37 protein-coding genes are annotated in these 41866 nt (G+C 58.0%); 13 read left to right on the plus strand and 24 right to left on the minus strand.

The window, feature by feature from the left end:
• From AC1DVF_RS24625 to tpx, 4 genes are all read right to left on the minus strand, one after another.
• A partial coding sequence (locus tag AC1DVF_RS24625) for an efflux RND transporter permease subunit (RefSeq protein ID WP_477783285.1) occupies positions 1 to 1358 on the minus strand: 1358 nt, incomplete at its 3' end.
• 142 nt (positions 1359 to 1500) lie between these two features.
• Positions 1501 to 4602 carry an MdtB/MuxB family multidrug efflux RND transporter permease subunit gene (locus AC1DVF_RS24630; RefSeq protein ID WP_093432982.1) on the minus strand — a complete coding sequence of 1034 codons (3102 nt, stop codon included), beginning with the start codon at positions 4600 to 4602 and terminating at the stop codon, positions 1501 to 1503.
• Positions 4599 to 5906: an MdtA/MuxA family multidrug efflux RND transporter periplasmic adaptor subunit gene (locus AC1DVF_RS24635; protein ID WP_477783286.1), complete on the minus strand. Its 1308-nt coding sequence runs from the start codon at positions 5904 to 5906 to the stop codon at positions 4599 to 4601. Before AC1DVF_RS24635 ends, AC1DVF_RS24630 begins: the two co-directional genes overlap by 4 nt.
• A 175-nt stretch (positions 5907 to 6081) precedes the next feature.
• Positions 6082 to 6582, minus strand: a complete 501-nt coding sequence (gene tpx, locus AC1DVF_RS24640; protein WP_320336862.1) for a thiol peroxidase — start codon at positions 6580 to 6582, stop codon at positions 6082 to 6084.
• A 337-nt stretch (positions 6583 to 6919) separates the two neighbouring features.
• Between tpx and AC1DVF_RS24645 the strand changes: the two genes are divergently transcribed.
• Complete coding sequence (locus AC1DVF_RS24645) at positions 6920 to 7345, plus strand: YciI family protein (protein WP_095126253.1); 426 nt, start codon at positions 6920 to 6922, stop codon at positions 7343 to 7345.
• A 108-nt stretch (positions 7346 to 7453) separates the two neighbouring features.
• Here the strand turns inward: AC1DVF_RS24645 and AC1DVF_RS24650 are convergent, their stop codons facing one another.
• From AC1DVF_RS24650 to AC1DVF_RS24660, 3 genes are all read right to left on the minus strand, one after another.
• Positions 7454 to 7813, minus strand: coding sequence for a hypothetical protein (locus AC1DVF_RS24650; protein ID WP_477783287.1), 360 nt, complete (start codon positions 7811 to 7813; stop codon positions 7454 to 7456).
• Positions 7814 to 7904: 91 nt separating this feature from the next.
• Entirely contained in the window at positions 7905 to 8603 is a 699-nt protein-coding gene (locus AC1DVF_RS24655) for a hypothetical protein (RefSeq protein ID WP_477783288.1), read from the minus strand.
• Positions 8603 to 9106 (minus strand): PAAR domain-containing protein, encoded by a 504-nt coding sequence (locus AC1DVF_RS24660; RefSeq protein ID WP_477783289.1) that lies wholly within the window; start codon positions 9104 to 9106, stop codon positions 8603 to 8605. Before AC1DVF_RS24660 ends, AC1DVF_RS24655 begins: the two co-directional genes overlap by 1 nt.
• A 229-nt stretch (positions 9107 to 9335) precedes the next feature.
• Here AC1DVF_RS24660 and AC1DVF_RS24665 point away from each other — a divergent pair, with 229 nt between their 5' ends.
• Positions 9336 to 9716: a YciI family protein gene (locus tag AC1DVF_RS24665; RefSeq protein WP_477783290.1), complete on the plus strand. Its 381-nt coding sequence runs from the start codon at positions 9336 to 9338 to the stop codon at positions 9714 to 9716.
• 451 nt (positions 9717 to 10167) lie between these two features.
• Here AC1DVF_RS24665 and AC1DVF_RS24670 read toward each other — a convergent pair whose 3' ends face one another.
• Positions 10168 to 10536, minus strand: a complete 369-nt coding sequence (locus tag AC1DVF_RS24670; RefSeq protein ID WP_460090782.1) for a DUF6124 family protein — start codon at positions 10534 to 10536, stop codon at positions 10168 to 10170.
• 642 nt (positions 10537 to 11178) lie between these two features.
• On the opposite strand from AC1DVF_RS24670, the gene AC1DVF_RS24675 reads away from it, so the two are divergent.
• Together AC1DVF_RS24675 and AC1DVF_RS24680 are read left to right on the plus strand one after the other, a co-directional pair.
• Positions 11179 to 12807 (plus strand): J domain-containing protein, encoded by a 1629-nt coding sequence (locus tag AC1DVF_RS24675; protein ID WP_477783291.1) that lies wholly within the window; start codon positions 11179 to 11181, stop codon positions 12805 to 12807.
• Complete coding sequence (locus tag AC1DVF_RS24680) at positions 12804 to 13799, plus strand: DUF3829 domain-containing protein (protein ID WP_477783292.1); 996 nt, start codon at positions 12804 to 12806, stop codon at positions 13797 to 13799. Before AC1DVF_RS24675 ends, AC1DVF_RS24680 begins: the two co-directional genes overlap by 4 nt.
• A 49-nt stretch (positions 13800 to 13848) precedes the next feature.
• Here AC1DVF_RS24680 and AC1DVF_RS24685 read toward each other — a convergent pair whose 3' ends face one another.
• The 4 genes from AC1DVF_RS24685 to AC1DVF_RS24700 form a co-directional block, all read right to left on the minus strand.
• Entirely contained in the window at positions 13849 to 14523 is a 675-nt protein-coding gene (locus tag AC1DVF_RS24685; RefSeq protein ID WP_093433003.1) for a DUF3313 domain-containing protein, read from the minus strand.
• 635 nt (positions 14524 to 15158) lie between these two features.
• Positions 15159 to 16133, minus strand: a complete 975-nt coding sequence (locus AC1DVF_RS24690; RefSeq protein WP_460090779.1) for a hypothetical protein — start codon at positions 16131 to 16133, stop codon at positions 15159 to 15161.
• Between the two features lie 220 nt (positions 16134 to 16353).
• The gene (locus AC1DVF_RS24695) at positions 16354 to 16833 is read right to left on the minus strand and encodes a DUF934 domain-containing protein (protein WP_099759031.1); all 480 of its coding nucleotides are present in this window, start codon (positions 16831 to 16833) and stop codon (positions 16354 to 16356) included.
• Positions 16830 to 18503: a nitrite/sulfite reductase gene (locus AC1DVF_RS24700; RefSeq protein WP_477783293.1), complete on the minus strand. Its 1674-nt coding sequence runs from the start codon at positions 18501 to 18503 to the stop codon at positions 16830 to 16832. The genes AC1DVF_RS24695 and AC1DVF_RS24700 overlap by 4 nt, the downstream gene beginning before the upstream one ends.
• A gap of 339 nt (positions 18504 to 18842) precedes the next feature.
• Here AC1DVF_RS24700 and ccoN point away from each other — a divergent pair, with 339 nt between their 5' ends.
• From ccoN to AC1DVF_RS24715, 3 genes are all read left to right on the plus strand, one after another.
• On the plus strand, positions 18843 to 20270 hold the full coding sequence (gene ccoN / locus AC1DVF_RS24705; protein ID WP_099759420.1) for a cytochrome-c oxidase, cbb3-type subunit I: 1428 nt from the start codon (positions 18843 to 18845) through the stop codon (positions 20268 to 20270).
• Positions 20271 to 20288: 18 nt separating this feature from the next.
• Positions 20289 to 20507, plus strand: coding sequence for a CcoQ/FixQ family Cbb3-type cytochrome c oxidase assembly chaperone (locus AC1DVF_RS24710; protein ID WP_093433014.1), 219 nt, complete (start codon positions 20289 to 20291; stop codon positions 20505 to 20507).
• 239 nt (positions 20508 to 20746) lie between these two features.
• The gene (locus AC1DVF_RS24715) at positions 20747 to 21682 is read left to right on the plus strand and encodes a halovibrin HvnC (RefSeq protein WP_257354898.1); all 936 of its coding nucleotides are present in this window, start codon (positions 20747 to 20749) and stop codon (positions 21680 to 21682) included.
• 108 nt (positions 21683 to 21790) lie between these two features.
• Here the strand turns inward: AC1DVF_RS24715 and AC1DVF_RS24720 are convergent, their stop codons facing one another.
• On the minus strand, positions 21791 to 22282 hold the full coding sequence (locus AC1DVF_RS24720; protein ID WP_116254703.1) for a hypothetical protein: 492 nt from the start codon (positions 22280 to 22282) through the stop codon (positions 21791 to 21793).
• 210 nt (positions 22283 to 22492) lie between these two features.
• On the opposite strand from AC1DVF_RS24720, the gene AC1DVF_RS24725 reads away from it, so the two are divergent.
• From AC1DVF_RS24725 to AC1DVF_RS24745, 5 genes are all read left to right on the plus strand, one after another.
• Entirely contained in the window at positions 22493 to 23884 is a 1392-nt protein-coding gene (locus AC1DVF_RS24725; RefSeq protein WP_477783294.1) for a hypothetical protein, read from the plus strand.
• Positions 23885 to 23957: 73 nt separating this feature from the next.
• Positions 23958 to 24905 carry a halovibrin HvnC gene (locus AC1DVF_RS24730; protein WP_460128556.1) on the plus strand — a complete coding sequence of 316 codons (948 nt, stop codon included), beginning with the start codon at positions 23958 to 23960 and terminating at the stop codon, positions 24903 to 24905.
• Between the two features lie 38 nt (positions 24906 to 24943).
• Positions 24944 to 25876, plus strand: a complete 933-nt coding sequence (locus AC1DVF_RS24735) for a halovibrin HvnC (protein WP_093433026.1) — start codon at positions 24944 to 24946, stop codon at positions 25874 to 25876.
• Positions 25876 to 26325, plus strand: coding sequence for a DUF2599 domain-containing protein (locus tag AC1DVF_RS24740; protein ID WP_093433029.1), 450 nt, complete (start codon positions 25876 to 25878; stop codon positions 26323 to 26325). Before AC1DVF_RS24735 ends, AC1DVF_RS24740 begins: the two co-directional genes overlap by 1 nt.
• Positions 26326 to 26443: 118 nt before the next feature.
• On the plus strand, positions 26444 to 27136 hold the full coding sequence (locus AC1DVF_RS24745) for an aspartate/glutamate racemase family protein (protein ID WP_460128554.1): 693 nt from the start codon (positions 26444 to 26446) through the stop codon (positions 27134 to 27136).
• Between the two features lies 1 nt (position 27137).
• On the opposite strand, the gene AC1DVF_RS24750 is transcribed toward AC1DVF_RS24745, so the two are convergent.
• Positions 27138 to 27656: a GNAT family N-acetyltransferase gene (locus AC1DVF_RS24750; RefSeq protein WP_477783295.1), complete on the minus strand. Its 519-nt coding sequence runs from the start codon at positions 27654 to 27656 to the stop codon at positions 27138 to 27140.
• 316 nt (positions 27657 to 27972) lie between these two features.
• Here AC1DVF_RS24750 and AC1DVF_RS24755 point away from each other — a divergent pair, with 316 nt between their 5' ends.
• Positions 27973 to 30876, plus strand: a complete 2904-nt coding sequence (locus tag AC1DVF_RS24755; RefSeq protein ID WP_477783296.1) for an Ig-like domain-containing protein — start codon at positions 27973 to 27975, stop codon at positions 30874 to 30876.
• Between the two features lie 356 nt (positions 30877 to 31232).
• On the opposite strand, the gene AC1DVF_RS24760 is transcribed toward AC1DVF_RS24755, so the two are convergent.
• The 10 genes from AC1DVF_RS24760 to AC1DVF_RS24805 form a co-directional block, all read right to left on the minus strand.
• On the minus strand, positions 31233 to 32213 hold the full coding sequence (locus tag AC1DVF_RS24760; protein ID WP_477783297.1) for a LysR family transcriptional regulator: 981 nt from the start codon (positions 32211 to 32213) through the stop codon (positions 31233 to 31235).
• Between the two features lie 131 nt (positions 32214 to 32344).
• The gene (locus AC1DVF_RS24765; RefSeq protein WP_257354887.1) at positions 32345 to 33292 is read right to left on the minus strand and encodes a peptidylprolyl isomerase; all 948 of its coding nucleotides are present in this window, start codon (positions 33290 to 33292) and stop codon (positions 32345 to 32347) included.
• Positions 33289 to 33759 (minus strand): YbjN domain-containing protein, encoded by a 471-nt coding sequence (locus tag AC1DVF_RS24770; protein WP_116254711.1) that lies wholly within the window; start codon positions 33757 to 33759, stop codon positions 33289 to 33291. Before AC1DVF_RS24770 ends, AC1DVF_RS24765 begins: the two co-directional genes overlap by 4 nt.
• Positions 33760 to 33776: 17 nt before the next feature.
• Positions 33777 to 34406, minus strand: a complete 630-nt coding sequence (locus AC1DVF_RS24775; protein ID WP_460090769.1) for a DNA repair protein — start codon at positions 34404 to 34406, stop codon at positions 33777 to 33779.
• A 17-nt stretch (positions 34407 to 34423) separates the two neighbouring features.
• Positions 34424 to 36121: a putative porin gene (locus tag AC1DVF_RS24780; protein ID WP_099759024.1), complete on the minus strand. Its 1698-nt coding sequence runs from the start codon at positions 36119 to 36121 to the stop codon at positions 34424 to 34426.
• Between the two features lie 39 nt (positions 36122 to 36160).
• The gene (locus AC1DVF_RS24785; protein ID WP_093433049.1) at positions 36161 to 36865 is read right to left on the minus strand and encodes an energy transducer TonB family protein; all 705 of its coding nucleotides are present in this window, start codon (positions 36863 to 36865) and stop codon (positions 36161 to 36163) included.
• Between the two features lie 3 nt (positions 36866 to 36868).
• A complete protein-coding gene (locus AC1DVF_RS24790; RefSeq protein WP_477783298.1) occupies positions 36869 to 37294 on the minus strand; it encodes an ExbD/TolR family protein in 426 nt (141 codons plus the stop codon).
• Positions 37295 to 37305: 11 nt separating this feature from the next.
• On the minus strand, positions 37306 to 39102 hold the full coding sequence (locus tag AC1DVF_RS24795; RefSeq protein ID WP_477783299.1) for a DUF2341 domain-containing protein: 1797 nt from the start codon (positions 39100 to 39102) through the stop codon (positions 37306 to 37308).
• A 14-nt stretch (positions 39103 to 39116) separates the two neighbouring features.
• Positions 39117 to 40715, minus strand: a complete 1599-nt coding sequence (locus tag AC1DVF_RS24800) for a ShlB/FhaC/HecB family hemolysin secretion/activation protein (RefSeq protein WP_477783300.1) — start codon at positions 40713 to 40715, stop codon at positions 39117 to 39119.
• Positions 40716 to 40771: 56 nt separating this feature from the next.
• Positions 40772 to 41383: a transposase gene (locus AC1DVF_RS24805; protein ID WP_093433056.1), complete on the minus strand. Its 612-nt coding sequence runs from the start codon at positions 41381 to 41383 to the stop codon at positions 40772 to 40774.
• Between the last annotated feature and the right edge of the window lie 483 nt (positions 41384 to 41866).

The raw sequence follows: 41866 nt of genomic DNA on the forward strand, positions 1-41866 counted from the left end.
CCCTTGAACAGGATCGAGAGGAACACCGCCACCAGCGAGACGTTCATCGACAGCAAGGTAAAACCGACTTCCTTGGCCCCGAGGTACGCGGCCTGCATCGGTTTGACGCCTTCGTCGATGTGCCGGGAGATGTTCTCCAGCACCACAATCGCGTCGTCCACCACCAGACCGGTGGCGAGAATCAGCGCCATCAGCGAGAGGTTGTTCAGCGAGAATCCGTAGAGGTACATCACCGCAAAGGTGCCGACCAGCGACACCGGCACGGCCAGTGTCGGAATCAGCGAGGCGCGGAAGTTACCGAGGAACAGGAATACCACCAGAATCACCAGCGCCACGGCAATCAGCAAGGTCATCTCGGCTTCATGCAGCGTCGCCTTGATCACCGGCGAGCGGTCCATGGCCAGATTCAGCTTTACGCTGGCCGGCAACACCGCTTGCAAGGCCGGCAGTTGCGCCTTGATCTCGTTGACCGTCTCGATGATGTTGGCGCCAGCCTGGCGGTTGATCACCAGCAGCACCGCCGCGTCATCGTTGAAGAAACCACTGTTGTAGCGGTCTTCGACGCCGTCACTGACCTTGGCCACGTCCTTGAGGCGCAGCGCGGCGCCGTCGGCGTAGTGGATGATCAGTGACTCGTAATCCTTGGCTTTCTCCAGCTGGTCATTAGCCTGGATCTGCCACAAACGCTGGCCGTCCTCGACCGAACCCTTCGGCCGGCGCACGTTGGCATCGGCGATGGTCTTGCGCACATCGTCGAGCGCCACGCCGTACTGGTTCAGCGCCTGAGGTTCGAGCTCGATGCGCACCGCCGGCAGCGAACTGCCGCCGATCTGCACTTCACCGACGCCCTGCACTTGCGACAGGCTCTGCGAAAGAATCGTCGAGGCCAGATCGTAGAGCTGGCCTTTTTCCAGCACATCGGAGGTCAGCGACAGCACCATGATTGGCGCCTGCGACGGGTTGACCTTCTTGTAGGTCGGCATGCTGCGCATGCCGCTCGGCAGCAGATTGCGCGAAGCGTTGATCGCTGCCTGCACTTCCCGCGCGGCACCGTTGATGTCGCGGTCGAGGTCAAATTGCAGAATGACCCGGGTCGAACCCTGACTGGAGCGGCTGCTCATGGTGTTGACGCCGGCGATTGCGCCGAATGAGCGCTCCAGCGGTGTGGCCACGGTGGACGCCATGACCTCCGGGCTCGCGCCGGGCAGACTGGCCTGCACGACGATCACCGGGAAATCCATTTGCGGCAGCGGCGAAACCGGCAGCAGGCCGAAGCTGACACCGCCGAGCAGCATGATCGCCAGGCTCAGCAGCATTGTGGCGACCGGGCGCTTGATGAAAGGACCGGAGAGGTTCATTGACCGCGATCCCCAACGTCACACCAATCCCCTGTAGGAGTGAGCCTGCTCGCGATAGCGGTGTGTCTGTTTACATTGATGTTGCAGGTGCCGGCCTCATCGCGAGCAGGCTCACTCCTACAAGGGTTATGTGTTCGGACAGTCATACCGACACCTCTTCAGTGTCAGCATTGGTCTTGCCAAAGCGCCGACCGAGGCGGTCGAAATACAGGTAGATCACTGGCGTGGTGAACAGCGTCAGCACCTGGCTGACCAGCAAACCACCGACCATCACCAGACCCAGCGGCTGACGCAATTCAGCACCTGAGCCCGTGGCGAGCATCAACGGCACCGCACCAAACAGCGCCGCCAGCGTGGTCATCAGAATCGGCCGGAAGCGCAACAACGCCGCCTGATAGATCGCCTGTTCCGGCGCCATGCCTTGCGTGCGCTCAGCATCGAGGGCGAAGTCGATCATCATGATCGCGTTCTTCTTGACGATACCGATCAGCAGGATGATGCCGATGATCGCGATCATGCCCAGATCATTGCCGCTGAGCAGCAACGCCAGCAAGGCACCGACGGCCGCCGACGGCAAGGTCGAGAGAATGGTGATCGGGTGAATGTAGCTCTCGTACAGCACGCCGAGCACGATGTACATGGTCACCACCGCCGCCAGAATCAGCAGCAAGGTGCTCGATAGCGAAGCCTGGAACGCTTCGGCCGCGCCCTGGAACTGGGTCTGCACGCCGACGGGCATGCCGATGTCTTTCTGCACCTGTTCGATGATGTCGACCGCATGCCCCAGCGCCACACCGGGCGCGAGGTTGAACGACATCATTACCGCCGGGAACTGGCCGATATGGGTGATCGCCAGTTGCGCCTGACGCTCCTCGATATGAGCCAGACTCGACAGGCGTACCTGCGCGTCATCGGTGGTCTTGACGTGAATCTGGTCCAGCGCCTGCGGGCCGATCTTCTCTCCGGCCTGGGCTTGCAGCACCACGCGGTACTGGCTGGCCTGGGTGTAAATGGTCGAGATCTGCCGCTGGCCAAAAGCGTCATAGAGCGCATCGGTGATGTTCGCCACCGAAACGCCAAGGCGTGAGGCGGCATCGCGGTCGATCACCAGATAGACCTGTAAACCCTTGTCCTGCAAATCACTGGCAACGTCGGTCAATTCCGGCCGTTGGGCCAGCGCTTCGACCAGTCGCCCGCTCCACTGGCTGAGCAGTTCGGAATCCGGCGAGGACATGCTGAACTGATACTGGGTCCGGCTGACACGGTCTTCGATGGTCAGGTCCTGCACCGGCTGCATGAACAGGCGGATGCCGACCAGTTTGTCCAGTTGCGGTTGCAGGCGCGCAATCACTTCAGTGGCGCTTAGATCGCGATCGCCATGGGGCTTGAGGTTGATCAGCAAGCGGCCGCTGTTGAGCGTGGCGTTATCGCCGTCGACACCGATGTAGGACGACAGGCTCTGCACCGCCGGATCTTGCAGAATGATTTTCGCCAGTTCCTGCTGACGCTCGCCCATCGCGGCGAAGGAGATCGACTGCGGCGCTTCGGAAATGCCCTGAATCACCCCGGTGTCCTGCACCGGGAAGAAGCCTTTCGGCACGACCATGTAAAGAAATACGGTCAACCCCAGCGTAGCGATGGCCACCAGCAAGGTCAGCGGCTGGTGTTTGAGCACCCAGCGCAGCATCCGCCCGTACTCGGCAATCATCCAGTCAATCACCGCGCCACTGGCCCGATAGAAACGGCCCTGCTCGTGTTCTTCCGGTTCGCGTTTGAGCAGACGCGCGCACATCATCGGCGTCAGGGTCAGCGAGACCACCAGCGAAATCAGGATCGCCACGGCCAGTGTGATGGCGAACTCGCGGAACAGCCGCCCGACCACGTCGGCCATGAACAGCAACGGAATCAGTACTGCAATCAGCGACAGGGTCAGGGAAATCAGGGTGAAGCCGATCTGCTTGGCGCCCTTTAGCGCCGCTTGCATCGGGCTGTCGCCCTCTTCGATGAAGCGCGCGATGTTCTCGAGCATGACGATGGCGTCGTCGACCACAAAACCGGTGGCAATGGTCAGCGCCATCAAGGTCAGGTTGTTGACCGAGAAGCCGGCCAGGTACATCACGCCGAAGGTGCCGATCAGCGATAGCGGCACGGCCACTGACGGAATGATCGTCGCACTGGCGCGCCGCAGAAACAGAAACGTCACCATCACCACCAGGGCGATGGCGATCAGCAATTCGTGTTGCACGTCAGTGACCGAGGCGCGGATGGTCTGCGTGCGATCCGTCAGTACCGTCACTTCGAGGCCGGCCGGCAGGTTGTCGGTGATGCTCGGCAGCAGCGCCTTGATGCGGTCGACCACTTCAATGACGTTGGCCCCCGGCTGACGCTGGATGTTCAGCAATACCGCCTGATTCTGGTTGGCCCACGCAGCGAGACGTTCGTTCTCGGCGCCATCGACAATTTCCGCCACGTCCTTGAGCCGCAACGGCGCGCCGTTCTTGTAGGCGAGGATCAGGTTGGCGTAATCCTTGGGCGAGGTCAGTTGGTCGTTGGCGTCGAGCATCGACACCCGCGTCGGGCCGTCAAAGTTGCCCTTCGGCTGGTTGACGTTGGAAGCACTGATCAAGGTGCGCACGTCCGCCAGGTTCAAGCTGTTGGCCGCCAACGCTTCCGGGTTGACCTTGATGCGCACGGCCTGACGCTGACCGCCGGCAATACTGACCATGCCGACACCGCTGATCTGGGCGATTTTCTGCGCCATGCGCGTATCGACCAGGTCATTGAGTTTGGGCAGCAGCATGGTTTTCGAGGTGATCGCCAGGGTCAGCACCGGGGTGTCCGCCGGGTTGACCTTGTTGTACACCGGCGGCGCCGGCAAATCGGTGGGCAGCAGATTGGTCGCGGCGTTGATCGCGGCCTGCACCTGCTGCTCGGCGACATCCATGTTGATGTCGAGGCTGAAGCGCAGGGTCAGCACCGACGCACCGCCGGAACTGGTCGAGGCCATTTGCGTGAGGCCCGGCATCTGCCCGAACTGGCGCTCGAGCGGCGCAGTTACGGCACTGGTCATCACATCCGGGCTGGCGCCGGGATATAAGGTCATGACGCGGATGGTCGGGTAATCAACTTGTGGCAGCGCAGAAACTGGCAGCAAGCGGTAAGCGATCAGGCCGGCCAGGACAATGGCCAGCATGCTCAGGGTGGTGGCTACCGGTCGGAGGATGAACAGCCGCGAAATGTTCATGCGCCCTTCTTGGCCTTATCGGTGACAGCAGCGTCAGTCGGGGTGGCGGCAGATTTGCCTTGCAGGTGTTCAGTTGGAGTGGTCGGCACTTGGTTGCTGTCGTTGACCACTTCCACTTCGCTGCCTTCCTTCAGACGGTCGGTGCCTTCCAGCACCACGCGGTCGCCGGCGGCCAGGCCTTCGGTGACCACGGTGTTTTCGCCATCACTGGCGCCGATCTTCAATTGGCGAATGGTGACTTTCTTGTCGCCATCCAGTGCATAGACGAAGGTGCCGTTGGTGCCGAACTGGATGGCCGCCGACGGTGCCAGCACCACGCCTTTCAGCGTGTCAGCGAGCAAGTGAACGTTGACGAACTGGTTGGGGAACAGCGCCTGATCGCGGTTATCGTAGCGGGCCTTGAACTTCAGGGTGCCGGTGGCAACGTCGATCTGGTTGTCGAGGCTTTGCAGAACGCCGGTGGCTTGCAGTTTGCTGTCGCCGCGGTCCCACGCTTCGGCCGGAAGTTTGGCGCCGCTGCGATAACGCGCGAGCACGGTTTCCAGGCTGTTTTCCGGCAAGGTGAAAGCGACGCTGATCGGTTGCGTCTGGGTGATCACCGCGAGGGACGTGGTGTCATTGGCGGTGACGAGGTTGCCGACGTCGACCTGGCGCAGACCGACACGGCCGGCAATCGGCGCGCGGATCTTGGTGAATTCGAGATTGAGCTTGGCGTCGTTGACTGCGGCCTGGTTGGTCTTGACCGTGCCCAGATACTGACCGACCAGCGCTTCGGCGGTGTCCAGCGTCTGTTTGGCGATGCTGTCTTCTTTGTACAAACCGCGATAACGCTCGACATCGACCTGAGCGTTTTTCAGTTGCGCCTGATTCTGCAGCAGAGTGCCTTCGGCTTGCAGCAAAGCGTTCTGGTAGGGGCGTGGGTCGATCTCGGCCAACAGGTCACCGGCCTTGACCATCTGCCCTTCTTCGAAATTGATCTTGACCAGCTCGCCGCCCACCCGGCTGCGCACATTGATGGTGTTGAGCGCGGTCACCGTGCCCAGCGCCTTGTAATACAGCGGGAAGTCGCCGGTAACCGCCGGCGCCACGCGTACCGGAATCGGCCCGGTGCCGCCACCGAAGCCCGGCCGCATCATCCCCGAACGCCCGGTGTGCCCGGACGCCGCTTTGTCGGCGCCCTCTTTGTGGGCTGAACCGGCGGGCCAGAATTTCCAGCACAGGACGGCGATCACCAACAAGACCAGCAGGCTGATCAGCCAGCGACGGGAGTTACGAGGGGACGATTGCATGGAGTCATTAACCATTGGGCGCGTGGGCTTCTTTTACGGGAGGCTGAACGATAAGCACTGGTGGGGAAATAGCAAAGCAGCTTTACCGGCAATTTACCTTCAACTTACGTTTCAAGGTGTGAGGCAAAACACTGATACACAAATGAAAACGGCCTGGACAGGGCCAGGCCGTTAACAATTGTAAAAGCGCTTACTTGAGAACGGACAGCGCCGCTTCGTAGTTAGGCTCTTCAGCGATTTCCTTGACCAGTTCGCTGTGCAGGACGTTGTCGTTTTCGTCCAGCACCACAACGGCGCGAGCGGTCAGGCCTTTCAGCGGGCCGTCAGCGATGGCCACGCCGTAGTTCTCGATGAACTCGGTGCCGCGCAGGGTCGACAGGTTTTGTACGTTTTCCAGACCTTCGGCGCCGCAGAAACGCGCTTGCGCGAACGGCAGGTCAGCCGAGATGCACAGCACCACGGTGTTGGCGATGTCGTTGGCCTGAGCGTTGAACTTGCGCACGGAAGTGGCGCAGGTCGGGGTGTCGACGCTTGGGAAGATGTTCAGCACTTTGCGCTTGCCGGCGAAGTCTTTCAGGGTGACGTCGGACAGATTGCCGGCAACCAGAGAAAAGGCTGGCGCCTTGGAACCGGCTTGTGGCAACTGGCCGTTGACTTGAACCGGATTGCCTTTAAGGGTGACTTGAGCCATGACTTGAGTCCTTCTGATGTTTTGATTGGAAAGCATGCAAGAGGCCGAAGTTAACCACGAAATTGTCCGACGACCTATGCCCTGTTTGGAAATTGTTGGGTGCCTGCGCGAAAAATTGTATACAAAACCAGCACAATTCCCATGTGGGAGCGAGCCTGCTCGCGAAGGCGCTTGATCAGTCAGCATAAACGTTGAATGTGACGACCTATTCGCGAGCAGGCTCGCTCCCACATTGGATTCTGCGGTGTTACTGGTCTTTTATTTAGAGACCCTGTCGATTCAAGTGTGGCCCGTTCGACTAAGCAATGAATCCCACCAAACTCACGGAGTAACCGCCATGCGCTTCATGATCCTTGTCAAAGCCAGCGCCGATTCGGAAGCCGGCATCATGCCCAGCGAAGAACTGATCACCGCCATGGGCAACTTCAACGAAGAACTGGTCAAGGCCGGCATCCTGATCGATTGCGATGGCCTGCACCCGAGTAGCAAAGGTGCTCGCGTGCATTTCTCCGGGGACAAACGCACGGTCATCGACGGGCCGTTCATCGAAACCAAAGAACTGGTGGCGGGCTACTGGATCTGGGAAGTGAAATCAAAAGAAGAAGCCATCGAATGGGTCAAGCGCTGCCCTAACCCAATGTCAGGCGATTCTGATATTGAAATCCGCCAGATATTTTCTGCAGAAGACTTCGGCGCTGAGTTCACTCCTGAAGCGCGGGAACAGGAAGAACGTGTCCGCGAACAGGCCAAGAAAAACGGCTAACCGGGTATCCCGTGTAGGAGCTGCCGAAGGCTGCGATCTTTTGATTTTGCCGTTAAAAAACAAGATCAAAAGATCGCAGCCTCGTTTCACTCGACACCTGCAGAATCGTCAGTCGGGYATCGATCGGATGATGTCGGCCAGATCATCTTTGGTTATTTCATTGGCCTTGATAGCTGCGGCGACATCTGCTTTGGAAAGCGGAAAACGTTTGAAAATTTCTTTCAAGGTTTCCTCATTAACATTGGCCAGCCAGAGCGGATCGATAAATGAGCCGCCATACTCAGGCTTCATGGGTACTTCTTCGTGTGCAATTGCACCTTTATGATTGAGATACACAACATAACGGTCGTGCCCTTCAGGAAAGCTTTTATCGTGATAAAGCGTGGTACCCAAAGGCAGGACATAGTAGTTCTCGTCGCCATTTGGACCTTCAATCAGTAATGGTTCTTTCGTTTTGATCATTTTCATATCGTGCCCCTTCCCCATATCGCCAAAAATCAGAAAACCCAAAAAAATCGCATTGACGGATAAAACTGCCACCAGCCATAGGCCCATCCGCCTATTTGTAAACATTTTTCTTATCATAGGGGGCCTCGGTATTCGCTTCGAGCATGGCTTGTAAATCCGCCGGCATGAAAATCCCGTCCTTCGGACTACTTTGTGTACGCGCAGCCTGTCTCTCGATGAAAGAGAGACCTCGCATCTCATTAAATTTCGCAGGGTTCTGCACAATTGACTTCCCCGAAACCTTTGCTCCTGCAATGGTCACGGTTGTGCAGTTATTCGTAGTCGGATGATAGTTGGATGGCAACACATACCGTGCTGATGACGCAGTCTTTTTTCGCTGCTCTTTTTGCTGGGCGACGATACCGTCGAAATGAGCGATCACAGCCTCAGCTTTGGCATTTTCCAAATAATAAACAAAACCTGTTGTTGTACGCCCCAAACTGTTTTCACCAGAGATATACGCTTTGAAGGACGTCCAGACGTTCAGCACTCCTTCGCCCTCGCTATCGAACGTGCCCCAGGTTTTTCCATAGCGACCAAAGTCATAAGTAATGTCTTTGCTACCGACCACCACATGTAAAGCCGCGTGCCCGAAAGGATGCTCTTCTTTATCGCGAGTGTAGGGACCACCCACCAGCACTTCCATATACGCACCGGACACGACCACCTGATTGGTTTTTGTGGTTTTCCCTGATGTGCCCGTATTTTTTGCTGCCTGGGTTGTGCTGGTAACTTTAGTAGACTGAACCATTAAAGATGTTCCGTATCTTCAAGTTTCGGAAACTTTATGCTGCAATTCCCCCTAGGAATATTTGCAACATGCACAAAGCCATTTTCGTCTAGGACTCCAGTCATCAAAGTCCCATCGGGAAGCGTCAATTCATACGCCTCGTTGGCGACAGGTTCATCTCTTTCGTTAAGCAACTGAAACTCGACAAAAGTCTTTTCTTTCAGAAACTGCGAGAAGAAGCTGGCGGGAGCACTACCAGAATCACCGACGAAGGTGTCAGGTGATCCAGCAGTAATCGTCGCTCCACATGCCGTTTGGGAACCAACATGAGCAACGTCTTTTCCCAACCCAAAAACATGGGGAGCGCCCGTTGTTATGGGATTACTGCCGTGAACTGGGCAGGAATAGATATCTCCTACCAAAGCTACGGGAGTTGAGTTAACAAAAATAGGACTTGATCCAGTGGTGATATTTCCACCGTGACTCCCTGGATCTCCGAGCCTTGCGACTGGCTTTCCTGCCATCGTTTCTCTCCATTGAATATCGCGACCTGCGGATGTTACCCGATCTTGTTGTGGAAAACAGGGTATCCATGGAGCCTCCGGACTGGATAAAAAATGCGACCGGGCTGAGTCTTTTTTGGTTGGTCGTTGACCATTCCAACGCGCGGCAAAGGGATGCCTCAAGGGACGCTCTGCGTTCCAGCTTGCAAATTTGACGCAGAGCGACAAGGGCTGCATTCACGCGCAGAGCGTGGGAACGATCATTCAAGAACTGATCACCGCGATTGGCAACTACAACGAAGAACTGGTCAAGGCCGGCATCCTGATCGATTGCGATGGCCTGCACCCGAGCAGCAAAGGCGCTCGCGTGCATTTCTCCGGGGACAAACGCACGGTCATCGACGGGCCGTTCATCGAGACCAAAGAACTGGTAGCGGGTTACTGGATCTGGGAAGTGAAATCAAAAGAAGAAGCCATCGAATGGGTCAAGCGCTGCCCCAACCCAATGTCAGGCGATTCTGATATTGAAATCCGCCAGATATTTTCTGCAGAAGACTTCGGCGCTGAGTTCACTCCCGAAGCACGGGAACAGGAAGAACGTGTCCGCGAACAGGTCAAGAAAAACGGCTAACCGGGTATCCCGTGTAGGAGTTGCCGAAGGCTGCGATCTTTTGATCTTGAAAAGCAAAGTCAAAAGATCACAGCCTCGTTTCACTCGACACCTGCAGAATCGGTCAGTCGGGCATAGAGCGGATCTTGATCGTTCCCACGCTCTGCGTGGGAATGCCTCAAGGGACGCTCTGCGTTCCAGCTTGCGAATTTGACGCAGAGCGTCAAGGGCTGCATTCCTTTGCTGCGCGTGGGAACGATCATTCAACAGAGATCAGTTATTGAGCTCGACGTGATCCTGGGCTTGATTCACCGCGAGTTCACCCAGCATGACTATCTGTCTTAATTGATCGTTCCCACGCTCTGCGTGGGAATGCCTCAAGGGACGCTCTGCGTTCCAGCTTGCGAATTTGGCGCAGAGCGTCAAGGGCTGCATTCCAGTACAGAGCGTGGGAACGATCATTCAAGAGCGATCAGCTCTTGAGTTCGACGTGATCCAAGGCTTGATTCACCGCGAGCTCCCCCAGCATGACAACCTGTGCAATACCCAGTGCAGTCTTGCGCTGCGAGGTTTCCAGCGAGGCGGCGAAGTTCATCAGCATTTCACTGGCCGAGCCGAGGGTTTCGCTGGCGTTGGCGAGCAGGGATTCAGTGTTGTACCTGGGATTGGCGAGGTACATGGGTTCCGGCTCGTTGGCGCTGGACATGATATGGGCGCTGGGGTTGAGGTAGTAGTCGAGGGCGCGATCGGCGGCTTCGTGGAGTTTTTTACTGTCGACTGAGGCGTAGGGGGATGTGGTGTCGGCGTCTGATTCTGGGGGGTTCGGTGTTGGCTTTTTCATGGTGTAACTCCACTGGAAAATTGGAGCTGCCCCATTCGGTTTCCGGACGAAGAGGTGGCAGCTGTACGCAGGTTGGAAACCCGGGCAGCGGCGACCCGGACGACCCGAAGGTCCCCCGCGCACAGCCGCCATAACGGAGTGCACACATTCGAAGTGCGCAAGGATACGTTATGAAAGGCGTGTACGCGCCACTAATACCCGTCGGGGTTTCCAGTCCCGGTCGCTGATTTGGCAGCGACGAACACAGGCTAGAGACCCGACGTCCGACGGACAACCTGAAAACCTTGTGGGAACGTTCCGCAAATTCCAAACAACGTTTAAACATCCCGAATTGAAATACGCATATGTAGTAGCGGCCGAAGGCTAGAGCCGCGATCGGACGAACTTTTGATTTTGCATTTAAAAAACACGATCAAAAGATCGCAGCCTCGTGTCACTCGCCAGCTCCTGTCGCCAGTGCGTCGTCCGCTTGCAGAGTCAGTTGGCGGGTGATGCGCGGCGATGGCGGCAACCCGTATTTCCGCTGGTTCGTCGGCAAATAAACGACGGCTGAGGACTTTTCGACGCGAAACAGGTAGGGTGCGCAAAATCAAAGTGCCATCACTGGACCGCGTCGCAGGTTTTCATGGAGTTGTACACGCAATGAGTTGCTGGACCGTCCTTGGCCTCACGGCCGACGCCGATACGCGCAGTATCAAACGCCAATACGCTGCCCTGCTCAAACAGACCCGTCCGGACGAAGACACCGAGGGCTTCCAGCGCCTGCGTGACGCCTATGAGCAAGCCCTGAATTACAAGGAATGGGCGCAGGCCAGCGAGGACCACGGGGCTGATGAAGACGCCTGGGATTTGACCGGTCTGACCGTAGTCGAAGTCGACGCCTTGCAGCAGGCGACGCGCTCGCTGGCCGACACCAGCCTTGCACAATTGCAACAGCGCCATGCCCTCGCCGTTGAGCAGGGTTGCGCGCATATCCTCGAAGAGACCCTGCTGCAGCATTGCATCGAGCACCCGGATACATCGGCGCCGATGGTCGATTGGGCGGTGCAGACGTATCACTGGTTCAGTGCCTGGCAGCGGCTGGAACTGGACGAGGAATCCATCGAACATTTGCTCGATCACCAGCGGGAACGCATGACTCGACCGCTGCGTGATGCCCTCGAACGTGAGGACAGTGCGGCCTTTTTGCAGGCCTACGCACAGTGCGCGCAATACCTCTGGCTCGACGCTGAAGTGCACCGGCTGTGGTTCAACCTGTTCCTCAGTCGATTGCTGCTGGACAGCGAATACTGGTCCTCCACTATTTTCGAGCAGGTCTGTGCGGGCCAGGGCTGGCATTCCGGTCCGGCCAACCGTTGCCCGAAAGATGAATGGAAACGTCTGGTCGCGCGCCATGAAGCTCCGATTTTTATCGCGCAACAGCGTCAACTCGCCGAAGAGCCGCCCGCCACCGCCGAACACCGCGCCGCCCGCCTGTTGCTCGGCACTGGCCCGTTCAGCCAGCGTCGCGCATTGGCCAGACGCCTGCGTGAGAAAGATTGGGAGCATTGCCGACATTTGAGTTCGGCGCTGTATGCCAATCATCCGAAGGTCTGCGCAGAGATGCCCGGGGGCACCGCGTTTTTCTGGCGCGACTGGGAACTGAAACGCGGCGAATGGCCGACCTACGTTGGCGTGGTGCTGGCCTGTCTGATCGGTGCGTTTACTCATTTCATCCCGCTGGGGCTGCGCGTCACCGGGCTGATCAATATCGTCATGACCTCAACAATCGTGTTTGGCGTGATCGCTGCGGGTATCAACTGGCTGACGCACGAACTGGCGCACACCCATTGGCTGCTGGATGACCGCCTCAGCGCGCGGTTGTGGCCGGGTTTTGCCAAGGACGCTGCGCCGTTCGGCGTACTACGCGATCTGATTCCCTGCGCATTGATGGTGGCCGGACTCTGCTGGTTTTTCGGCCCCATCGCTGGCGTCGTTTATGCGGCCACGCTGGCCAGCGTGGGTTTGATTCGTCGCCGTCAGGTCAAGCCACACACGTCCTGGGAAAAGACCAACCTGCCGGTGAAAATCGGCCTGACGCTACTCGGCGTTGTCGCCCTGGTGCTGGTGCTAGGTGTGTTCAAAGTGGCCGCCAGCCAAGGCACGGTCAATCGCAATCAGGGTCTGCAACCCTGGGCGGAGCGTTTGTGTAGCCGGTTGCCGGCGAGTTCTTTCGATTGCGGCGCTCCGGCCACCCGCGAGCAGTGGTATCCCGCGGAGGCACGGCCATGACGTCGAGATTCATGTTTGTCAGCGGCGTCGTGGTCGTTCTGGTGGTGATGGGGCTGGCGAGCGCGACCCGACCGTTCCTGAAGCTCGACCTGTGGCTTGATCAGCGCGACTCAGTGGTGACCGCACAGGCCAACGCGTTGAGTCCGGTCATTGCCTGCGTCAACCGTGTCGATGTGCACTGGCGCAACGCCTACGACAAAAACCAACATCAGCGGCCAACCGCTGATGCGTTCGGAAAGTATATTTCCGAGCCTCAGGATTTCGATAACAGTGATGCCTTCACTGTGCGTGACATCCAGGAGGATACCTGCCTGCGGGATATCAACGAAAAGCTCGAGCTGCTGGCCTACCAGCCAGCGCTGTCGCAGAAAGTCCGTGACTACGCGCAAGCACTGAAGTGGGCATCGGTGATTTCGCCACCGACTCGACTCGATAAAAGTGCGAGCTTCTTTGTCGTCCCGTTCAACCAGACACCGCGAGTTCTGGCGCAAATTCAGACCGCCAGCAATGCCTATCTCAGCGCATCGACTGCCTTGAGAGAAGAACTGCTGCCACTGGACATCGCGCAGCGATCCGAACAGCTCAAACTTCTTGAGGCACGCGTAGGCAAGGAGATCCACTGGTCTCTACTGGCGTATATGATTCAGGCCCGAGAGACATTGGAGCGGCTGGAGGACGGGATGAAGCATCGCACCCTGACCCCTCAAGCCGTGGCCGAAACCACCGCTGATCTGCAACAGGCGTGGAATCGCGGTGGGCCATTCATCGGCCCGCGTGAGCCTGGTTTCCGTAACAAAGACGATGATGCGCGCGAGCTGTGGCGACACATCCGTGAGCCTGCGCAGCACTATCTCGAAGCACTGAACACCCTGCACAGGGATTGGAAGGACCGCGCCGAACCGCAACGTTTGAGCGACGACTATTACGCCGTCACCCGTGGCTACGACGCCTTGCTCAGCCACTACAACCGCCAGGCACGCGCCAATTTCTGAGGGTGTGCACAGGCCGGACGGTCCTCGCGGACAATCCGGCCTCGTGCGCTTACTTGGCTTTCTTGAGCTTCAGATACGACTGACGCAGGTCCGAGGCCCAGCCATCGATGACGGGTTTGACGTCATTGGTGCTCATTGCCTGCGAATCATTTTCCAGTGGTTTGCCGGTGCCTTTGCGCACCACTTGCGCGACGACCTTGTTATTCGCGCCATCGAGGAACACCGCTTCGGTGGCCAGGGTAGTTTCCTGATCACGAATACCGCTGGCGGTGCTGACCGCAGCGGCGACCAGCGCAATCGGAATTACCTCGTAAGCATGCAGGCCTTCGGTGGAGCTGCTCACGGCGGTGATTGCCGCACGCACCACAATCACGCCCGGGCCAGGACCGGTGGCCAACGGCAAGTCTTTGCCGATCTCACGTTTGAGCGCCTGATCGTAGTAGGAAGTGATGCCATTGAGGGTTTGCTGGGAGATTTTCGCGGTGGGTTGCGGTTTCGGGTAGAGCTGAGTCGGCTCGATGTACACACTGGTGAATTTCCTGACGTCGACCTTCGGATCGATCCAGCGCATCACCTCGGCACCGGACGGGGATTTGGCCTCCTTGAGCTGGCTGTAGTCTTTGAGGAATCCTGAGTACTCTTTCGGGTCGACGGTTTTGCTGGAACAACCCACCATTGCGACGGTGGCAATGCACAGAGTGCCCATCATCACTGCTAGCTTCATGCTGTAACTCCTGTCAGAAGGCCGAAAAACTTTGCCCGGGGGAATTACAGGTATAGCTAAAACTTCAGTAATTGCGATTGCACAGCACAATATTCACGCAAKGCTGCGCGGCGGATCACAAGCGTCATTTGAAAGACGTCGAGCATCCGGCAATGCTGCATCGAGCGCTTGGCCATTGGTGAGCTTCAAGAATCCGCTGCATTGGAACAAGCTGAGCCAGAACGCCCGCAAGTGTTGTTGCAGGGGTGGAAGAAGATGAACATGGGGGATCCGGCGCTTAAGTGACCGGCTGGATATTGTCTTCCCTCACCCTAGCCCTCTCCCAGAGGGAGAGGGGACCGATTGGGGGATATTCAAGAGTTCCGCCGACTTGAGCGATTGCCTTTGAATCCATAATCGACTCGGTCTTTCACGTCAGTGTCGCTCGCCAGACACCTCGGTCAGTCCCCTCTCTCAGAGGTAGATAGAGGGGACCGATTGGGGGAGATTCGAGAGATGCACCGACGTGAACGATTGGCTTTGAATCCATAATCGACTCGGTCTTTCACGTCGGTGTCGCTCGCCAGACAACTCGGTCAGTCCCCTCTCCCTCCAGGAGAGGGTTAGGGTGAGGGGCTTTTCAGGGGTTCACCCCGTTACCAGGACGAAGTCTCACCACTGCGCAACGCCATCTCCCGCCGGCTGTTGATGTGCATCGCCTTGATCAACGATACCGTGCCCACCAGCAAAATCGCCGCGCCCAACAGGAAGTCGATGTTGTACAGCTGAAAATCCTGCACCGGCCCGATCAGCAGCACCCGCACGATCGCGGCGCCCAACAGCGTGGCAAGGAAGTCGATCCCCGGTTCATTGCGGTAAAACACCAGCAATAACGGCAGGCACAACACCAGCAGGAGCAACAACACCACAACCTTGAACGAGCCTTTGCGCTCAACGCTGAACGCACATTCGTGCGGCCCGTAAGCCTTGTAATCCTCGTCGCGGATCATCGAGGTTTTCTCGTTGATGTAGTCGACGCGGTTGTACTTCTGGATCGGCGTGAAGGTGTTGGACATCTCCATTAACGTGGTGATGTTCTTGAAGCGCAGGTCGATGCGCTCGCTGCCCTTGAGGTAATAGAGCACCGGTTTATAGCCGTAGCGATAGCTGTCGAAAGGGAATTCGGTAACCTGACCCTGGACACCAATCGGGCGCGGTTCAAGTTCGGCGTAGGCGCTTTTGTTGGTGGCCGACAGGTTGCGGCTCAGCGGCTGCACCTTGACCTGCTCAAGGAAGATCGGCGTGACGCCGAATGACCACTGCAACGGTTCCAGTCGCAAACGCAGTTCATTGCGAGCGAGGTCGTAGCGGTTGAAGGTGCGTTCGGAAACCACCAGGGAACCACTGAGCATGAACTCGCCGCGCAGGTTATTGGTGACGCGCAAGGTCAACTGGTCCTTGCCCAGCAGCGCTGCTTCCGTAGTCGGTGGTGTGCCACACCACGCGGTGCTTTCGCCGACGCCGCCGAGCTGGCCGTCGCGGTTTTCCTTGAATACATAAAAGTAACTGGCCCACAGCGTCACCATTAACAGCAACGCTGTGAGGCCGAGGATTTTTTTGCCCGGACTCACTGATCAGACTCCCTTCTTCGGTTCCATCGTCCAGCCGAAAACCCGCTGGCGACGGCGACTCTACCAAAAGGCCACCATCGACCCAAGGGAAAATGCCCGATTCAGGAGGTTTCTAGGGGTTTCCCCGGTGGTAAAAGCCAGATCAAAAGATCGCAGCCTGTGGCAGCTCCTACAGTTGAACTCATGTAGGAGCTGCCGCAGGCTGCGATCTTTTCAAGCGTCAGCGCCGCCGGAACAACGGACGTGGTTCGATGACTGAGCGCCCATACAGCACGCTCATCCCGGCCAATCCTTTCAGTGCATCCTCAGCCGATTTGTCCTCACGCACCGCGAAACTGTCGAACCCGCACTGGCGCATATGGCTGAGCTGATCACGCAGCACATCGCCAATCGCGCGCAACTCCCCTGCCCAGCCGAACCGACTGCGCAGCAGATACGCCTGACTGTAAGCACGCCCGTCGCGAAAACTCGGAAAATCCAGTGCGATCAGCGGTAAAGAGGCCAGCCACGGCACCAGACTTTCAACCTCATCGTCGGGGCCGAGCCACACCGCATGAGTCGACGGTGATTCCAGCCAATGCATCAGCGGCAATATCAGCAAACCCTCCGGCCTTAGCGTCGATGGTTCGCGCATCAACGTCCACGGATCGTCTGTCACTATCCGCGCCACGCCCTGCTCCAGCCGCAACAGATTGTTCATAGCGCCGCCTCCAGCGTCTTCGGATAGACCCGTTCCTTGAACGGCTCCAGGCCGATCCGCGCGATGGTGTCGACGAACAATTCCTCGTGCTCGCGATAGCGCACAAACGTGCCGATGATCCGCTCGATCACCTGTGGCACCTCGGCGGCGCTGAACGACGGGCCGATGACTTTGCCCAGCGCGCTGTGTTTGCCCTGCGCACCGCCGAGGGTGATCTGATACCACTCGCTGCCGTTCTTATCGACGCCGAGGATGCCGATATTGCCGATGTGGTGGTGGCCGCAGGCGTTCATGCACCCAGAGATATTCAGGCTGATATCACCCAGATCGTGCAGGTAATCAAGATTATCGAAACGCGCCTGAATCGCCTGGGCGATCGGGATCGATTTGGCGTTGGCCAGTGCACAGAAATCGCCACCGGGGCAGGCAATGATGTYGGTCAGCAGGCCGACGTTGGCGCTGCCCAGATCGTGTTTACACGCCAGTTGCCACAGCGCATAGAGGTCGGTTTTCGCCACGTCAGGGAGGACGATGTTCTGCTCATGGGCAATACGAATTTCGCCAAACCCGAAACGCTGCGACCAGTCCGCCACCGCCAGCATCTGCACACCGGTGACATCCCCCGGCGGCGAAGCCATGCCCGGTTTGGTCGACAGCACCACGCTGGTGTAACCCGGCACCTTGTGCGGCTGCACGTTGCGCGCGACCCAACGGGCAAACGCCGGGCTTTCGGCCAGGCGCGTGCCGAAGTCCAGATCGGTGTCGGCCAGGGTCTGATAAACCGGCGGCACGAAGGCGCTGGCGACCCGTTGGTATTCGGCCTCGGTCAACTGCGCCGGGCCGTCCTTGAGGTGTTGCCACTCCTCTTCGACTTCCTTGGCAAACGCCTCAATGCCCAGTGCCTTGACCAGAATCTTGATCCGCGCCTTGTATTTGTTGTCGCGCCGGCCGTGGCGGTTGTACACCCGCAGCACGGCTTCGACGTAAGACAGCAAATGCTGCCACGGCAAGCCTTCGCGAATCTGCAAACCGAGGATCGGCGTGCGCCCCAGACCACCGCCGACGATCACTCGCAGAAGCATCTGCCCATCGCGGCCGGGGTAAAGGTAGAGGCCGATGTCGTGCATCATGATTGCCGCGCGATCCTGCTTGGCCGAACAAATGGCGATCTTGAATTTGCGCGGCAGAAACAGGAATTCCGGGTTGATCGTCGACCACTGCCGCAGGATCTCGGCCAATGGGCGCGGGTCGATCAGTTCGTCCGCCGCGACCCCGGCGAACGCCTCGGTGGTGATGTTGCGCACGCAGTTGCCGGAGGTCTGGATCGCATGCATGTTGACCTGCGCCAGACGCTCGAGGATATCCGGCACCTCGGCGAGTTCGATCCAGTTGAACTGCATGTTCTGTCGCGTAGTGAAGTGGCCGTAACCACGATCGTAATCACTGGCGATGCTCGCCAGTGTGCGCATCTGCTCGGCGCTCAGCGTGCCGTAGGGAATCGCCACGCGCAGCATGTAGGCGTGCTTCTGCATGTACAGGCCGTTTTGCAGGCGCAGCGGCAAAAACTCCTCTTCGCTCAACTCCCCGGCCATGAAGCGCTCGACCTGATCGCGGAATTGCGCAACACGCTCGAACACCAGCGCCCGGTCGTAATCATCGTATCGATACATGCCTGCCACCTCATCAGTTATTCCTGTGGGAGCGAGCCTGCTCGCGAATGCGGTGTGTCAGCCAACAATGCAGTTGCCTGACACACCGCATTCGCGCGCAGGCTCGCTCCCACAGTTTTCTTCAGAGCACTATGACGAAGCGGCGCAGCACGTTACAGATTCACCTGAACTCATAAAAACCATATCAGGGCGCGGCAGAACGCCGCAGTCAGCCCTTCAATCTGATCCGTACAAATCAAAGATTCCTGAGCCTGTTTTGTTTCTGGTGGGGTTTCTACAGTGCAGCTCATGCCAGACCGGGTGGCCTGGCAAGACTTTGCAACCGTGGATGAACTGACCATGAGCACAGCAACAATCGGACAGGCTTACAACTACAAGGTCGTCCGCCAATTCGTTATCGCGACGGTTTTCTGGGGTGTGGTGGGCATGGCGATGGGGGTTTTTATCGCCTCGCAACTGGTGTGGCCAGAGATGAACCTGGACCTGCCGTGGACCACCTTCGGCCGCTTGCGCCCGCTGCACACCAGCCTGGTGATTTTTGGTTTCGCCGGCAGCGCGCAATTTGCCGCCAGTTACTACGCCGTGCAGCGCACCTGCCAGGTGCGGCTGTATTCAGACAAACTCGCCGCGTTCACCTTCTGGGGTTGGCAATCGGTGATCGTGATCATGCTGGTCACCCTGCCGCTGGGCTACACCACCACCAAGGAATACGCCGAAATCGAATTCTCCGGCGCGGTGTGGATGGCCGTGGTCTGGGTCGCTTACGCCATCGTGTTTTTCACCACTGTGGTGCAGCGCAAGACCAAACATATCTACGTCGGCAACTGGTTTTTTGGTGCGTTCATCCTGGTGATCGCCATGTTGCACGTGGTCAATCACCTGTCGATTCCGGTGGACTGGTTCAAGTCGTATCCGGTGTATTCCGGCGCCACCGATGCGATGGTGCAGTGGTGGTACGGGCACAACGCAGTGGGTTTCTTCCTGACCACCGGGTTCCTCGGCATGATGTATTACTTCGTGCCGAAACAGGTCAATCGGCCGGTATATTCGTATCGCTTGTCGATTGTGCATTTCTGGGCGCTGATTACCTTGTACATCTGGGCCGGCCCGCACCATTTGCACTACACCGCGCTGCCGGACTGGGCGCAGTCACTGGGCATGGCCATGTCGCTGATCCTGCTGGCGCCGAGCTGGGGCGGGATGATCAACGGCATGATGACCTTGTCCGGTGCCTGGCATAAGTTGCGCACCGACCCGATCCTGCGATTCCTCGTGCTGTCGCTGGCGTTCTACGGCATGTCGACCTTCGAAGGGCCGATGATGGCGATCAAAACCGTCAACGCCCTCTCCCACTACACCGACTGGACCATCGGCCACGTCCACGCCGGCGCGTTGGGCTGGGTGGCGATGATCACCTTCGGCGCGACCTATCACATGGTGCCGAAAGTGTTTGGCCGCGAGCAGATGTACAGCACGCCGCTGATCAATCTGCACTTCTGGCTGGCGACCATCGGCACGGTGCTCTACATCGCTTCGATGTGGGTCAACGGCATCACCCAGGGCCTGATGTGGCGGGCGATCAACGAGGACGGCACGCTGACCTATTCGTTCGTCGAAGCGCTACAGGCCAGTCATCCGGGGTTTATCGTGCGCTTTGCCGGCGGGGTGTTCTTCCTCACCGGGATGTTGTTGATGGCTTACAACGTGTGGCGCACGGTGCGGGTGGCCGACATTTCACTGGCGCGCAGTGAAGCGCAGATCGCCTGAGGCAGGGAGTCGCGCGTGATGGAGATTTTCTTTGATGTGTTGGGCGTGATGTTTCTTTGGCTGGCGGTGGAGTACTGCTTGCGGCGGGAGACGGCGGACAGTCTGGATGAAGCGAGCATGGTGCCGTTTGCCGATGACCCCGAGGTGGCGCGGCGGGTTGAACTGGCTACCGGGAAAACCGTGAAAGCGGTGGCGCCGGAAGACGCCAAACCAGGCTGGATCAATCTTGAAATGTGAGAGGAATCAGTAGCGGAGGGGCCTCCCCTCCGCTGCCTGCACATTTTGCTCTGACAGTCCGCCTCCGACAAACGGTAGATTTTTCGTATTTTCCCTGTCAGATCTGACAGTAGGCAGGTGGCAGGTTTGTCTTTATGTTGCTAACGAGACGGCACTCATAGCGCATCGTTTTCCAACGTGCTGCCAAACACTGCCACATGACCATCGGTATTGACCAGTCAGAACCAGGGAGCACCAAGATGAGAAACGCCCTCCTTTCATTGCTCCTTGTAACACTATTAGGCTGCTCACCCATCGCCACCCAGTCACCGGTCGAGCAAGGTGTCAGCAATAGTCCAAACGTAGCAATGACAGGTCCGCAAGTGGTCGAGCTATTGAACCAGCTCTACAACTCCAAATTCGTGAACTGCCATGAGTCAGCCAATCAACCGGCTTTTCTCTGTTCCGGGATCATTCTTCGAGTCACGGACAAGCAGCCTGGCGAAACGCATCACGTATGGAACCCAAGCCCAACCTCAGTCAAGAACGGCGGAGTATCGTTTTCCTTCCTCAGGGCAGACTCGAAATTCGGCCGTCTGGCCTGGGGCAAAGGCAATGGATTAATGTTGTACCCCATCTTCGGTGCGCCGCAAGACAAGGTCGATCTGGACGTTTTGTGCTCCTTTCCCATCGATGGCTGGACCTGGAACCGCACCACCCCCTGTGGTCCACACGCCTCTTTTCCCGCGACAAGCCAGCGTTGCCGAAGTGCGGGTGTGACCACCGCCGAGCAATGGAAAAGCGTTTGGGATAACTCGCCCAACAGTCATCACATTCGACAATGTGGCTTCGACGTTTCCGAGGCAACCGGAAGGCCGGCTGCAGCGGCTTTTTACCAATCGGTACGAGCCCGCACAATGTTGAGCCAAGTGTCTGCACATTTCTCCGAACAGAATGAAATCGTGATCAAGACCTGGCCACAGAACCTGCAAAACACCTTGCCTCTGATGGCCTTCTTTTATATCGCCGGGGGGGACAATGCCGGGTTATCTCAAGCCCGAGACAATCAGAAGGATTTCTATGATTCCACTACTTCCAGAATCTGGGTGCCGGTGATCCGTCTGTATCCCCCATCCACATCAGCCCACGATGCAACATTCCAGTACGTTGACACGGATCAGTTGATCAAACCCTGATTCAGCCCGTGCTGCTCACCGTGCCTGCACTGCAAACGCAGCCAGTAGCGTCACCGCCAGATTGGCCTCGTCACGTGTGCAGGACTGGACCAAGCGAGGGCGATGGTGCTAGCCGCGTTCACGCGGTATCAGACTCTGCAATTGCAGCGCCAGAAAATTTGCATCAAATACAAACGTGTCGGGATCCTTCAACCCATTGGTCTTGCGCCACTGCCACTCACCGTCTGCCAATCCCACCAGGGAAATACTGCCGTAACGTGCCGCCGTAAGGCCCATCACCGCCAGGGAAATCTGCCCCGCGCTGCCCATCACATCCGGCACGAACTCTACCGGTTTGCCGGCAATCACGATGCTCAGCTTTTCCGTCTTGAAGGTCGAGGTTTCCACCGGCGTGCTCGGCCCGAACGCGACATACGTCTCACGGCTGACTTCCAGCAGATTGGGCATTTGTACCGGCGCAAGCCATTGCTCAATGTTGCCGAACAACTCGATGATCCGGGCGGCCCACGCCGCCGACTGGGTCTCGAACAGTTGGGCCTTGTGCGCTTCGCTCTCGGCATAGCGGCGAAGCATATCGCCCAGTTGTTGTACGTCGTCCATTGTTGCACTCCTCGGCTCAAAGCCTGCGAACTCCGATAGTGGCAGATCAACGTGCTGGCGTACGGTTAACCACCGATTCAAGCTCCGCATACGCTTAATCCAGACGAACGGTAGGATTTGCCCCCTCCACCTGTCAGATCTGACAGTAGGCAGCCAGCGACAGAGGGTTTTAGATAAACCCTCGAGTTGCTTGAGTTCCGGAGAAGCCGCATGACCGTCGATAACGGTAAAACACAACCCCAAGACATCGCCCCTGTGATAATTCCAGGCTGGGTTACAGCCATACAACATCCGGAAAAGCCACATGGCGGAGTTCCCCTGTCGTTGCACAACAGTGGCTTTCTCCAACTGCTAATCGATCCATGGCTCAACCATAGCGCCTATGACGACGCAGGCATATTGCTCGGAACCTCGGATGTCGCGGTGATCAACAAGGTTACCCAGCCGGGCGAGGAGAATCAGCGGTTCAACATGTATCTACCTGCCGCACTATTGARAAACGACATCAACCTGGTACGCCTGCAAGTGACCCGAGTCGGTCAGGATCCCGAAACTTCGGAGGCGCTGAAAGTGCTCTATTACACCCCGCGCCCCGGTGACCAGATTTCGGGGGGTGGAGACAATCCCAATCTGATCATGAGCCTTCCGGCCGATGTCATCACCGACGGCATCGATGCCGGCCGCGCAGAAAAGGGCGTGGATGTGACTCTGCGTTACATCCATATGCGCGAGCGGGACATCATTACGCTTTATTGCGATAGCCTGGAAAAAGAGCATGTCGTCAGCGCGGCGCAAGCAGCGGCAGGCAGCGTGGTATTGAAACTGGTCGCCATCGACTTCTGGCAGGACAACCCCAAATTCGCCATGCGTTTCAGAGTCACCGATCAACTCGGCAACTCTTCCGGCCCCCAAGCCATCTRGTCAAAAACCACGTTGATCGATGTGCACTTACGCCGACAACCGGAGCTCGATCTGATCAGGCCCAAGGTACTGGAAGCGAAAGAGTCCGGCGGCACGCTACTGAACTTCATCAAGGATTTTTATGAAGCCAAGTTCGCCACGGCAGAAGTCAACTACACAGGCTCCGACACAGGGCAAACGGTAAAAGTCCAATGGCTCGGACGCAACTTCACCTACACCACTGAGGTGCAGACTGTAAAAACACCTGGGGAAACGTTGCATTTCCAGATTCCGCGCCTGGAGATCATCGACACTATGGGGGGCGGTGGTCGGGCAGAAGTAACCTACACGGTCAGATTGCCCGGCACTACCGATGACAAGCCCTCTCGCGATCTGAATCTGGCATTCACCGAGCAGAAGCACCTTCTAGGGCAACCCACGATCAATACGGACAGAACCAATTTAAGGGTTTACTACCCGACACTTGAAGCTCCCTACAGAGTGCGTATGGCGTTGCATGGTGTGACCACCCGCTATAGCGACGAGGTGGACATCGTCAACGAGTCTTACACCAACTTCCCGATTCCAGCGGCGTGGATCACAGAGAACCGCGGCAAAGACGTGATGTTCAACTACACGCTCAAACGTACCGGGACCAGTGAGCCACTGATCTTTTCATGGTGCCTCAGGGTGAGGCTCTAGCGAGTTACGAGGCAGGGCAACCGCAATCAAACCGACATTTCTCATTACCCTGAACGGTGAAGAGCAAATCATCATGCGCCAAATAATCGGTTTCATATTAATCGCTGTGTTGTTCGGTTGTTCCCAAGACACCCGGCAACTGCCGGCGCCCACCATTACCAATATAGTCCAGAGCATTGATGGGCCTGCCATTGCCGCACGCCTTTCAACCCTGTACGACCGCAAGTACGCGAACTGCAACAACTCAAACTCTCAACCTGCGTTTCTCTGTTCAGGCGTCATAATCAGAGTCACCGTCAAGGATCCTGACAACAAATATAAAGTCTGGGAACCGAGCCCGACTTCGGTAAAACAGGGCATGGTGACATTTTCCTATCTGCGAGCAGACTCCAACATCGCACGCTTCGCTTATGGTTATAACAACGGCTACATACTCTTTCCGATATTCGAAGCGCCCACAGACAAGCTTGATCAACAAATACTGTGCTCTTACCCGTACGACGCTTGGAGTCACACTCGTGGCAATACCCCTTGTGCAGCACACGCGAGCTATCCAGCGCAAAGCCAGCTATGCCAAAACGCGGGCGTGACCACCGCAGAACAATGGTACGAAGTCTGGAAAGTGCCCGGCGGCAGCCCCAATCAACGGCAATGCGGCTTTGACGTCAGGGATGAACGCAATGCATTGGCCGGCCCGGCGTTCTATCAATCCATACGCGCCAGAGGGCTGCCCAATCCGCGCAACGAGAATCACAACGAAATCCAGATCAAGACCTGGTGCGACCCCACCAGCGCCAACCCTGCCACTTCATGTAAACAGTCCTTCCCTGCCAACAGGTTTCCGATCATGGCGTTCTTCTACTTAAACGGCAGCGCGGGCCTGGCGGACGCCCAGTACAACCAGCGTGATTTCTATAACTCGACCAATCCGAAAGTCATCGTACCGATCATTCGTCTGACGCTTGCCAGTAGTGGCACGACTTTTACTTACATACAGGCCGATCAGGTGATCCTCCAGTAAGCCCATTCCAACTCTAGTTGAAGGAAAAGGAAATCATCATGTACAAAATAGTCGCATTCTTGCTGATCGGTTTGTTGACGGCATGCTCACAGCCTGCATCGCAATCACTTGATGTAATCGACGCGAGCGCAGTGCAGAGCCAGAGAATGGATGGCCCGGCTACCGCCACTTATCTCACGACGCTCTACGCCCGCAAGTTCCCCAATTGCAACAAAGTGGATTCGCAACCTGCCTTTCTATGTTCAGGGGTGATGATCAGGGTTACGGAAAAAGACCCGAACAATACTTATAAAGTCTGGGATCCGAGTCCGACCTCGGTAAAAAATGGCGGAGTCAACTTCTCCTATCTGCGTGCTGATAGCAACTTCAGCAAAATGGCCTGGGGCAACGCCAATGGCTACATGCTGTATCCGATATTGGAAAGGCTTGCCGGCACTGACCAGTTAGCAGTGCTATGTGCGTATCCCATGGACTCTTATGGATGGTATCGCAGTGCAACCGCCGTTTGCGTTGCTCACCCTTCTTACCCGAAGAGTGGCCACTGCCAGGATGCAAACATAACCACCGGCGAGCAATTCAAAGCGGCTTGGGATGGCGCTCCTGGCGATCAAAACCGGCGTCAATGCGACTTTGATGTCAGAGACGAACGCAACATGCTCGCCGGCCCGGCGTTTTATCAATCGCTGCGCGCCAAGAGCTTGTTAGGGCAAACAGGCTTCGCCCAATGGAACGACATACTTATCAAAACCTGGCCTGCCGGCAAGCAAAACACCTTCCCCATCCTGGCGTTCTTCTACCTCGGTTCGAGCACCGATCCCAAGCAGCTCGCCGATGCGAAATACAACCAACGGGATTTTTATAACTCGACCAGTGCGAAGGTGATCGTTCCCATCATTCGCGTGGAGTTGGCCGCCAGCGCGACCGGTACAGCGACGTTCACCTACTCCGCAGCAGACCAGGAAATCAGATAATGAGCACTGTTCGCACAATCTCTACAACGTTCGCAATGGCTGCCATCGGCCTGACGGCACTGTTGAGCTGGCCGGCTCATGCGCAGCCAAAATCGGACGACCCGGATAGCTTCATTCTGACGGTCGAGCGCTGCGTAAAATACATTCAGAGCGCGCATTGGGTGTATCGGGAATATGAATGGACTTTTTCCATCACACCCACACCTTGTGCCAGGAAAACCCTCCCGGAAGCCACGCCTTTTATTTGGGATGAGTTGACACGTGATTATTCCAACAGCCGCTATTGGCAAAATACCCACGGCATGCGCCACCAACTGATTTGCCACTTGGCGATCGCGCGCGATAAACCCGAATGGAATCTCGAGCCGTGGCGTCCGGATGTCGGATATGCCAAGACACTCGCCGCCGGTTGCAATCACGTCATCCCGTTACCTGAGCCTGCACCATGACACTTGCGTAAAACTTCATCGTTACAGTTATTTTGCTGCTGGCATCCATCCTTTAACCCAAGGAAACTCGGTGCAGGCCTGTCTTCACTCGCGTCAGGCCATTGCCCGAGGAACTTCAATGCGCACCATCGGCCTGATCGGCGGCATGAGCTGGGAATCCAGCGCCGAATACTATCGACTGATCAATCAGCAAGTCCGCGATCGTCTCGGCCCGTTGCGCTCGGCGCAAATGCTGATGTACAGCGTCGACTTCGGCCCTGTCGAACAGGCCCAGCACGCCGGGCGCTGGGACGATGCGGCGGCGATTCTGGTCGATGCTGCGCGCAGGCTTGAAGCGGGCGGCGCGGAATGCGTGGTGCTGTGTACCAACACCATGCACAAGGTCGCCGAACAGATTCAGGCGGCGATCAGCATTCCGTTTCTGCACATTGCCGAACCGGCCGCACAGGCGGCTCTGAACATAGATGCACGCACGGTCGGATTGCTCGGCACCGCATTCACCATGGAACAGGATTTCCTCAAGCGACGCCTGGTCGCCAAGGGTTTGACCGTGTTAGTGCCGGACGAGGCCGAGCGTAATGAAGTCCATCGGATCATCTACGACGAACTCTGCGTCGGCGTGATCAGCGATCAGTCGCGACAAATCTATCAGCGGGTCATTGAATCCCTGACCGCACGCGGCGCGCAGGCGATCATCCTCGGCTGTACGGAAATTGGCATGTTGATCAAACCCGAACACAGCGCCCTGCCCCTGCTCGACACCACCGAACTGCATGCACAGTCGGCGGTGACGTTCGCCCTGGGCGACTGACTCAGGTTTTCGGACGACTGCGCAGACGGGCCATGCTCAGGGTGTCGACCCATTGCCCATCCCGCACGGCGTAGTCGCGGAACAGGCCTTCTTCCTCGAAACCGAACTTGCGGTAGAGGCCGATGGCCGCTTCGTTATCGGCATACACGGTGAGTTCGACGCGGTGCAGATTCATCCAGTTGTCGGCAACCTCCAGCGCCGCCGCCAACAGCGTCGAGCCCACGCCTTTGCCCTGCCACGCCACGGCGACGCCCATACCGAAACTGCCGGCATGCGCCCGGCGCATCCGTGAATGAGCCTCCAGCCCCAGATTGCCGATCACCACACCCTGATGCAGCGCAACCAGCTTCACCGCCCGTTCGTTGTCCGCCAGCAGGCGCTGGCGCCAGACCTCAACGGACTGAAACGGCATCTGCAGCACCTGACGCGCCACAGCTGGATCGTTGTACAGCGAAGTGATGCCCTCAATGTGCGATTCGTTGAAACGCTCGAGGTGGATGGCGGGGTTGTGGTCTGGCATGGCGGATCCTTCCTGGATCGATGTGTGGCTGACCACTCTAAACCGATAAACCGCTGTCTGGCGAATATCAAAATGTGGCATCCAGCCTGATGGCGACAGCGGTTTGTCAGCGACATGTTCAATGACTGACACCGCACCTTCACGAGCAGGCTCGCCGGCGTAAAAGCCCTGAAGCGAGTCCGGCTATACAACCGTTCGTCAGAAACCCGCCCGCACCTGTCAGATCTGACAGTAGGCAAACGTCCTGCTCAGGTGTTTGATCAAACCATCCCGGCAGTCCCGCGTATCAGGCCGCCCGACAAAGGAAGGTGCTTTCATGACAAACGATAAAGTGAACAACGCAGTGCTAGCGCTCTATCCCGGTCAAATCGACGGTGCGACCACAAATGTAATCAGCGACCCGACGCCGCCGCCAGATGTGCCCGTGCAAGGTGTGCCGTTGAACCTGTTCCTCCCCGTGCTCAATCTCAACGGAGTGCTGGCGGGCGCAGTGAAACTGCGCATCGATCCACCGCCGGTCGACAGCAGCGACGACATCAATGCCATCTCCTTCTGGCTCAACGGAAAAGAAATCCAGAGCACAACGGTCACCCCCGAAAATCGCGACAAACAGTTTTTATTTGATGTATTCCAGACCGACTTGCTGGACAACGTCGTCAACAAGATCCTCTATAAAACGCACCGCCCCAGCGGCAACACCGGGACTTCCACAGAGCTATGGGTGCTGTACAGCGACACCCTGCCCGGTGGCAACGATGTGCCGGAAGACGATGGCGATGAACACCCTGACCTTGAACTCAACTTTCCACCCGAACTTGGCGATCCACCACGAATTGGCAAGGRTGAAGTCGAGAAAGGCGTCACCCTTACTGTCGACTATCCATACACGAAGGCCTACGACCGGATCACCCTGGAGATCCGCCGCGAGCGGTTCTCTTTCACCGTCAAACCGGCGGATGTTGGCAAACCTGTTCCTCTGTTCATTGATTCAGACAAGTTTCAACTGGTCGGCAGTCTGGATGCCTGCCCGTTCTCCTACACCGTGGTCGATCAACTGCTCAATGCTACTCACAAGCGACGCTGGTCGAAGATCAGTCGAGCGGACATCAACCTTACCCAGTTGATTCTGGACAAGGCGATCCTGCGTGAAGTCATTGATGACGACATGGATGTGCCCGAGATCGTAGATCTGGACAAGATCCTCGGGGATTCACTATTGGTAGTGGTACCCYCCAAAGCAGGTATCCATAAAAAGGGCGATGAAGTTGTGGCGATTTATCGGGCCACCCAGCCCGATGCGCAATGGGAGCTGAATGGAATATTCGAAGAAAACTTCGGCGTGTTGCTGCCCTGCGTTATGAAACTGGAAAAAAGCAAAGTCGTTTCGGGCAGCAAGATTCAAGTAACGTACCAGCTCAAACGCAACGGCGAAGTCATTGGCGATTCAAGAGTGGCCAAGGCTGATGTGATTGGCGGCACAGTCGGTGATGACAAACCGGTGATCTCACTGATCACCGGATCGCCGAGTGAAGAAGAAATTCCTGATGGCGGTAATACCGTAGAAACCGCTGTCACGTTGACCGGCGTCGCAAAAAAAGGGGAAAAAGTCGAGGTGTTCAGCGGCTCCGTGTCCCACGGCAAACCCGATGTCGATGGCGTCACAGGTATCTGGACGCTGCTCATTCCGGCGCTGGACGAGACAACATACGTTTTCGTGGCGAAGGAGCTGTATGGGGCGGGACAGAGTTCCGATGCCTATACGATTAATGTTGTGGCCATGCAGCCGCCGGTGTTGTTGGCACCCGCGGTCAATCCGATCGATGTGCTGGCTTACGAGCAAGGCGTCACCTTGCGCGTCGCGTTTGCGCAAGCATTGCCGGGGCAACAAGCGCAACTCAAGGAACGTGATCCGTTGCCGGGGAGTGAACCGTTTCCAGTGGTGGCGCTCGACCCGGGCAAGCAGGCTGACTTTGCGCTCGGCTCGGCATTTCTGGTAGCGCGCCGGGGTAGCAGCAGAAGGTTTTATTGGACGTTGATCAGTGGCGGCAAGCCGATTGGCGATTCGCCAGATTTAACGTTGGGAATTAGTGCCATCGCCGAGAATGATCCGCGGTTGCCGACGCCGAATATTGCTGGAAATACTGGTCGGGAATTGAAGGTTCAGGAACTGCTGCCCGATGCGCGAATTCTTTCGGCTCACATCCCTCTGCAACGACTCAATCACCCGCTCTGGATAACCTGCGAAGGTATTGATACCAACGGCAAGCCAACAAGCACCGAAGTCAGACGCGGAGAGCCGAACGAATCCGCTGAGGGCATCTCCTTACTGGCCCCGTTTGAGTGGTTGAAAACTCTCAAAGACCAAACTGAGATGAAGATGCTCTGTGCGATTAACCTTGATGGCGTTAAAGACAACGCGATAGCAGTTCCACTCCCGGCTCGTATTTACGTCGTCGAAGCGTTTATTGAATTACAGCCGACAATTACTTATGTACAAGATTCAAGTGGAGCGGAGATCACCAATGGCGGCATGACACACGATACCTCTGTCACCTTCCGTGGAACTGCCAGTATCAATCAGACAATTCAACTTTATAATGGTGAATCCACGATAGGTCCTGTAGTGCCAGTTGAAGCTGACGGCGAGTGGATTCAGGCAATCAGTGGGCTGACCTATATTGAACACAACATTACTGCGATGGCTTTGTATGGAAGTGGAATCAGCTCAACTCCACCGTGGACTTTCAAAGTTACCGAAGCATATGTAGAAGAAAATTTCGACGAATTACAAGATCAAAAAATAACGAAACCTGGCGATAGAGTAGAGACGCCCATTTTGGTCATCGAGAGAATATTCTCGAATTCGAACATTGCTGATTTGGCAATTCGCGCGACGGACATATTAGACCCAGGTGAAATGAGCGAAAAAGTACTTTATATATATTCTCAATACAATGGTGGCGACCTTTTTAGCCTAAACCTCAAAGCCCCCTACAAAAAAGTCACTTTTTGGCTAAAAGCACACAGATTCACACGGGCGCTACACATAAATCTCAAAAGAGGTTCTTACTTGATACATAGCGAATCAATATCGATAACTTCCTTTGGAGTCCCAATACTTTTCGAAGTTCGTGCGCCAGAAGATTTTATTCAAATTATATTTAACACAAGATCAGCATATGATGAATTCCAATTAGATCATTTTAGATTCTACAAATAACTTTTCACCTGAGATCCCACCGATCGCTTTCGTGTACCTCAACTGCGCCGAAGCCCTAGCCCATCAGGCCCCCACCGCCATCCGCCCTGAACTCTGCGGCTCCGGTTTCTGGCAGCGACGCAGATGATGAAGAGTCTGGCCAGATTGGACATCTCATCCGCCAAAGGCCCCGATGTGCAACAACTGGAGCATGCCACCGCGATGTTGTTGCGCGATGACTGTAATGTGATGGGCCGGCAGATTCGGTTGCGGATTTGAGGCTAGTACTGAAACCTTTGTATTTTGGCTGTTCAGTCAGGTTTTCAGCGGCTGGTCGGGCGCTATCGCGAGCAGGCTCACTCCTACAGGGGAATGCATCACGGCTGGAACCACTCCTGGCGTTCGTTGAAGGTGTGGTGGATGAGGTCGGTGAGGGTCTGCACTTCGGCCACATTCTGCGAATCGGCATTGACCGCCAGCCACGCCTGCAATTGCATCGGTTCCTCGAACAGCCCCGGCAGTGCGATCAGACCTCGATCAAACCGGCTCATATACGCCGGCAACAACCCAATGCAAGCGCTGCAACGAATCATCTCCAGCATCAACTCATAAGACTGCATCTGCACCACCCCGGCCAACCGCTGTTCAACCAACTCATTCCACGGACGAAAGCTGTCGATCTGCCGGTCGTGCTGCCATTGCACCAGCATGAAGTCGGCGAGGTCATCGGGCGTGTCCGGCCGTGCAGTGACGCGGGAGTAGCGTTTGGCGATGTGTGGCAGGTAATCGAGGCGTGCCAGCGCTTGCGGTTCGCTGGTGGCGAAGGTCGGGCCGGGGTGCGGGGTTTCGCCGTGGGCGAGCCAGAGGACGATGTCGGCGCTGACCGCACGCAGCGACAGTTCGCTGTCCAGCGCGATGATTTCCAGGCGCACGCTGGCGTTGCGCCGCAGCAGTGCGATGAGATCGCGGCCGAGGATGTCGTGGAGGATCGATTCGGCGACGGCGAGGCGGATCAATGGTTGCTCGATCACCGGCAGTTTGCGTTCGTTGGCCAGCGCTATGAGTTTGGCCTGTAGCTGTTGGCCTTCGTGGGTGAGGCTCAAGGCGCTGCCCTGAAAGCTGAACAGGGTGTGTTGCAGTTCTTGTTCGAGCTGGGCCAGTTGTTTGCGCAACAAGGTCGCGCGCACGTTGAGGCTGCGCGCGGCTTGCATGAAGCAACCGCAGCGGGCGCTGACCAGGAAGTATTGCGCGACTTCGCTGTCGATGGTGGCGGCGTGTGCGAGCCAAGGTTCGCTGTGGTCGTGCGGCCAGTGGTAATCGTTGGTGCCCGGTCGTCCTGCGGGTTCGGTGAATGACATCGATGACTCCCTGTCGATCTTTGTATTTGTCTTAACGCAGCTCCCTGTAGGAGTGAGCCTGCTCGCGATAGCGGTGTGTCAGTCGACGCGAGCAGGCTCACTCCTACAGGGGGTTTGTGGTGAAGGTGAAATCAGTGTTTTTCCTCCAGGACTTTGTTGAGTTCAGCGCCGTCGATGCTCAGCGTCGCGGTGTTGAGCATGCCGTCCAGGTAGGCTTGGGCGATCTGTTCCTGACGCTGAGCACGCAAGGCCTGGGTCAGTTGATCGCGCAGTTCATCAAGAGTTGCGGCGCGCGCCGGTTGTTGTTCGGTGAGTTTGATCACGTGGAACCCAGCGGCGCTTTGGACGGGATCAGAGACTGCGCCAACCTTGAGCCGCGCCACGGCGCCACGCACCTCCGGTACCAGTTGCTGCAACGGTTGCAGGCCACTATCACCGCCGCGTTCAGCGGTGACGCGATCCTGCGAATACTGCGTCGCCAGTGCAGCAAATTCCGCCGGTGTCGCCTGCGCTTTCTTGCTCAGCTCAGTGGCCTGCTTGCGCACAGCCTCAAGACCTTGCGGATCATTCACCCCAAGGAAAATCTGGCTGACCCGATACAACGCCGGCGTCTGCCAATTCGCTTTGCCCGCGTCATAAGCCTGCTGCAATTCAGCCGCACTCGGATAATCCGCCGGTACCTGGCTAACCGAACGCAAGTAATCACGGAACACGATCTGCTCAGTCGCTGCCCGAGTCTGCCGCGCAACCTCGGGACGCTGCGCCCAGCCCTGCGCATCGGCCTGCTCGAGCACCGCTTTCTCGGCCAGACGTGTGCGAATCCAGCGCTCCAGCGCCTCACGATTGCCGCGCAATTGTTCGCGGGTTTCCGGCGGAACTGTAGCCAGCAACGCCTGAAGTTCCGCAGGGGTTACCTGCTGATTACCCAACCGCGCCACCGCCGGCCCCGTTGCAACCGCCGCTACGGACGACGATTGCTGGGCGGCGACCGGGTCACTGCCCGGCCGCACCACCAGCGCCACGGCCACCACCAGCAGCGCCACTGCCGCAGCGCTGATCACCATGGCTGGCTTCTTCACAGCGCGACTTCCTCTTGCTCGGCGACAGCCGCTTTAGAAGTGGATGCTTGCGCTGCCTGAGTGAAATCACGCAGATAAACGATAAATTCCTGCAACAGGCGATCCCACAATTCCAGGTTGCCGCGCAGGTGATCGTTGCTCACGCCCGCCGCCACCACTACATCCATTTCCATCACCAGAAACTCGCCCTGCAACGACAACCGCGCAAAACGACGGCTCGCGTTCCACTGCTCGGCCACACCCTGTGGCAACTCACCCTGCACCCGCAGCGCACAGCTGAAAGTGAAATCGACGTAGCTGCCCTGCTCCACCGCCGGATTACCAAAACGCACGGCGTAACCAATGCCCTGGCTAGCGCTGAGCAACTGGACGATGCCGTTCTGCTCGGTTTCGTTGACGCGATAACCGGCGGCTTGCAGGACTTCGGTCAGGGATTTTGGCGATACGTGGCTGATCAATTGAGTCATTGTTTCTTCCTTGTTTGTCAGTGCGTGAGCGCGGCTTGCGGCGCGTCGAATTGAGTCTTGTAGAGGTCGTCGCCAAACCCCTGAGCCAGTTCATCGAACTTGACCCGGGCACTGCCCGCGAAGGGCTGGCGGATCTTCATCACCTCGGCCACGTCGATGTTTTCGTAGGCGGTGAGGATCTGTTTGGCGACGCCGTACATCTGCTGATTCTTGACTGAACATTGCTGCACTTGTGTGTCACGTTCAGCCAATTGCGCTTGAAGCTTAGACCGTTCTGCCTCTTTGGCTCGGGCCATGACCAGCAACTCGTCATAGGCTTTTTTGAACTTGCCGGTCTGCTCGGCGCTGTCCGCTACCTGTGCCTGCGCCTGGCTGTGCAGGCTCTGCTGCTGCCCGGCCAGTTGCTCAGCGACGCCTTTGGCCTTGGCCAGTTCAGCGACCAATTGCTTGATTTGCGCCTGCGCAGCCTTGGCTTCGTTTTGCGCCGCCAGTTGCGCGGCGCTGGCCTGGGCCTGCTGACTTTGCAGGGCCTGCAACTGTTGCGTGGTGCTGCGCAATTGCGTGCGCAGGCGCTCTTCCATGCCTTCGGCATTCACCCCGGTGGCAATCAACAGCCCGAGCCCGAGCAACACAAATCGCGTTTTCATAACCCTCTCCCGGCGCCTTAGAAGCGCGTGTTGATCTCAAGCTGCAAGACGTCGATGTCGAATGGCGCGCCGTACACCGCTTCCGTACTCATCCAGCGACCGGTCGCGTAAACGTTCTTCGCCAGACCATAGTTGCCGCCGATGAAATACCCCTTGGCATTGGTGCCGCCGAGGTGGAACGACGAGTCGTTGAAGCCGTCCGGCAAGGCATCCGGCTGGATGTACTTGTAGCCAGCGAACATGTTCCAGTCGCCCTGCTTTTTCAGGTCCAGCGCGCTGCCGAGAGTGAACTGCACCATCCACGCATTGGCGCCGCTTTCAATGTCGCCGTTGCTGTCGAGGTTGTTGACGATCTGCCCGGCCGAACGCTTGCGCATGTCGCCTTCGTCGTAGGCGAGGTTGTGGATGTAGTTGCCCTGGCTGCGCAGTTTGAAATCTTCTGGCAGGTCGGCATCCCAGACCATGTTCAGATCGAGCAGGTTGAATTCCGAAGCGAGGCCAACAAACTGCGGCTGCGGCGTGGTGGTCGGGTTGAGCGGGTTCGGCGTGATGTCGCGCAGCAGGAACACGCTGTTGCCCTTCTGCATGAACGCTGCGCGGCTGCCATCGCTGTCGCAACCTGGCGCGCCGGCCCACGGTTCGCAAGGGCTGGAACGCTGGCCTTGAATGTCGTCGAAGCGGTAGTAAGCCAGTGCGCCTTTCAAACGGTTGTTGCTGTTGATTGCCCACTTGGCGCCGATCTGCGCGCCGTACAGCCACTTGTTGTCGCTCTCTTCCTTGTCGAAGCCGTTGCTGCTGGCGGTGTCGTTGGTGTAATCCACCGGGAACGCACCGACGGTGCCGAACACGCCCCAATCGCGGTTGAGTTTGTGGTCGAAAATCGCTGCCACACCGTCGAAGTTCAAGTCGTTGGAATAGAGCATGTCGGTGGACATGAACGGGTTGGCGAAACGCCCGCCGGTCAGGGTCAACTCATCGGTCGGCTTCCAGTTCAGGTAACCCTGATCGAGCCAGATGTCCTTTTTGGCGAAACCGCCGCCGAGGCTTTGTGTGGTCGATACCGGGTTGTTGTCCGAGCCGGTGCCGATGCGAATGCCGGCAGTCCATTGCGGCGAGATCTCGGCTTTCATGCCCAGCCGTGCGCGGATGCGGAACTGGTTGGTGCGGTCTTCGCGGGTGTTGAGCAGTGGCGGCAGATTGGTGCTGCTGTTCGGGTTAACGTCGTACGGGCCATTGTTGTTGAGCTTGGCGAAGTCGACGATCTCGTTGCTGTTGCTGTCAGAGTAGTAGCGCGATTCATCACGCAGGCGAATGTCGCCGTCGAAACTGATGCGCGCCGCCCATTCCGGGAAGCTGTTGGGCGCGGCCCAGTTTTCCTGTTTGGCGGTGGCCATGACTTCGGCTTTGACCTGGTCGCGGATCTGGTCGCGCACCGCTGCCGGCACGTATTGCACACGCACGTCACCCGGCGCAGCGACCGGCCCGGCCGCGACTGCGGTGGATGCGGCGGCCTGTTTGGCCTGGGCCGCTTCGTTCTGCGCCTGAGCGATCAGCGCGTCGGCCTTGTCCTGTTTCAGAATGCCCTGCTCGACCAGCAAGCGGATCAGATTGATCGTGGCGTTCTCCGAGGGCGCAGGCGCTGCCACGGCCTGACCGACCAGGGTCGCAATGACCATGCCGACCGCCAGGGACAATCGATTCACATTGGAAATCATCTGCACACAACTCCTTTTGGCAAAGCGTAAATAAGTGAATTAACCCGGACGCCGCCCTTGCAGGGACAGGCGCACAGGCAACGTGATGGAGGCCGGTGGCCGTTCGCTCAGCGCCGGCGCACCGCGTAACGCGGCCAGCACTTGCGTATCAATTTCGGGGTTACCGCTGGACTTGATCAGCTCGACCCGGGTGATTTCGCCGACGCCGCTCAGCCACACGTCGGCCTGCAGCGAGAACGCGAGGTTGCGCAGCTCAGGGTTCTCACGCAGCAAACGCTGGAAGGTGAACGCCAGAAACTGGCTGTACGTCCCCGTGCCCAGACGCCCGCCGCCGGTCCCGGCCATGCCGCCGCCCTTGCCCGCGCCGATATTGAAAGCGTCATTGCCGGACTGCGCATCGCCGTCCATTTGCATCGGGTTGGCCAGATCGTCCGCCGGCGATGGCGGTGCCTCTTCCTCGGGCTTGACCTCTTCTGGCTCGGGCGTTGGCTCGGGCTCGACGACTTTTTCTTCGACCGGGGTTTCCGGCTCCGGCGGTTTTTCTGGCGGCGGAGGTGGCGGCGGTGGCAACGGAATGATCGTCGGCACCTTCGGCGCTTCGCGGCGGATGCCGCTCATGTCATTGGCCCACTGCCACAGGAACCACGCGGCGAGCGCGCCGATCAGCAAGCCGGCGCCCCACTTCGCATAACGCAGCGCTGGTTTTTTCACCGGCAGCGGCTCGATCGGGAGTTGTGCGGTCATGACTCAGCCCTGACTCGGTTTGCCGGTGACGAGACCGACCTGGGACAGTTCGAGCCGGCGCAACAGATCCAGCACTTCGATGACTTTCTGGTATTGCACGGTCGCATCGCCGCGCACGATCACCGGGAAATCCGGTCTCTGCGCCTTCTCGATGCGCAGGCGTTCTTCCAGTTCAGCCAATGTCACCGGATAGGCGTCGAGGAACACCTGGCCGCCGTCGTTAACCGAGATCGCCTTGGTCTTGGCCTCGGACAGCGACACGGAGGCGCTGGCCTTGGGCAGGTTGATCTGGATCCCGGAAACCTGCGCGGTGGCGGTGAGGATGAACATCACCAGCACCACCATCAGCACGTCGACCAGCGGGGTGATGTTGATGCTGTCCACCGCGGCATCGTCATCATCGTCGTGGGAGGCATTTACAGACGCCATGTCAGTGCTCCTCAGGCCGGTACGGAGTGGTTGGCGTGATGGCCGCGATGCGACGCTTCACTGAACTGGCTCTCGCCGTGCATCTCCGCCAGACGGGTGATGAACTCGTCGACGAACACGCGCATGTCGGCGCTGACTTCCTTGTTGCGGGTGATCAGGCGGTTGTAGCCAAACAACGCCGGGATCGCGACGAACAGGCCCATTGCCGTGGCGAGCAAAGCAGCAGCCATACCGGGAGCGATGGCGTTGATGTTGACGTCGCCGGCCATCGCGGTGCCGAGGAACACCACCATGATCCCCAACACCGTGCCGAGCAGGCCGATGTATGGGCCGCCGGCGATGGCGTTGGACAGGGTCGAGAGTTTCGAACTCAGTTGCTGGTTTTCCCGGGTACGTACGCCGTCCATGGAGCAGCGGATCGCTTCGATGGTGGCCGCTGACACCGACGAGGTATCGGCGCCCTGCTCGCGACGGGTGCGGATCTCTTTCACCGCTACCAGATACAGACGCCACAGCGACGAATGCTGCAAACGCTGGGCGAGTTGCGCGTCGTCGGCGAACATCTCCAGACGCGTGCCGACCTTGGTGAACTGCACGCGGAAGTCTTCGTTGGCGGCAGACACGCGGCTGAGGCTGCGGTTCTTGCGCAGCATGATGATCCACGACTGGAACATCATCAGCACCAGCACGGCGATGATCACCCAGGCATCGATTGGCACGGCGTTGAGCAGGAAACCGAGGCTGCCGAAACCGAAACCGGACTGTTCTTCGTCGACACCGTAAGCCACCAGTTTCGACTCGGCACCTTGCGAGGTGGCGTCGGCCAGCAACAGTGCTGCCGGACGTGACACTTTCGACAGGCGCAATTCGTCGATAGCGCCCACGAACGGCTGAAAAGGACCTTCGTGCACGTCAGCGCCGATGGCCATGACCGAATTGAAGGCCGGCATCGCCTGGGCAAGCGTGGCGGCTTCGCGACCATTGATGAACAGGGTCACTTTGGAACCTTCAGCAGTCAGCGCAACGTGCTGCCATTGGCCCGGATTCAGCGCTTGCGTAGCGACGGCGCGTTGGCCATCGATCTCCACAAACGGTACGCCTTGGTTCGCACCGATCAGCAAGCTGTTGGCGCCTTCGCGACGGGCGAGAATCAGTTGCTCGCCATTGGCCTGATCCAGACGCAGCCAGGCACTGAAGGTGAACGCACTGCCAGCGTTGTGCTGCAGCGATGGACTGGCCGGCAGCAACAGCGGCTGACCGCTGAACTGCAAGGCGCGCCCGACTACGCCGTCAATCGCCGCGCCGGTCGCGCTTTGTGCGGTATTACCGTAGGCGGTGGTGTCTTTGGCCGGGGTGCCAGTGGCGCCGTCGAAGTGATAGAGCGCGGTGTAATTAGGGTCGAAGGTCAGTTGGCCGTTGCCGGTGGCCGGCGCCTTCTGATTGCCGTAATACATCCAGATGTCCTGGCGCTGAGCGCCCTCGACATTCGGCACATCGACCCAGATCAGCGCCATGCCCATCAGCGCATCAAAACTTTCGATCTGGTGGTTGAGTACGGTCTTGTCATCGGCGGCGACAAAGCGCAGGTCCGCGCCGTCCTCTTTCACCCCATCGAAGGTGAAGTTGCCGGTGTGCAGGCGCACCAGCAGCGCAGTGCGGCCAAGAGCCTGATTGATCGCCGCACCTTGCGGCGTGGTGTCGACGGCGATCTGTTTGCGGTAGTGCCAGTCGTCCTGCCACCAGGCCTGAGCCGTGGCCGGGAGCACGAAGCCCAGGCAGATAAACAACGAAAGAATGAGGCGCTGCATGAACGTGCTCCTTGTCAGAAAGTGGCTTGAAGGTTGAAGTGCAGGCGCGATTCCTGCTTCGAGGTGTTCGGCCCTTCGAGTAGCGGGTAGCCCCAGTCGAGACTGCCGGACAGCCATTTGCTCAGGCTGGCGCGGGTGCCGAGGCCGACGCTGGCCAAGGCGTAATTGGCGTCCTGGTCCGGCAGTTCGTCGCGCAGATACAGTTGCGCGCCTTCGGCGAAGGCATAGAAACGCCAGTCCTGCATCCATGTGCCGGCGTACTTGGCCAGCGACGGCGTGCGCACTTCCTGACTGAGCAGCAAGCCGTCATCAGCGGTGCGTTCGGCAGCCAGATAGCCACGCACCGAGGTCGCGCCGCCGGCGGAGAATTGTTCGTTGGAAACCAGTGGCCCCGAGGCCAACTGGAAAGCGGCTTTGCTTGCGCTCTGCCAGTCGCTGTCGAAGGTCCAGGTGTAATTCGTGTCGCCCTTGAGCACAGCGAAACTCGGCTTGGCGCGGTAGCGCTTGTAGTCGAAATCTTCGTCGGAACTGCCGTAGCCGAAAATGCTACGAGTGGCGGCTACCAGGCTCAGACCGAGGCCGAGCTGGCTCTTCTCGGTGTAGCGATAGCCGTTGTAGGCGAAGGTGAACGGGGCGTATTGCAGCGGGACTTTGTCGCTCTCACCGGACAGGGTCAGGCGTTCGTCGAAGTCCTTGAAGTCGATGCCGGCCGACAGCGAGTTCGACCAGTTGCCGCTCGATGGCAACGTGTAAATCGCCGAGACGCCATAGGAATGGCCCTTGCCCAACACGTTGCTGCCGCCGATGGTGGCGACGTTGCTATCGGACTGGTAACCGGAGAACTGCACGCTCCAGCGATCCGTCAGCGGCGCGGTATACGAACCCGACCAGACCTTGGCGTTGTCAGTGTCCTGCGGCGCGGTGAAGTAAGTCAGGTTGATGCTGTGGCCGAGTTGCCAGAGATTGTTGTAGCCGAGGCTGGTGACGGTGCGCAGCTTTTCGGTGTCGGCGCTGTAGTCGTTGTTGAGGCCGACGCTGGCGGTCCACGGGTTCTGGTCTTCAACCTGCAAATCGACGTCCATGGTGCCGGGGCGCTGGCCTTCGCGCACCAGCGGCATCACCTGGCGGCCCGGGGTTTTGTTCAGTTGCGCCAGTTCACCCTGAACCTTGGCGAAGTCCGGTACCTCGCCCTCCTTCAACGCCGGCACGTCGTCGCGGATATCGAGCGGCGAATAGTGTTTGGCGCCGACCACACGTACCCGGCCGACCTTGGTTTCGCTGACTTGCAGGTAGACGATGCCGTCGGCGACGGCTTGTTCCGGCAGCTCGACGAACACCGATTGATAGCCGCGTTGCTGATAGGCCTTCTGCAAGGCGTCCCGAGCACCTTCGATATCCGTGAGGGCTTTTTGCGGGCCGAGAAACGGGTACACCGCCTCTTCAATCGCGCGTGCATCGAGTACGGTGTTGCCGCGCACAAAGTACTCGTTGACGTCGACCAGACGCTGGGCTGCTGCGTTGCTGGCAGCCTCTTCGGCCAATGCCGGCTGCGCGCCCGCCGTCACCAGCAGCCAGCCCCACAGCGCCAGCCGTGACTTGAAAATCGGTTCCACACTACCCCCTGAATTCGCGATGACCTGTTGGCGTTTCGAACGCCGCGTGTATGGCTTCAATTGCTGGCTGTCGAGGCGCAGGCGTGTTTGCCCAGCCACGTGTGCAAAAGCGCGAAGTTCAACGAGAACTCGGGCATTTGCAGCAACGCGCCGCAGAACACTTCGCCGATGATTTTTTGAATGAGCAGCACCGCGCGCGGCTCGTTGAGCAACGTGGCGATGTCGCGACTGAGGGCGTTGAAGCTCCAGACTTTCTGGTTCAGGCCCAGGCCAACGAACCAGCGGAACAGCAGGTTGTAATTGAGCTGTTCATACAGTTGCTGTTCGCTGGGCACCGAATACAGCAGTTGCAGGAGCAGGATGTGCATCACCGTTTGCGCGGGTATCAACATGCCCGGCTCGGCATTGAGGTCGTGCAGGAGTTCGCGGTGGGCGTCGAACAAGTCGTCGATCTGCGGGCGCAGCAACACCAGCGAATGGCCCGGCGGAATGTAGCTGGAGACCTCTTTCAAGGCGCCCTGCCAGTCATCCTGCGAGACGATCCAGACCCACGGCGCGCCGTAGCGATACACCGAAACCGGCTTCTTGCGCGCGGCCTCGACGATCTTCGACAGGCGTTGATCGAGTTCCTGCATGCCCACTTTCGAGTAGCGTTCCATAGTCCCCATTGCCTCACTCCCGGCGTCCCGCCTCGGCTTGTGAAAAGCGCCCCATTGGGCCCCTCAAGCGCGTTACATAGGCATGACCGGACTGGCGATGTGCTACCGAACTTTTGTCATAAAAGCTTCATTACAGGATTGATAGGGATTTAACAGACAACACAAAACCCTGTGGGAGCGAGCTTGCTCGCGAAAGCGGTGTGCCAGTCAATTAGAAGGTGACTGACAGGACGCCTTCGCAAGCAAGCTCGCTCCCACAGGTTTACCGTTTTATTTGTATTTGGCTTTAAGTCGGCCCGGGATGGACTCGAGTCAGGGGCCAGCACATATCGAATAGGTGACTTAACGAAATATCGCGCAGGCGCCACACGGTAATTCAGTCCCCCATTCAAGTATGGCTAGTCGTTCTTCAAATGAAAGAATCCTTTTACTTTCAGCCTCTCCGGTCCTGGTGGAACCGGAGAGCCTTTCAACTTCATATCCATACTGAAC

The sequence above is a fragment of the Pseudomonas sp. P4_D7 genome (assembly GCF_056401755.1).

Coding starts and splice junctions, on each gene's coding strand:
- AC1DVF_RS24630 (WP_093432982.1), bottom strand. CDS start 4,602: ATGAACATTTCGCGGCTGTTCATCCTCCGACCGGTAGCCACCACCCTG.
- AC1DVF_RS24635 (WP_477783286.1), bottom strand. CDS start 5,906: ATGGTTAATGACTCCATGCAATCGTCCCCTCGTAACTCCCGTCGCTGG.
- tpx (WP_320336862.1), bottom strand. CDS start 6,582: ATGGCTCAAGTCACCCTTAAAGGCAATCCGGTTCAAGTCAACGGCCAG.
- AC1DVF_RS24645 (WP_095126253.1), top strand. CDS start 6,920: ATGCGCTTCATGATCCTTGTCAAAGCCAGCGCCGATTCGGAAGCCGGC.
- AC1DVF_RS24655 (WP_477783288.1), bottom strand. CDS start 8,603: ATGGTTCAGTCTACTAAAGTTACCAGCACAACCCAGGCAGCAAAAAAT.
- AC1DVF_RS24660 (WP_477783289.1), bottom strand. CDS start 9,106: ATGGCAGGAAAGCCAGTCGCAAGGCTCGGAGATCCAGGGAGTCACGGT.
- AC1DVF_RS24670 (WP_460090782.1), bottom strand. CDS start 10,536: ATGAAAAAGCCAACACCGAACCCCCCAGAATCAGACGCCGACACCACA.
- AC1DVF_RS24675 (WP_477783291.1), top strand. CDS start 11,179: ATGAGTTGCTGGACCGTCCTTGGCCTCACGGCCGACGCCGATACGCGC.
- AC1DVF_RS24680 (WP_477783292.1), top strand. CDS start 12,804: ATGACGTCGAGATTCATGTTTGTCAGCGGCGTCGTGGTCGTTCTGGTG.
- AC1DVF_RS24685 (WP_093433003.1), bottom strand. CDS start 14,523: ATGAAGCTAGCAGTGATGATGGGCACTCTGTGCATTGCCACCGTCGCA.
- AC1DVF_RS24695 (WP_099759031.1), bottom strand. CDS start 16,833: ATGAACAATCTGTTGCGGCTGGAGCAGGGCGTGGCGCGGATAGTGACA.
- ccoN (WP_099759420.1), top strand. CDS start 18,843: ATGAGCACAGCAACAATCGGACAGGCTTACAACTACAAGGTCGTCCGC.
- AC1DVF_RS24710 (WP_093433014.1), top strand. CDS start 20,289: ATGGAGATTTTCTTTGATGTGTTGGGCGTGATGTTTCTTTGGCTGGCG.
- AC1DVF_RS24715 (WP_257354898.1), top strand. CDS start 20,747: ATGAGAAACGCCCTCCTTTCATTGCTCCTTGTAACACTATTAGGCTGC.
- AC1DVF_RS24720 (WP_116254703.1), bottom strand. CDS start 22,282: ATGGACGACGTACAACAACTGGGCGATATGCTTCGCCGCTATGCCGAG.
- AC1DVF_RS24730 (WP_460128556.1), top strand. CDS start 23,958: ATGCGCCAAATAATCGGTTTCATATTAATCGCTGTGTTGTTCGGTTGT.
- AC1DVF_RS24735 (WP_093433026.1), top strand. CDS start 24,944: ATGTACAAAATAGTCGCATTCTTGCTGATCGGTTTGTTGACGGCATGC.
- AC1DVF_RS24740 (WP_093433029.1), top strand. CDS start 25,876: ATGAGCACTGTTCGCACAATCTCTACAACGTTCGCAATGGCTGCCATC.
- AC1DVF_RS24745 (WP_460128554.1), top strand. CDS start 26,444: ATGCGCACCATCGGCCTGATCGGCGGCATGAGCTGGGAATCCAGCGCC.
- AC1DVF_RS24750 (WP_477783295.1), bottom strand. CDS start 27,656: ATGCCAGACCACAACCCCGCCATCCACCTCGAGCGTTTCAACGAATCG.
- AC1DVF_RS24760 (WP_477783297.1), bottom strand. CDS start 32,213: ATGTCATTCACCGAACCCGCAGGACGACCGGGCACCAACGATTACCAC.
- AC1DVF_RS24770 (WP_116254711.1), bottom strand. CDS start 33,759: ATGACTCAATTGATCAGCCACGTATCGCCAAAATCCCTGACCGAAGTC.
- AC1DVF_RS24775 (WP_460090769.1), bottom strand. CDS start 34,406: ATGAAAACGCGATTTGTGTTGCTCGGGCTCGGGCTGTTGATTGCCACC.
- AC1DVF_RS24780 (WP_099759024.1), bottom strand. CDS start 36,121: ATGATTTCCAATGTGAATCGATTGTCCCTGGCGGTCGGCATGGTCATT.
- AC1DVF_RS24785 (WP_093433049.1), bottom strand. CDS start 36,865: ATGACCGCACAACTCCCGATCGAGCCGCTGCCGGTGAAAAAACCAGCG.
- AC1DVF_RS24790 (WP_477783298.1), bottom strand. CDS start 37,294: ATGGCGTCTGTAAATGCCTCCCACGACGATGATGACGATGCCGCGGTG.
- AC1DVF_RS24795 (WP_477783299.1), bottom strand. CDS start 39,102: ATGCAGCGCCTCATTCTTTCGTTGTTTATCTGCCTGGGCTTCGTGCTC.
- AC1DVF_RS24805 (WP_093433056.1), bottom strand. CDS start 41,383: ATGGGGACTATGGAACGCTACTCGAAAGTGGGCATGCAGGAACTCGAT.